Source organism: Streptomyces sp. SP17BM10 (assembly GCF_036322405.1).
GTDB lineage: Bacteria > Actinomycetota > Actinomycetes > Streptomycetales > Streptomycetaceae > Kitasatospora.
Genome location: NZ_JAQYXB010000675.1, coordinates 332,432 through 388,351, shown reverse-complemented (window position 1 = coordinate 388,351; position 55,920 = coordinate 332,432). Strand labels below are relative to the sequence as shown.

Here is a 55,920-nt window from a genome sequence, read left to right as displayed (position 1 = left end):
AGCAGTCCCCGCTCGGCCCGGACGTCGACGAGGGGCGGGCCAGGACCCGGCGCTGGCGGGCGCTCGCGGTGTGCCTGGTGGCCGGGTTCATGACGCTGCTGGACGTCAGCATCGTGAACGTCGCCCTGCCGACCGTCCGCACCGGGCTGCACATGTCGGAGAGCGGCCTGCAGTGGGTGCTGAGCGGGTACGCGCTGGCGTTCGGGCTGGTGCTCGTCCCGGCCGGGCGGCTGGGGGACGCGCGCAGCCGGCGGGCGGTGTTCCTGACCGGGCTCGCGCTGTTCACGCTGGCCAGCGCGCTCGCGGGGGCGGCGCAGGGGCAGACCTGGCTGGTGCTGGCCCGGCTGTTCCAGGGCGCGGCGGGCGGGGTGCTGGTGCCGCAGGTGTCCGGGTTCATCCAGACGCTGTTCCAGGGGGCCGAGCGGGGACGGGCGTTCGGCGCGCTGGGATCGACGATCGGGGTGTCCACGGCGGTCGGCCCGCTGCTGGGTGGGCTGCTCATCCACCTGTTCGGGCCGCAGGACGGCTGGCGGTGGGTGTTCCTGGTCAACCTGCCGATCGGGATCGCGGCGCTGCCGGTCGCCTACCACCTGCTGCCGCCGCCCCCGCCACCGGCGGAGCGGGCGGGGCACCGGGACTTCGATCCGCTCGGGGTGGTGCTGCTCGGCACCGGGACGGTGGCGCTGCTGCTGCCGTTCGTCCAGGAGCAGCAGTGGCACGGCCCGGCGCGGTGGCTGATGGTGCCGGTGGCGGTGCTGCTGCTCGGCGCGTTCGTCGGGTGGGAGCGGCACTACGCGCGGCGGCGGGAGCCGCTCGTGAACATGGCGCTGTTCGCGGTGCGCCCGTACGCGGCGGGGGTGGCGCTGTCGCTGGTGTACTTCGCGGGGTTCACGGCGATCTTCTTCATCTTCACGCTGTACCTCCAGACGGGGCTGCACTACTCGGCGCTCGCGGCGGGTCTGTCGATCACGCCGTTCGCGGTGGGCTCGGCGTTCGGGGCGGCGTTCGGCGGGCGGGTGGTGACGCGGCTGGGGCGGCGGCTGGTGGTGTTCGGGCTGGTGCTGGTGCTCGTCGGGCTGGGGGCGTCGATCCTGGTGGTGCGGCTGGGGCCGGGGACGTGGGCGGGCTGGGCGACGGCGCTGCCGCTGCTGGTCGCGGGGACGGGCAGTGGGCTGGTGATCTCGCCGAACCAGACGCTGACGCTCTCGCGGGTGCCGCCGGCCCGGGCGGGCAGCGCCGGCGGGGTGCTGCAGACGGCGCAGCGCGTCGGCTCGGCGGTGGGGATCGCGATCGTCGGCTCGGTCTTCTTCGCCCACGCCCGCGGGCGGCACCCGGACTGGGCGGTCGCCTTCGAGCTGGGGGCGACGGTCGCGGCGGGGCTGGTGCTGATGGCGCTGGTGGTGTCGGTGGTGGACGTGGTGGCGAGCCGACGGGAGTGACGAGCGGGGCCCGCACCCCCGTGACGGGCCCCGCCGTGTCGTGTGACGCGCCCGTCAGCCGTCCCGGCGCACGGCCCGCCGGCGGTCCCGGCGCACGCCGTCAGTGGTCCCGGCGCCGGATCGTGAGCGTGGCGATCACCACCGCCGCGACGGACCACGCCGCGAACGTGATCCAGCCGCTCGCGACCGTGGCCGGGTACGGCGACACCCGCTGGTGCGTCAGGTCCACCTGGGCCAGACGGCGCCACGCGGTGAACGGCAGGGCGTGCGCGACGTCGGCGGACCAGTGGTAGGTGTCGGTGAAGAGCGACGGCACGAAGAACAGCACCAGGATCGTGCTCACGACGCTCGCCGCCGTGTGCCGGATCAGCACCCCCAGGCAGAGGCCGACGAGCGCGCAGACCGGCGCGAACAGCGCGGCCGCCGCGACGAACCGGAACGCGCCCGCGTCGGTGATCGGCAGCCCGAGGCCCCGGCCGCCGACGATCGCCTGAGCGACGCCGAAGGCGGTGCCCGAGACGGCGGCGCCCCAGCCGAGCATCACGCCGGTCAGCACGGCCACCTTGGCGAGCAGCAGCGCCCGCCGGTCGGGCACGGCCGCGAGGCTCGCCCGGATGAGGCCGCTGGCGTACTCGCTGACGACGACGAACGCGCCGAGCCCGCCCGCCACCAGCATCACGGTGTCGGCGCCGACGGCGCTGAACGCCGAGTCGAGCGCGGCCTGGGAGTTGCCGTCCGTCGGGCCGGGGTCGAAGTGGTCGTACGTGTAGGTGGCGTTCTTGACGGCGGCGAGGACGACCACGGCGGCGCCGAGCACCAGGACGAACGGGGTCGAGCGCAACGACCAGAACTTGATCCACTCGGCGGCGAGGAGGTCGCGGAAGCGGGCGCGGGGCGCGGAAACGGCAAGGGTGCTCATCGGGACTCTCCGGCGATGTGTTCGACGCTGTCGGCGGTCAGTTCCATGAACGCCTCCTCCAGGGAGGCGCCACAGGTGGTCAGGGCGTGCAGCAACAGGCGGTGTTCCAGGGCGAGTTCGCCGATCCGCGGCGCGGACAGGCCGGTGACGGCGAGGGCGCCCTCCGGGGCCGGCCGGACGGTGGCGCCGGCGGCCGTCAACACCCCGGCCAGGCGGGCCGGTTCGGCCGCGACGACGCTCACGCTCGACCGGCCGGCCCGGGCGGAGAACTCCGTCAGGCCCTCGTCGGCGATCAGCCTGCCCCGGCCGATCACGACCAGCCGGTCGGCGGTGTGTTCCATCTCGCTCATCAGGTGGCTGGAGACGAAGACCGTCCGCCCCTCGGCCGCCAGGCGGCGGAACAGGCCGCGCACCCACAGGACGCCCTCCGGGTCGAGCCCGTTGAGCGGCTCGTCGAACAGCAGCACCGGCGGGTCGCCGAGCAGGGCGCCCGCGATGCCAAGCCGCTGGCGCATGCCGAGCGAGTACCCGCCGATCCGGCGGCGCGCGGCGCCGGCCAGGCCGACCTCGGCGAGCAGGTCGTCGACCCGGCCGAGCGGGATCGCGTTGCTGCGCGCCAGCGCCCGCAGGTGCGCCCGGCCGGTCCGCCCGCCGTGGACGTCGGCGGCGTCGAGCAGCGCGCCGACGTGGCGCAGGCCGCGTTCGCGGGTCCGGAAGGGGCGGCCGTCGACGGTCGCGGTGCCGGAGGTCGGCTCGTTGAGGCCGAGGACCATCCGCAGGGTGGTGGACTTCCCGGCGCCGTTGGGGCCGAGGAAGCCGGTGACGTGCCCGGGGCGGACGGTGAAGGTGAGGCGCTCGACGGCGGTCCGGCGGCCGTAGCGCTTGGTCAGCTCGGTGACTTCGATCATGGGAACCACCGTGCCGGGCAGGCCCGGGCCGCCGCATCGGACCGGCGCTGACACCCGGTGGCCGGCGCCGTCACCCCTGGTCGGACGGGCCGTCACCCGCGGTCGTACAACCACGGTCCGATGCGGCGGGCAGCGGTCAGCCGATACGATCACCGCCGTGATCACGACGCCGACCCCGCCGCTGTTCCGGCGCGTCCCGCCCGAGGTCTGGGTCGGGCTCGCCTGGTGCGCGGCCGCCGCCTACCCCGCCGTCGTACTCGGCGGCACCGCCCGGGAGCACAGCGGTGCCGCCGCGCACGGCGGCCTGGCGTTCACCCTGCTCGACACCGCCGTCGCCTTCGTCGGCGCCGCCCTGGTGCGCCGCCTGCCGGTGCTCTCCGTCGCGTTGCTGCTGATCGCCACCTGGACGGAGACCGACGGCTGGGCCGCCAACACCCAGGTGCCGCCGGCCTCGCTGCTCGCCGTCGACGCCGCCCTGTGCCTGATCACCGCCCATGCGCCGCGCCGCACCTCCCGGTGGGCGTTCGCCCTGGTCATGACGTTCCTCGTGCTGCACATCGGCCTCGTGCACGGCAACACCGTCGGCATCTTCACCGGCACCCACATCGGCTCCGCCGACGGCGCCGCGCTGCTCGCGCTCGTCGCCTGGCTGGCCGGGCGCTCGGTGCGGCAGAACCGCGAGCACGCCCGGGCGCTGAGCACCCGGGCCGCCGCCCAGGCCGTCACCGACGAACGCCTGCGGATCGCCCGCGAGATGCACGACACCGTCGCCCACAGCATCGGCATCGTCGCCCTCCAGGCCGGCGCCGCCCGCCGGGTCATCGACACCCGGCCCGAGCGGGCCAAGGAGGCGCTCGGCGCGATCGAGGCCGCCGGGCGGGAGACGCTCGCCGGGCTGCGCCGGATGCTCGTCGCGCTGCGCCAGGCCGAGGGGGAGGCGTCGGCCACCGTGCCGCAGGGCCTGGCCGACCTCGACCGGCTGGCCGCCGCGACCACCGCTGCGGGCGTCGCGGTGGAGGTCCGACGACTCGGCGAACAGGCCGAGCTGTCGGCCGAGTTGGACCTCGCGGCCTTCCGCGTCATCCAGGAGTCCGTCACCAACGTGGTGCGCCACGCGGGCGCGAGCTCCTGCCGGGTCGCCGTCGACCGCACGAAGGAGGACGAGGTGTCCGTCGAGATCACCGATCGGGGCCGGGGCCACGGCACCGCCCCGGGCAGCGGCTTCGGCCTGGCCGGGCTGCGCGAGCGGGTCACCCTGCTGGGCGGCGAGTTCAGCGCCGGGCCGCGCCCCGGCGGCGGGTTCCGGGTCGCGGCCCGGCTGCCCCTGCGCGCGGAGGCGGCCCGGTGAGCGCGGCTGTGGACCACGGGGTGGTGCGCGTCGTGCTGGCCGACGACCAGCCGCTGGTGCGCGCCGCGCTGGAGATGGTGATCGCGGAGACGGACGACGTCGAGGTGGTCGGCGAGGCCGGCACCGGCGCCGACGCCGTCCGGCTGGCCGCCGAACTGCGGCCGGACGTCGTCGTGATGGACATCCGGATGCCCGGCACGGACGGCATCGAGGCCACCCGCCTGGTCACCGCCGCCGGCGGGCCGACCCGGGTCGTCGTCCTCACCACCTTCGACGACGACGACCACGTGTACGCGGCACTGCGCGCGGGGGCGTCCGGGTTCCTGGTCAAGGACATGGCGCTGGACGACATCCTCGCCGCCGTGCGGGTGGTCGCGGCGGGGGAGGCGCTCATCGCGCCGAGCGTCACCCGTCGCCTGATCTCCGCGTTCGCGGCGCAGGGCCCGGCCCCGACGCCGGCGCCGGAACACCCGCGCCTCGCCGTCATCACCGACCGCGAGCGCGAGATCCTCACCCTCGTCGGCCGGGGCCTGTCCAACGGCGAGATCGCCGCCGAACTCGTGCTCAGCACCGCCACCGTCAAGACCTACATGACCCGGCTGCTCGCCAAGCTCGACGCCCGCGACCGGGTGCAGTTGGTGATCCTCGCCTACGAGGCGGGCCTGGTGTCCCACTCGGGAGGGATCAGCGCTTGACCGCCACCCCCGCGTACATCGCGATGGGTCGGTGGACCTGCGCGCCCGTGCTCGCCATGCTCGCCCTCCCGTCGCTGCGGAACCCGCCAGGGGAACCGGACCGGCCGCCACGGTGGCGCGCCATGGTGCGCATGGTGACGGCCGTCCGGATCGACGATATGACGAACCTTCGGGAGCTGGTGGTGCTACTGCGGAGCCGGCTCCACGGCGGGTGCCACGGTGGTGCCCCGGCCGGAGAGGCCGGTGGCGGCGGCGAGTTCGACCGCAGCGCCCGTCCAGGCCGCGCCGAAGGCCCAGGTGGCGAGCCATTCGCACAGGTAGACCGGGCGGATCGGCCAGTCCGCGCCGAGGTGGGTGAGTGCGGCGACGGCGGCGAGCAGGAGCAGCGCGGGGATGACCACGCCGGCCGCCAGGTAGCCGCGGGCGACCCACGGCTTGCGCTCGTACCGCGGGTCGCGGAACGAGTAGACGGAGAACAGCGCCAGGACGGTGTAGAGCAGCGTGGCGAGGACGAGGTGGACGGCCCCGACCGTGTTCTGGAACGCCGTCGGGTTCGGTGGTGAGGTCGGGCAGAGCGCGACGCCGATCGCGCACGCGCCGGCCGCCGTGCTCCACCGGTCGTCGCGGCGGTCGAAGCGGTAGCAGACGAGGAACACCCCGAGGGCGCACAGGCTCCCGACGAAGACGTTCCGGGTGCTGGAGTAGTAGGCGCCGCTCATCGACGCGGGCCAGTAGCCGTTCGTGCTCAGGCCGCGGAGTTCGGCGAACAGCCAGTTGCCCAGCGGCAGGGCGATCGGCAGCAGGATGCCGATCAGCCCGACGCCGAGGCGCAGGAAGGTGACGGTCCGTGCGTCCTGGGACCCGGGCGGGTCGGTCGGACCGGACGGCTCGGACGGAGCGGGTGAGGGACGGGTGACGGCACGCCAGTGGGGGATCATGGACGCCTCCTTGAGGCTCGGCGCTGCCTGTGTTGTACCCGCCCCGCCGCACGACCGCACACCACTGGAACGAGTGGTTTGCGCTGCGTGTGCCGCCTTTTGCGCTTATCCCCGGTATCCGGTGCCGGGTCGCCGGGGTTCGAACTCGGCGCAGTGGAAGGTCTCCTGGGCGAAGCCGGTGCGGCGGTCCCAGAGGTGGAAGATGTCGGCCTTGCCGGTGACGCTGCGGTAGGCGTCCTTGGCGTCGCGGAAGCACGCCATCGAGCCGATGAAGCCGGAGCCGGCCGGGGAGTAGTCGGAGAACGCGCAGGCGATGCAGGCCGCGAGGCCGGTGCCGGGCGGGAGCTGGCGCTGGAGGTCGAGGAGGGCGTCCTCCATGTCCTCCCAGGGGCCGCCGGAGGTGACGGTACCGGCGTCGCCGGGGAGGTCGAGTTCGAGGGTGACGTGCAGGGCGTCGAGGCTGCCGTCGGGGTTGGCGTCGCCGAGGACGAGCCGGGCCCGCAGGAGGCCCGGCCGCGGGCCGGCGCCGGGGCCGGTGACCTGGAGCGGGGAGCTCCACTCGATCGTGCAGGAGCACAGTTGGTCGAGCCGGGTCAGGTCGGGCGGGAGGGCGTCCTCGTCGAGCCGGCCGACGAGTTCGAGGGAGTCGAGGCTGTCGCCCTCGTACCGGTTGCCCCGCAGGAGCAGGGAGAAGGTCTGCCCGTCGTTGACCAGGACGGTGTCCGCGCGGCCCCAGCGGTCGGTGACGACGGCGGGCAGGCTCAGCGGCGGCTCGTATCTCAACTCGCTCGGCATGGTGGAATTATGAGGTGCCGGACGGGGTGCCAGCCATCGTTTCGAAGGACTTCGAAGGGCTGTGCGGGACTTCGGCCTGGTGTAGCGCGCGTCGCGCCGGGCTCCGGGACGAACTCGGCTTCGTGGAGCCTGTCGTGGAGCCCGGCGCGACGGCGCCACCGGGGGCCGGGGCCAGGTCAGGCGGCCGGTGTAGCGGCCCCGGCGGCGAGGGAGTTGAGCAGGGCGGCCCCGCGGTCGGCGTCGTCGACGCTGACGGCGAACCGCTGGCCCTGGCGGCTCTCGACGACCAGGCACTCGCCGCCGCGGAGCATCACGGTGGTGCCGAGGCCGTTGACCCGGTATCCCCAGCCGCCGGCCTGGGCGGCGGTGCGCCGCTCGGCGCGGGCGGCGCCGATGTCCGCGGGGGACCAGTGCCGCTTGGGCCAGCCGAACGGGCCGAAACCGACGTCCAGGCCCTTCGCGGTGACCCTCGCCTGCACGGAGGAGCAGGCGAGGGTGGTCAGCGCGAGGATCGCGAGCGTGGTGGTCAGCGGCCAGTGCCCGGAGGTCAGGCCGGTGGCGCCGGCCAGGGCGGTGCCAGCCGCGCCGAGGCCGAGGAGGGCGGCGGCGAGCTGCATCCAGACGTTGGAGGTGCGGGACAGCCAGACCACCCGCTCACCGGCCGGGAGGGTCATGACCGGGCCGCGCGGGCCGGTGGGAGCGGTGCCGGCAGCGGCGGTGCCGGTGCCGGGCGTGCGGGTCGCGAGCCAGGTGAGCAGGCCGGCGGCGCCCGTCGCCAGGACGATGAGGATCACCCAGGCGTCCATCGAGGCGGCGTCCTGCCAGCGCGCGCGGTCGAGGTTGGCGTGCACGATCGACGCCTGCGCGCCGCTCAGCAGCACCCCGCCGGACGCCAGGACCGCCCCGGGCGCGCCCGGCGCCTGGCGGCCCCGGAAGCGGCGGACGGCGGCGGCGAGCGCCACCAGGCCCAGCCAGATGACGGCCGGGAACAGCGCCGCGGCGGTCAGCGACATCGAGCCGTCGGGCCGGCTGCCGCCCCAGTGCGTGGCCACCGGGTCCGGCAGCCGGTCGCGCGCCGCCAGCGGGAGCGCGACGAGCAGCGCGAGCACGCCGGCCGCGAAGGCCCCGGCCGCCCACGGCCCTCCCCGGCCGGGCCGGCGCTGCGTCGCGGCGGGTACTACAGGCTCCGAGTCCTTCACGGCATCCCCCTGATGAGATCCACGAGATCGTTCCTGCTGTAGCCGGACCGGGCCGCGTCCGCGATCAACTCCCGTACGCGGTCGACCAGTTCGGCGCGCGATCCGGCATCGGCGGCGATCGTGATGCCGCGGCCGCGGCGGAACTCCAGCACGCCCTCGTCGCGCAGGGCGCGCAGCCCGCGCAGGACGGTGTTGGTGTTGACGCCGAGGGCCCGGGCGAGCTCCCGGGCGGGCGGCAGCTTGTCGCCGGGGGCGCATTCGCCCTCGGCGACGGCACGACGGATCGCGCCCGCCACCTGCTCGTGCAGGGGGCGGGCGTCGCCGATGTCCAGCTTCAGCAACATGGTGCTAGTGACGATAGCACCATGAGTGGTTTCAGTGGGCCTTCTCGGGTACCGTCGCCGGGGCCGGCTCCGGCCTGGGCAGCGCCGGCGCCCGGCCGCGAGCCCCGCGCGAGAGCAGCACGTAGAGAGCGGCCGCGAGGGCGCCCGACAGCACGAAGCTCAGGTCGATCCCGTCGGTCAGCGACAGCAGCGGTCCACGGTAGGCCGGGGTGTCCACCGCGCCCAGGCCGAGCGCGCCACCCGCCGCCCAGGCCACCGTCGCCGGGACGTTCCACCCCGCCCGGTACCAGTAGATGCCGCCGCGGGTGCGCTGGTTGAGCACCTGGAGCGAGTGCCGGTCGTAGTCGCCGCGGAAGCGCCGGTGCCCGATCAGCGTGATGACCGCCCACGGCGTCCCGATCGCGGTCAGCACCAGCACGAAGGAGGTGACGGCGTCCTGCGCGTTCCACACGAAGTGGCCGAGGAACACCAGTACGGTCGCGAGCGCCGCCACGACGTAGGTGGCCTGGAGGCGGGTGGCGCGGGGCAGGATCGCGTCCAGGTCCAGGCCCATGCTGTACAGCATCAGACCGGTGTTGCCCGCGCTGCCCAGCAGCCCGTTGATCAGCAGCGGCAGCAGGAACCAGGCCGGGGCGCCGGCGATCAGCCCGTGCACGTAGTCGTCGCCCGCGCCGGTCGCGACGGCGGTGAAGGTGCCGAACACCTGGGGGATCAGCAGGCCCAGGAACAGGCCCAGGCAGGTCGACCACAGCACCGTGCGCGGTGCGTGCCGGGCGGGGGAGACGTACCGGGTGTAGTCGCCCAGCAGGGTGATGAACGCGATCGGCCCGCTCAGCCCGGCCGCGACCACCGCCAGCAGCCAGGTCGGCCAGAACCCGCCCAGCAGGTAGGCGCCGTGCGCCGAGCCGTCGAAGTGCGGCGCGAACGCGAACAGCCCGGCCGCCAGCAGGGCGCCCATCGCCCACATCAGCAGCCGCTCCAGCGTCAGCAGCAGCCGGTAGCCGAACACGGCCGCGGTCGCGCTCAGCACCGCCAGCACGCTGTACGTCGCCACGTACGCGACGCCGTCCGTCGGCAGCCCCAGCATCCGGTTGAGCGCCCCGACCACCACGTCGCCGCCCACCCACAGCGCGAGCGCGGTGTACCCGAGCGACAGCAGCAGGCCGACCACCGAACCGATCAGCCGCCCCCGCACGCCGAAGAACGCGCCCGAACTGGTCGACAGGTTCGTCGCGGTGCGCAGCGACACCAGCGCGAGCGGCGCGGTCAGCACGATCCCCGCGACGGTGCCGAGCACCAGCGCGCTCAGACTCGCCCAGAACGAGAGCCCGAACGAGACCGGCAGCCACCCGAAGACGACGACGCCGAACGCGAGGTTCGAACCGACGAGGATGCTGACCACGTCCCGGGGAGTGCTGGTGCGCTCGGCGTCCGGGATGGTGTCCACCCCGTACTGCTCGATGTGGGTGCTCTGCGGCATGAGGGAAGCCTTCTGGTGCAGGAACCCGCCCGGAACGGTCACTGCGGACGGCCACACAATCGTTGGCCACGCGCCGCCGCCGCAGTAGGGGCGATCCGGACGAACCGCTGCCTCCGGATGCCGGACGCGCCTTGGTGCTTGCCACAAAGCCGCAGGTCACGGCCGCCGCCCCGGCCCCCGCGTAAGGAACGCGCTCGGAACGCCGCCCCGGACGTCAAGGAAGCGCCAAGAAACGCCGCCCGTGGTCCTCCCGGCGATTGGCTGGAGTCGAACGCGGCACCCCGCCGAACGGCGGCCCGCGCACGGCACCCCGCGCACGGCGGCCCGCGCACGGCACCCCGCGCACGACGACCCGAGGACGACACCATGCACGGCAACCGGCGGTACGACGACTGCGGCACCACCCGGGTGGTGGTCGGCGTCAGCGGCTCCCTGGGCAGCCTCGCGGCACTGCACCGCGCCGCCGCCGAAGCCCGCCGCGGCGGCGCCGCGCTGGTGCCGGTCCTCGCCTGGGAGCCCCCGGGCGGCGAGCTCGGCTACCGCCGCTCGCCCTGCCCGCCGCTGCTCACCGCCGCCCGCGACGCCGCCGACCAGCGGCTGCGCGACGCCCTCGACGCGGCCTTCGCCGCCGCCGACCCGGGCGTGCCGGTGTACCCGGTCGTCGTCCGCGGCGAGACCGGCCCCGCGCTCGTCCACATCGCCGACCGGCCCGACGACCTCCTCGTCCTCGGACACGGCGGCAGCCTGCTGCGCCGCGGCTTCCGCCGCGCCGTCGCAGCCCGCTGCCGGCGCGAGGCGGTCTGCCCGGTGCTGACCGTCCCGGCCCCGCCGCTCCAGCGCGAGCTGGAGGCCCTGCACCGGCGCACGCTGTGGCACCTTCCGATCGGCCACGCCCCCGAACTCGCCGGCACGAAGGGGTAGCCGCCCGTGCGGATGTACTCGGCGCGCCCCGGCGGGCAGCGCTACCGCCCGGTCGTGGACCGGCTCGCGGTGGCGGTGTCCGGCACCGTCGCGCTCGTCGCCGGGGGCGTGCTGGCGCTCGGCCTCGGCACACTGGGGGATCTGCACCCGGGCCGGCTCGCCCTCGCCGCCTACGCCGCGCTCAGCGGGCTGACGGGCGCGTTCTCCCGTCCGGTTGCGGCGCCGGTGATCGGGCTCTCGGCCTGGCTGTGCTGCAACGCGTTCGCCGAGCACCGGCACGCCGAGCTGGGCTGGTCCGGCCCGTGGCCGGAGGGTGGGCACCTCGCGCTGTTCACGGCCGCGGCGCTGCTGGCCGCGCTGCCGGCCACCGTGCCTCGGCGGACGGTCCGGGTGACGAGCGTGCGCGTCTGACGGCTTGGGCTTCCGGCCCGCCAAGGCCGCGTCAAGATCGGCGGGCGGTGCGTCAGGGAGTCGTCAGGAACGGTCGGCCGGGCGTTCGACACGCCTAGCGTGAGCTGCGCAGAACCGGTTCGGCGCCGGGCGGGCAAGGGCCCGTCGGCGAACCGCGCCGACCCCGGGTCCCGGCCGGTTCCTCCGGGAGCTCCGGCAGTCGGTGGAAGAGAGGTGAAGGGGGCGCGCGGCGATGCCCACAGGGACGTCGAGCGGTACGGACGTCGTTCGGACAGCGGGATCGCCCGGGGAGGCGAACCCCGCCACGGCCGCACCGCCCGCCGGGCCGCGCGCTCCCCGGCCCTGGAGACCAGGGGCGCTCCGGAGGCGATCCGCCCACCGCCGGTGGTCCGTGCTCCGGACGTGGTCGACACCCGGGACGTGGTCCACACCCCGCCTGGTCCGCGTCCTCACCGGCACCTGCCTCGCCGCCCTCGCCCTCTCCGGCGTCGTCACCGCCACCGTCCTCGGCGGCGCCCGCGACGGCACCGACGTCATCGGGCACAAGGCCGCCCCGCAGGTCATCCGCTCCGCCGACCTCTACTTCGCGCTCAACGACATGGACGCGCAGGCCGCCGACCTCCTCCTCTACGGCGCCGACCCGGACTTCGCCAAGGCCCGCCGCGAGAGCCTCGACACCTACGACCGGCGCCGCGACCAGGCCGCCACCGACCTCCAGCAGGTCGCCGAGGCCACGGCAGACGATCCCGCCGGGCGCGCGGCCGTCCAGACCGTCATCGACGAACTCGGCCGCTACCAGGCCCTCGTGGCCCAGGCCCAGCTCCTCGACGACCAGGCCCGCGCCGCCGCGGGACGCCCGCCCGCCGACGCCCTCGCCGCGTACCGCTCCGCGACCGACCTGCTGCGCCGGCGCCTCCTGCCCGCCGCCGACAGCGTCACCGCCGCCAACGCGGGCACCGTGGAACGCCGGTTCGCCGCAGAGCACGGCGACCTCGGCGGCGGCCGCTGGTGGATCGTCGCCGCCGGGGTGCTCGCCCTCGGGTCCCTCGCCGGGCTGCAGAGGCTGCTCGCCGTCCGGTACCGGCGCGTGCTCAACGTGCCGCTCGCCGCCGCCACCCTCCTCGCCCTCGGCGGGCTCGTGGGCGGGGTCGCCCTGGTGAACCGGGCCGCCGACCACCTCGTCGTCGCCAAGCACGACGCCTTCGACTCGGTCGTCGCGCTCAGCCGCGCCCGCGCGACGGCCTACGACCTCAACGCCGACGAGAGCCGCTTCCTCAGCGACCCGGGCCGGGCGGCCGCCTACGAGCAGTCGTACTTCGACAAGACCCAGTCCTTCGCCCGCGTCGGCGGCACCACCCTGGCCGGTTACCCCGCCGCCCTCGCCCCGCTCGCCGACCACCACCGGGCCGACCACACGACGATCGGCTTCGGCGGGTTCCTCGGCGACGAGCTGCACAACATCACCTTCGCCGGCGAACAGGACGCCGCCGAGCGGGTGCTGGCGGCCTTCGAGGACTACCAGCGCGACGACCACAAGATCCGCGACCTCAACGCGGCCGGTCGGCTCAAGGAGGCGATCGCCTTCGACACCGGCACCGCCGCCGGCGAGTCCAACGCCGACTTCGCCCGCCTGGCCACCGCCCTCGACGACGTCGAGGCGATCAACCGGAGCGCCATGGAGCGGGCCGTCGCGGCGACGGACGGCGACCTCGACGCGGTGACGGCCGCCCTCGGCGCCGCCGTGTCGGCGGTGGCGCTGGCCCTCGTCGTCGCGGGCGTCCGTCCGCGCCTGCGCGAGTACGCCTGAGCCCGGTTCCGAAGCCCGTCAGCCCCGCGGCGGGCGGGCGATGCGCAGCCCGGCCCGGCCCAACTGCCAGGTGATGTCCGCGAGGTAGCGCTCGGCGTCGGCGACCGTCCCGATCCCGGCGGCCCGCCGCCGGATCCGGTCGTGCTCCTCCGGGTGCAGGCGCGCCTCCTGGATCGCGGCCGTCTCGACGAACCCGCGCAGCGTCGCCGTGACGGGCCGGCCGGTATCGGCCGGTCCGGCGGCCTCGGCCTTCCAGGTCACGCCCGACTCGGCCGGGTCGGGCAGGGTGGTGGGCGCGTCGCGCGGGGCGTCGGCGCAGAGCAGGTGGAGGAAGTCGTTGGCCTGGGCGTCGCGGTCGGTGAGCGGGGCCAGTCCGAACAGCCGCTCCACGGTGGCGAGGAGCGACCCGTGGTCGTACTGGGTGTGGTCGATCAGGTTGCAGTTCTGCCCGGCCGGTCCGGCCGGAGCGGCGGCCGGGACCCACGGGGAGACGACGACGGCGGGCACCCGGACGCCGAGCCGGTCGAAGCGGAAGCCGTGCGCGCTGTGCTCCGGGTCGGTGCGGTCACCCGGCGGGACGGCGGCGGGCGGCGGCACGTGGTCGTAGAAGCCGCCGTGCTCGTCGTAGGTGATGACGAGCACGCTGGAATCCCAGAGCGGCGAGCGCCGGAGCGCCTCGTAGACGTCCTTGATCAGGGCCTCGCCGTCGGTCACGTCGTCCAGCGGGTGCTGGCTGTTGCCGCAACGGAAGTCGCCGCCGTGGGTGAGGACGTGCCCGTAGTCGGGCTCGATGAAGGTGTAGACGGCCGTGTACGCGGGATCCTGGAGGTGCTCGGCGAGGTCGTCGAGGTGGTGGTAGTGCTCGAGGGTCGCCGGCAGGTCCATCCCGGCCAGCGCGCTGACCTGGGGGAGCGCGTCGCCGGCGTAGACCCGCCACGGCAGGCCCTTGCGGTCCAGGGCCTCGTAGAGCGTCCCGTGCTCGAACGTGTAGCCGCTCAGCCGCGACCGGACGGTGTCGACCGGGTCGGGGCTGTGGTCGAGGCCGGCCGAGCTCGCCGCGTGCAGGAAGAAGCGGTTGGGCCAGGTCGGGCCGGGCAGGGCGGAGAACCAGCGGTCGCAGACGGCGAACTCGCGGGCCAGGGTGCTGAGGACGGGGAGCTGCTCGGCGGTGAAGCAGGCCAGGACGGCGCCGGGGTCGGCGAGGGCCTCGGCGTCCTTCTTCACCGTCGCCTCGTTGACGTAGTTGTCGACGAAGCCGCCGAGGGTGATCGGCGGGTAGTCGCCGTCGTAGGCGCACCGGTCGTCGTGCGGGCGGCCGGTGATGGCGGTCGAGGCGAGCTGGAGCAGGACGTCGCAGAACTCGTGCGGCGGGTCGACGGGCAGCGCGAAGGGCGCGCCGATCCGCACGGGGTACTCGGTGCCCGCGTGGTGGTTGCTCGCACGGGTGTCCGGGCCGTCGACGGTGGTCGGCGCGCCCGTCACCGCGTCGGTGCCGGTGCCGTGGCGGAGGACGCCGTCGGTCACGGTGCCCGTCGACACCCCCAGCATGTGGTCGAAGGAGCGGTTCTCCAGGACGAGGACGAAGACGTGCCGGATCCGGCCCTGGGGTGCCGGCGCCCGGCCGGCCCGCAGCCCGGCGAGCCAGGCGTGCCACTCCTCGCGCTCATGGGTGATCGCCTGCCGGATGCGTTCGATGGGCTCCATGGGTTCACCCCAGCACTGCTGGTGACGGGCCGTCAAAGTCCCACGCCGGACCGTTCGGTCAGTCGTCGGCGCGGAGTTCCGTGGGCGTGGCGATGACGTCCACGAGGGCGTCGCCGCGCAGGACGGTGAGGGGCAGGGGCCGGCCGATGGCGTCGGCGAGCATGAGGCGCTGCAGGGACTGGGCGGCGCTCATCGGCTCGCCGGCCGCGGTGAGGAGGAGGTCGCCCTGACGAAGGCCCGCCCGGGCGGCGGGGGCGTGGGGGACGACCTCGACGATCCGCAGCCCCGCCCGCTGGCCGGTGCGTTCGCGCAGGGCGGGCGGCAGGGGCGCGGGGACGCCCGCCAGGCCGAGGTAGGCGCGGCGGATGCGGCCCTCGACGAGGAGGCTGGCGATGATCTGCCGGCTCGTCGCGTTGATCGGGACGGCGAGGCCGAGGCCGTTGCCCGCGACGGCCGTGGTGATGCCCACCACCTCGCCGTTCGCCGTGGTGAGCGCGCCGCCGGAGTTGCCGGGGTTGAGGGCGGCGTCGGTCTGGATGACGTCGTCGATGACGCGCGCGGCGCTCCCGGCGCGGGCGGGCAGCGAGCGGCCGAGCGCGCTGACGACGCCCGCCGTGACGGTGCCCGCCAGTCCGAGCGGATTGCCGACGGCGACGACCAGCTGGCCGACGCGCAGCGCGGTGGCGTCGCCGAGCCGCACCGGCGGCGGGGTGGCGCCGTCGGCGCGCAGGACGGCGAGGTCGGAGAGGGGGTCGGTGCCGATGGTGTGGAAGGGGGCGGTGGTGCCGTCGCCGAACGCGAGCGTGCCGGCGTCGGCGTGGCCGACGACATGCGCGTTCGTGAGCAGGAAGCCGTCCTCGGTGAAGACCACGGCGGAGCCGAGCGCTGTGGAGAACCAGCCGCCCCGGCCGCGCCGGGGCACCTGGAGGGCAGCCACCCGGGGCGTCACGGCGGCGGCCACCGAGGTCACGATCCGCGAGTACGCGTCCAGTGCCTCCGCGGCGCCCCCGTCGCCCCCGGTGCCCTCGCTGCCCCCGTCGGCGGCGCGGCCCGGTCCGGGAACGGTGTCGGCCACGGTGTCGCCCCTTCGTGAGTGAGCGTTCTCCCCGGTGCCAACAACGCGGAGCCGCCCGGGCTTCCGGCCCGGAAGCGCGGACCTCCGGCCTGCGGCCCCGGACTTCTTGACGCGTTCCCTACGCCGAATTCGGCAAAGTGAAGGCAAAATCGACGCATGGTCGCGGTCAACACCTGGGGAGGGTCGGCATGGAGACGACGCTGGAGCCGGACCGGCGGGCGCTGGACGTCCTGGACGCCGCGCGGCAGGTCAGCGGAGGGCGGCTGGGCACCGAGCACCTGCTCGCCGCCGTAGCCGCCACCGGCGGCGCCGCCGCCCGCGCCCTCACCGCCGCCGGCGCGCCCGCGCCCGCCCTGCACGCCGCCCTGCGCGAGCGCCGCCCCCAGTGGACGGCCGACGACGGCGGGCTCGCGGACGCCGCACGCCGGATCTCCACCGCCGCCGACCGGGCCCTCGCCACGGCGATGGACCACGCCCGCGACGACCACGCCCCGCGGTTCACCGCCGAACACGTCCTGCGCGCCGTCCTCGCGGACCCCGGCAACCGCGCCGTCGAACTGCTCGCCCGCTGCGGCGTCGCCCCCGCCGCCGTCCTCGCGCACCTCGACGCCCCGGCCGCCCGCGACGGCCTCCACCCGCTGCTGCGCCCCACCCGGGACGCCCTCCTCGCCCACCGCGCGGACCGGCAGCCGCGCTGGAAGCGGATGCTGACGCGTCAGGCCGCCGCCGGGGCCGCCCTGGCCGCCGTCCGGCGGGAGACCGATGCCCAGGCCGACCGTCTCGGCCGCCGCTCGCCCGGCACCGAGCACGTCCTGCTCGCCGTCCTCGCCCTGCACGAGGTCGCCCGCCACCAGCGGGAGTCCCGGGAGGGCGACGTGGAGGACGACGAGGGCTCCGCGCTCGCCGCCCGCCTCGGCCTCGACCACGCCCGCGCGCGCGCCGCCCTGGCCGACGGCCGGGTGCCACTGCCCGCCGACCCCCGCTCCGTCGAGGCCTACCTGGCCGGCGCCCACGACACCGACGGCCTGCTCCGGACGCTGCTGCGCGAGGACACCCGCGCCCGCCGCCTCGCCGAGACCCTGGGGGCCGACCCCACGGGCCTGCCGGGCCTGCTGGAACAATGATCACGAACGAGGAAAGGGGCGGGGACGTGCAGGTGACCATCGGCGAAGAACTGATGCTGCTCTCGCTGGACGACGAGTCCGGTGTCGCGAAGGAGGCGGCGAGCGCGGGTTGGGCCGTCGCGGGCGGCATCCTCGCGGACCTCGTGCTGGCCGGGCGCGTCACCGTCGACGACGGCCTGCTCGCCGTCGCCGACCGCACGCCCACCGGGGACCCGCTCCTTGACGGCCGCCTCGACCGGCTCGCCGAGTGGGCCGATCACAAGGCCGCGGGGAAGGCCGTGGGGAAGGCCAAGGCCTCGGAATGGCTCACCAAGGACCGCCCCACCGCCGTCCGCGACGCCGTCCAGCGCCTGTGCGAGCGCGGCCTGGTGACCGAGGAGCGGCACCGCGCCCTCGGCATCTTCCCGGTCCGCCGCTACCCGGAGGCCGACCCGACCGTCGAGCGCGAACTGCGCGGGCGCCTCGCCGCCGCCGTCCTGCGCGGCGAGGACCCGGACACCCGCACCGCCACGCTGATCGCCCTGGTCCACGCGACCAAGCTGCACCGCCTGGCCTTCCCCGACCTGCCCCGCAAGGAGGTCGAGCCGCGGTTCGAGGCGATCGCGGCCGGCGAATGGGCGAGCGGACCGGTCGGCGAGGCGATCCGGACCATGCAGGCCGCGATCGCGGCGATCACCGTCGTCACCGCCGCCACGGCCGCGACGACGGCGGTCATCACGTGATGGCGCGCTGCCCCGGACCCGACGGGCCCGGGGCAGCGTCTTTCACCGAGATCCCGCGCGCGGCGCATTCCTTGGGGCGCGGCCCGTGTGGAGTGCTCGTCCGGGGCCTTGGCGCCCGCGTAGGTCGAGTAGCCGTCGGTGAACGCGGCAAGCAGCGAGGTGACGATGGTGATGACCTCGCGCCGACACCCTGATCGCCCAGGCCTGCGGCTTCGCCGACCAGAGTCACCTCACCCGCACGATGCGCCGCCACCCGGTCACGACCCGGTCGGCGTTGCGGGCGAGCCGGTGCTAGAGCACCACGACCGCGAGGACGAGTGCGATCAGCACCATCGACAGCCCGAGCGCGATGAACCCGTACTCCAGTGGCCGCCGTTCGCGCCCCTCGACGAGCACCTGCCGGGGGTCGGCCGGGTCGTAGCGCAGCGCCACGTAGCCGCCGTCCGGCAGGGGGTGGCGCGGGGTGGACGGTACGGGGGAGAAGACCTCGACCACCCGGCCGTCCTCCGTCTCGAACTGCAGCAGCGGACGCGGCGGCGAGCCCCGGTCCTCCGGCGCCGGCACCCGCTCGCGCACCAGCGCCCGCACCGGCACCCCGACCCGCCGCAGCCGCCGCCCCTCCCGCAGCCCGACCACCCCGGCCAGGTACGCGACCACGCCGCCCAGCCCGCCGAACACCACCACGGCGAACCCGGCCGTCCCACCCACCACGCCTCCCAGCCCGCACCGCCGTCCCAGGACCTCCAGTATCACGGACCGGGTGTGAAGTGGACGCGGGCAGTGGGGTCCCGGGCAGTTCGCAGGGTGCGTCAGACGTCGCCGAACTCGCCGCCCCGGACGGCGGTGACGAACGAATTCCAGGCCTCCACGGGGAACGCGAGGGTCGGACCCTCGGGGTCCTTGGAGTCCCGAACGGGAACGGTGCGGACGGCGGTGACCGAGACCTCGATGCAGTTCCCGCCGTTGCTGCTGTATGAGGATTTGAACCACGCAGGGTCGGTGGCGGTCACGGCAGATCCTTCCTTAGCTGTCTGATCACGGCCACAGACTCAGCCTGTGAGAGTGCGAGGCCTTGAAGCTGATAGTAGGCCGTCAGCATCGGTAGTACTGCGCCACTGTCCCGCTCCAGGTGACATTGCTGGGCCGATTCGGCGTACGACATCAGCGAGCGGTCCGGAAGCGTGATGATGTTCACCGGGAGGTCGAACGCCCGATCTTCGCCTATGGCCAACGGGGCGATCTGGAACAGCGTGTGAGGCAACGCGGCAAAGGTGAGAAGCGCATCCAGTTGGTCGGCCATCACGCGCGCTCCGCCGACCGGGCGTTGGATGCAGCTCTCATCGAGGACTGCATGAACCAGTGGTGGAGGTTCCCGGCGCAGCTTCGCTTGTCGGCGCTACACGTCGCCCGGCGGCAGCGCCGAGGCGGACGAACTGCCCCACCTCGCCACCTTGAGACCGAAACCGGGCTCGTCCTTCCCCTGCGGACGGTCCTCACGGTCGACTACGTAAGCCGCCGCAACTATCCCGAGGGCCTCAACCTCGTGTACGCGGGCGGCGTCGTCACCCCGCGCCAGGCCAAGGCCGTGAACCTGCACCGCCCGCCCGCGGACATTCGGGCCCTGCACTGGGTGCCCTGCTACCTGCTCGACACCGTGATGCCGCCCGACCAGGCCTGCCGCGTCCACGATGCCCGGGACGCCTGGGAACACGGCGCCGGGCCGCCCTCTCCTCCTGCGCGGCGTCCCCGTCCCGGTCTGCTGACCCAAGGCCACCGGCAGACGGTCCGCCTCTGTGCAGCCCGCGTCCCTCAGACGTCAGGCTCCGGTCTGTGCCTCGCGGACCGGAGCCTGACGGCGGATATCACACCTCACCGAGGGGCGCTGCCGGGTCGGCGAGGCGGGCAGGGTCCACCGTCCGCTTGGAGCGGACGAGTTCGCGGATCGGGTCGGTGACGTCCCAGACGTTGACGTTCATGCCGGCGAGGACCCGGCCCTCGGAGAGCCAGAAGGCGATGAACTCGCGGGTGGCCGGGTCGCCGCGGAAGACGACGCGGTCGTAGGCGCCGGGGTCGACGTAGCCGACGTATTCCATGCCGAGGTCGTACTGGTCGGTGAAGAAGTACGGGACGCGGTCGTACACCGCGTCGTCCTCGCCGAGCATCGCGCGGGCGGCGGTCTGGGGCTGGTTGACGGCGTTGGCCCAGTGCTCGACGCGGATGTGGCGGTCGAACAGCGGGTGGTAGGCGTTGGCGACGTCGCCGGCGGCGTAGACGTCGGGGGCTGAGGTGCGCAGGTGCTCGTCGGTCTTGATGCCGTTGTCGGTCTCCAGGCCGGCGGCCTCGGCGAGGGCCGTGGCGGGGGCGATGCCGATGCCGACGATGACGACGTCGGCCGGGACGGTGGTGCCGTCGCCGAGGCGGACGCCCGTCACCGTGCCGCCGGCGCCGGTGAGTTCCTCGACGCGGACCCCGAAGCGCAGGTCGACGCCGTGGTCGCGGTGCAGGTCGGCGAAGACCTGGGCGACCTCGCGGCCGAGCACGCGCAGCAGCGGGAGCTCGGCGGCCTCCAGCACGGTGACCTCGGCGCCCGCCTCCCGGGCCGCGGCGGCCGTTTCGAGACCGATCCAGCCGGCGCCGATCACCGCGACCCGGGCGCCGGGGCGCAGCGCCGCCTTGATGCGGTCGCTGTCCTCGACGCGGCGCAGGTAGAGCACGCCGTCCTGGTCGGCGCCGGGCACCGGCAGGCGGCGCGGCACCGAGCCGGTGGTGAGCAGGAGCTTGGCGTACTCGATCCGCCCGTCGTCGGCGAGGGTGACGGTGTGCGCGGCGGGGTCGATCGCGGCGACGGAGGTGCCGAGGCGCAGCGTGACGTCGTTCTCGGCGTACCACTGCGGCGGGTGGACGTAGATCTTGTCGCGGGGGGTCTTGCCGAGCAGGTAGCCCTTGGACAGCGGCGGCCGCTCGTACGGGCGCTCGTGCTCCTCGCCGATCAGGACGATGCCGCCCCGGTGCCCGGCCTCGCGCAGCGCCTGTGCGGCCTTGGCCCCGCCGAGCGACGCCCCGACGATGACGATCGGCCGCTCACGTCCGCTGTCGTCCGCGGTTCCCATGCTGAACTCCTCGCTCTCCGGCCCGAATCGACGGCCAGCCTGCCCCCCTCGCCCGTGGCCTGTCGAGACCGCGCCGGGCGCGCCGCCACCGGCTCCCCCGTTCGGGTGAAGAGCGGGGCCGGCCTCCGTCAGGCGCAGTCGTGCTCGTTGGAGACGTGTGCCGTATCGGGGCCGCCCCGGAGCTTCACCTGCTCGGGCTCGGTGGTGCCGTCCGCGTGGCGGGCCTGGACGTGCAGGACACCCACCGGGGACCATGGCGGCGGGATGGCGTAGAGGGTGTGCCGGCCCGAGGGGGTCCGGAACTGGGTGACGCGTTCGGTGGTGAGGTGCTGGTCGCCGCAGGCCACCTCCGTGACCTCTTCCTCATCGGTGTAGAGGAAGGTGGCCGCCGGGATGACGCCATGGCGGCGCAGCGAGTCGAGTTTCATGTTTCCCCCCGTGGACGACCGCTTCGAGTCTACGGTCGACTCGTTCGCGGGGAGTGACCTACGGCTGTGTCGCGTCGCGGACCAGGGCGGTGTCGGTGAACTGCTCGAAGCGCACGATGCGGCCGCCGCGCACGACGAAGTGGTGGGCGACGCGCACCGCGAGGGGTTTGCCGGTGGTCTTGTGGACGGCCGTGTAGCGGGCCAGGACGACGACGTTCTCGCCGTCGACGACGTAGCTGTCGTCGTGGGCCGTCCAGTTGTGCCACTCGGCGGCGAGGCGTTCCATGACGTTGCCGGTGACGCCCTTGGGGGTGCGGTAGGTGCCGCCGAGGGGGAAGCCGGCCATCTCCGTCCACTCGACGTCGTCGGCGAGGGTGGCGCGCAGGGCGGCGAGGTCGCCGCGGGCGGAGGCGAGGTACTGGCGGCGGACGACGTCGGCGGGGGCGGCGGACTCGTTGAACGCGGAGGTGTCGCGCGGGATCTCGATCATCGAACCCTCAGCCCCAGGTCATCTCGCCCATCGCGACCTTCGTGCCGAGGTCGACGGCGATCGCGAGGCCGAGGTCCGGGAAGCGCTCCTCCAGGGCCTGTTTGGCGGCGGCGGCGTCCGGGGCACGGCCGATCTCGGTCTCGAACGCGCGCAGGTAGTCGCGGGTGTGGAAGACGGAGGTGAGGTCGGTGGGCGCGCCCCCGGTGCGGTGGCCGGCCGCGACGAACTGCGGTTCCAGCGCCTCGATGCCGTCCAACAGGTCGATCCAGGCGGCCCGTTGCTCGGGGGAGGGGGTGTCGGCGGTCCACACGTGCAGGCCCTCGAAGAGCAGCACGCCGCCGAGGACGGCGTGGTGGTGGTGCTGCCACAGGTAGTGCCGGTCGGGCAGGTGGAAGTCGGCGCCGCGAAGCTCGAACCGGTGGCCCTCGAAGACGATTTCGTCGCCGTGCAGGGGTTCGGGCCGCACGAGGCGGTTGGGCAGTTCGGGGCCGAGGTGCGCCCAGGCCTGGAGCTTGGCCGCGTAGGTGTCGTGGATGTGCTCGACGGTGGACGGGGTGGCGAGGAAGCGGGCCTCGGGGAAGGCGTCCTGGACCTCCTGCGCGCCGAAGTAGAAGTCCGGGTCGCCGTGGCTGACGAACACCGTGGTGAGCCGCTTGCCGGTGGCCCGGATCCGCTCGGCCAGGCGGCGGCCGTCGGAGCGGGTGAAGCCGGCGTCCACCAGCAGGGCGTCGTTCGGACCGGTGACGAGGACGGAGGTCTTGTTGAGGGAGCTGTCGGGGCTGTCGACGACTTCGAATTCAAGCGCGCTCATCGTGCGGAGGGTCCTTCCTCGGGCCGGGCAGGCGTCGCGCCCAGGATCGGTGCTCGACGGCCCGCCCGCATCCCGAGGGCGGTCGCCGGGGCGGGGCCCGGTGTCACCCACTCCGCGGGCCCCAGCCGCAGCACCGCCACCGCCCCCGCCAGCGTGGCGACGGCCAGGGTCGACCACAGCACCCCGGGCCCGGCCGACAGCAGGGCCGTCAGCACCGCGGGCGCCGCCGCCCGGCCCACGCCCATCGACAGTTCCCAGCGGGCCAGCGCCCGCCCGAGCAGGTGCGGCGGCGCCACGGCCGCCACCAGGGCCGTGCCGGAGCCGGTGTAGAGGATCTCGCCCAGCGTGAACAGCACCGCGACCACCGCGATCCCCGCCGCGCCCGGCGTGCCGCCCAGCGAACCGGCCGCCCAGAAGCCCAGGAACGACAGCGCCAGCGCGAACCCGGCGGCCGCCATGACCACCCGCCGCGGCCGGTGCGCGAGGCGCAGCACCAGGGCCAGCTGGAGCGCGATCACCAGCACCGTGTTGCCGACGAAGACGCCGGACGACCACGCGGGCGAGGTTTGGAGGTGCAGCACGAGCAGCGCGGGCAGGGCCACCTCCAGCACGTCGAAGCAGAAGGCGTACGGCACGTTGGCGAGGCTGAGCAGGGTGATGCGCCGCATCGGCGTGCGGGGGCCGGCCTGGGGAGTGTCGGTGGGAGCGGCGACGGGCGGGGCCGTCACCCGCAGCGAGTGGACGAGGGCGGCGGCGCCGAGGCACGCCACGCCCGTCACGCCCGCGAGCAGCCGGATCGCGCCCTCGCCTCCGGTCACCGCGACGGTGGCCAGCAGCGCGCCCGCGCCCAGGCCGGCGTTGCGCAGCGAGCGCCCGGCGGCCAGGGCCGCGTCGCGGAGCCGGCCCTCGGTCAGGGTGCTGACCACGGCGGCGTGCGTGGCGGGCCAGGACTGGCTGCCCACGCCGATCAGCACGGCCGCCGCCGTGAAGCCGGGCAGGCCGCCCGCCGCGAGGAGCGCGAGCGCGCCCACCGACCGCGCCGCGAGCGTCGCGGCGGCCGGCCGGGTGCGGGCACCCCGGTCGATCCACCGGCCGGTCAGCGGCACGACGAGCAGGCCCACGACCATGCCGAGGGTCATGGCGAGCCCGGCCGCTCCGGCGGTCAGGTGCAGCACCTCGATGCCGTAGAGGAGCAGGAACGGGCGCAGCAGGCCGGTGCCCACCGCGTCCACCAGCAGGGCGGTGGCGTAGCGGGGGCCGCCGGCGGCGGTCAGCAGGGTGAGGAGGGCGGACGGGCCGCGGCGGCTGGTGCCGATCGGCGGCGCGGTGGGCTCACCGGTCCGGGTGGCGGCGTGGTCGTGGACGGACTTCTCCTGGATCAGGCTCATGGCCGACACCGTGCGCCCCGGACGGCGGGCCGGGCACGTGGATTGACGGTTCGCGTCAATCGACGGGGGGAGCATCGGGCCTGGTGGCAGGATCACCATCGTGAGAGAGCGAAGCGAACGAGTAATCGACAGGTGCGTGTGGGCGAACGCCCCTGCCGAGCGATGGGGGCACCACCGGGCCGCCACGGCCGGGGGAGAGGCGGGCGCATGAGCTTGACCATCGACATCGCCGGAATGCCCGACGAGTGCCTCGTCTTCACGCCCTCCCCGCTCGCCGAGCTGAACGCGATGCTGCACGTCCTCGCCGAGCCCGGGCACCACCCGGCGCTGCACGGCTGGGCCTCCAGCACCGCCGCGACGATCCCGCCCGAGCTGTCGGAGCGGCTGCTGGAGGCGGACTTCCTCTGGCGCTCCTCCCGCGCCGACTTCCTCGTGCCCGGTCTGCCCGGCGCCTCCCTCGCGGAGGAGCTCGACGCCGTCGACCGGATCGACGACGAGTTGTACGTCTCCGCCGCGCTCATCACCACCTGCGGCTCGTCCCGGCTCACCCGGCGGATGGCCTCCCCGCTCACCGATCCCGTCGCGAACGAGCGGGCCCGCGAACTCGCCCTCGCCCGCGGTCCCCGTCAGGCCGCCTTCGCCGACCGGCTGCTGGCCGATCCGCCCGGCGTCCGCGCCCTGGTGCGGCGGATGCTGGAGGACTGCCAGGCGGCGTTCTTCGCCGACGCCTGGCAGCGCGTCCTGCCCGATCTCGCCGCCGACGCCCGGCACAAGGCCGACCTGGTGCGCCTGCGCGGCGCCGGCGAGGCGCTCGCGGCGATCTCGCCGTCCGTCGGGCTGGAGCAGGGCGGCGACGGGCGGCGCCGGATCGTCATCGACAAGCTCCAGGACAACGCCACCAGCGGTGTGGCGAGCGGGGGAGTGACGTTCATCCCGACGGCGTTCGGCCGTCCGCACCTCCTCGTCGTGCACGCCCCGGGCTGGCGGCCCGTCGTCCAGTACCCCGTGGCCGAGGCTGGGCTGCCGGAACCGGTGTCGCTGGCGCTGGTCCAGCAGCGGCTGGAGGCGCTCGCCCACCCGATCCGGCTGCGTCTGGCCCGGACGATCGCGCGCGGCCCGCACACCACGGGCGAACTCGCGGCCGCCTGGCAGCTCTCGGCCCCCGAGGTCTCCCGCCACCTCGCCGTGCTGCGCAAGGCCGGACTGCTGGTCACCCGGCGGCGCGGACGCTACATGCTCTACGAGCTCGACCTGGCCGGCAGCGCCCGGCTGGGCTCCGACCTGCTGGAGGCGGTGCTGCGGTGAACGAGGTGAACAAGGCGACCGGAGCGAACGAGGGGACCGGGGGGAACGCGGGGAACAGGGACGGGAGCGCCCGCGTTCCTCGGGGCATGACCCACGACGAACCCGCAGCCACGCCCGAGGTCCTCCGCTACACCGCCTTCGCGACCCGCCCCGAGGGCGGCAACCCGGCCGGCGTCGTCCCCGACGCCACCGGGCTGTCCGACGAGCGGATGCTCGCCATCGCCGCCGAGCTCGGCTACTCGGAGACCGCCTTCCTGACCCCCGGCACCGGCCAGGGCGCCTACGGCGTCCGGTACTTCAGCCCGCTCGCCGAGGTGCCGTTCTGCGGGCACGCCACGGTGGCCTCGGCCGTCGCGCTCGCCGCGCGCACCGGCCCCGGACGGTTCGTCTTCACCACCGCGGCCGGGGAGGTCCCGGTCGAGGTGGCGGCGGACGCGGACGGCGTGCTGCGCGCCACCCTCACCAGCGTCGAGCCGAAGGTCGAGGACGTGAGCGCGGCGGACGTCGCCGAGGCGCTCGCCCTCCTCGGCTGGGCGCCCGCCGATCTCGACCCGGAGCTCCCGCCCCGCCTCGCCTACGCCGGGGCCCGTCACCTCGTGCTCGCCGCCGCCACCCGCGACCGGCTGGCCCGCCTCGCGTACGACTTCGACGGCCTCGCCGCCTACATGACGGCCCGGGACCTGACGACCCTCCAGCTGGTGTGGCGCGAGAGCCGGCACGTCTTCCACGTCCGCGACCCGTTCCCCGTCGGCGGCGTGGTCGAGGACCCGGCCACCGGCGCGGCCGCCGCCGCGTTCGGCGCCTACCTGCGCGAGCGCGGCGCCGTCGGGGCGCAGGCCGTGCTGACGCTCCATCAGGGCGAGGACCTCGGCCGTCCGGGCCTCCTGCACGTCGAGCTGCGCGAGGGCGACGCCCGCGTCCGCGTCTCGGGCGCGGCCGTCCCGATCCCGTAAGCGGCACCGCACCGGCCCCGGCGTCCTCCTGACGCCGGGGCCGTTCGCGTTCCCGGTGCGCCGCACCTCCGCGTCCCGCGCCGCCGTCCGACCGGTCGGTCGGCGGAAAAGCGGCTCCGGTGGATATCCGGAAAGCACCCCGGACGTCAATGCCGCCCGACCGGCAAATAATTTCCGGTGCACCCGGCGCATGGTGTTCTGTCCGTTTTGTGAAGCGGCAAATACTTTCCGGTTGACAGTCGTTCCGGGCTATTCAATGCTGTGAACTACCGGGAATCAGCAGCTCCGGCCCTATTGCTTGCTTCTTCTGACGCATCGACACCACTCCCCGCGCCTCCTCCTCCCCAGGCATCCGGGGCATCTCGCCATGCATTCTTTACCGAAATTCGACAGGGAAAAACGGCGTGCACACTTACCTGAACCTCAAGAAGTCCGCGCGGATCAGCCACGACTTCTGGGAGGTCACCTCCGAGGCCGGGATGTTCGACATCGTGGTGTCCGGCCTCGGTGACGGACGGCACCGGGCGCTGGCCGACGGCCACGAGTTCGTGAACATGTCCTCCTACTCCTACCTCGGCCTCGACACCCACCCCCGGATCGTGCGGGCCGCCGCGGACGCGGTGCTCGCCGAGGGCGCGCTCAACAGCTCGACCTCCAGGATGCGCATCCGCTTCGGCTCGCTGCGCGACGCCGAGACCGCGCTGTCCGAGCTGTTCGACGTCGAGGCCGTCACCGTCGCCTCGTGCGCCGCCGCGGCCTGGGCGAGCCTGCCGCTGCTCGCCTCCGGGCTGCTCACCGACGACGTGCCGCCGTTGATGGTCTTCGACAAGAACGCGCACTTCTGCCTCAACGCGCTCAAGCCGGCCGTCGCCGACGAGGCCGAGATCGTCACCATCGCCCACAACGACATGGCGGCCCTGGAAGACCTCTGCCGCAAGCACCCGCAGGTCGCCTTCGTCGCCGACGGCGTCTACAGCACCGGCGGCGCCGCCCCGATCGCCGAACTGCTGCGCCTGCAGGAGAAGTACGGGCTGTTCCTGTTCTTCGACGAGGCACACGGCGTGTCCACCGTCGGCGAGCACGGCCGCGGCGCCGTCCTGGAGGAGATGGCCGCGCGCGGCGGCATGAACGACCGCACGCTGATCATCACCTCGCTCAACAAGGGCTTCGGTGCCTCCGGCGGGGCGATCTTCCTGGGCCGCAGCGGCGACCGCAAGCGCCGCGACACCGCGCTGCGCAACGGCGGCCCGCTGATGTGGTCGCAGCGCATCAACACCGCCGGGCTGGGCGCCATCATGGCCTCCGTCGAGCTGCACCGCTCCCCGGAGCTGAAGGAGCTCCAGCTGCGCCTGCAGGACAACATCTCCCTCTTCGACTCGCTCGTGGACACGTCGTTCGGCGGCGACGGCCTGCCGATCCGCTTCGTGGACATCGGCTCCGAGGAGGCCACCATCCGCCTCGCCGGGGAGCTCCTGAAGCGTGGCTACTACACCTCGCCGATCTTCTTCCCGGTGATCGGCCGTGGCAAGGCCGGCCTGCGCCTGATGCTGCGCGCCAACATGGCCGAGGCGGAGATCAGGGACTTCTGCACCGCCCTCAACGACGGCCTGCGCGCCGAGGGCCTGGCCGCCGGGGCCGTGGGCGTCGAGGCCGTGGGCGCAGAGGAGCAGCGCCGATGACCGTCCTGCAGTCCCACGTCGACACCTCCTCCGAGGCGTTCCGCCGCAACTCGGCGGCGTTCGACGAGAAGCGGCAGGTCATCGCGCGGGCCAGGGCCACCGCGGTGGCCGGCGGCGACGAGCGATCGCGCCGGCGCCACACCGAGCGCGGCAAGCTGACGGCCCGCCAGCGGGTGCACCGGCTCCTGGACCCGGGTACGCCGTTCATGGAGCTCGGCCAGTTGGCCGGGCACGAGGTCTACGACGAGCACGTGCCGTCGGCGGCCCTGGTCACCGGCATCGGCGTGGTGAGCGGCCGGCCGGCCGTGATCTTCGCCAACGACGCGACCGTCAAGGGCGGCAGCTACTTCCCGCTGACCGTCGAGAAGCAGCTGCGCGCCCAGAACGTGGCCCGCGAGAACGGCCTGCCCTGCATCTACCTGGTCGACTCCGGCGGCGTCTACCTCCCGCTGCAGGAGCACCTGTTCCCGGGCGAGCACCACCTGGGCCGGATGTTCCGCAACATCGCCGAGCTGTCCGCCCTCGGCCTGCCGCAGATCGCCGCGGTCATGGGCAGCTGCACCGCCGGCGGAGCGTACATCCCCTCGATGTGCGACGAGACGGTGATCGTGCGCGGCACCGGCACGGTGTTCCTCGGCGGCCCGCAGCTCGTGCGCGCCGCCACCGGCGAGATGGTGGACGCCGAGACCCTCGGCGGCGCCGACCTGCACACCCGGGTCAGCGGCGTGGCCGACCACCTCGCCGAGGACGACGAGCACGCGCTGGCGATCGTCCGGGAGATCATGGCCCGCGACAGCCGGCCGGCGCTCGCCCCGCCGCCGGTGGCCCCGCGCCCGCCGTTGTACGACCCGGCGGAACTGCCCGGCATCGTCAGCGCGACCCTGCGCGAGCACATCCCGGCCCGGGACGTCCTGGCCCGCCTCCTGGACGGCAGCGAGCTCGTCGAGTACCGCGCCCGCTACGGCCCGACGATCGTCTGCGGCACCGGCCACATCGGCGGCTACCCCGTGGGCGTCCTGATCAACGACGGCGTCCTCTTCCCGGAGAGCGCCCAGAAGGCCGCCAACTTCATCGAGCTGTGCACCCAGCGGGACATCCCGCTGCTGTTCCTGCACAACATCAACGGCTTCATGGTCGGCGCCGAGTACGAGGCCGACGGCATCGCCAAGCACGGCGCCAAGCTCGTCAACGCCGTCTCCACCGCCAAGGTGCCCAAGTTCAGCCTCGTCGTCGGCGGCAGCTACGGCGCCGGCAACCTCGCCATGTGCGGGCGCTCGATGGGCCCGCGGCTGATGGCGATGTGGCCGAGCGCCAAGTCCACGGTGGTCGGCGCCGAGCAGACCGCGACGGTGATGGCGCTCCTGCGCAGCGACCAGCTGGCGAAGGAGGGCAAGGTCCTCTCCCCCGAGGAGGAGGAGTCGATCAAGCGCCCCATCATCGAGACCTACGAGCGGCAGTCCCACCCGCTCTACTACGCCGCCCGGATGTGGGTCGACGCCGTGGTCGACCCGACCGAGACCCGCGAATGGCTGGCGCTGTGCCTGGCCATGTCCGTCGACGCTCCCAAGCAGGAGACGCGCTTCGGCGTGTTCCGGATGTGATGACGAAATGATCAAACGAGTCCTGATCGCCAACCGCGGCGAGATCGCCCGGCGGATCGCCCGCACCTGCCGCCGCCTGGGCGTCGAGTACGTCGCCGTCCACTCCGACGCGGACCACCGGTCCGCCCACCTCGAGGGCGCCGTCGAACGCGTCCGGATCGGGCCCGCCGCGGCCGCCGAGAGCTACCTCGACGTCACCGCGCTCGTGGACGCCGCCCTGCGCACCGGCTGCGACGCCGTCCACCCCGGCTACGGCTTCCTCTCCGAGCACCCCGGCTTCGCCGCGGCCGTCGCCGACGCCGGGCTCGTCTGGGTCGGCCCGGACGCCGCGATGATCACGGCCATGGGCGACAAGTCGACCGCCCGCGCCCTGATGGCCGCCGCCGGCGTGCCCGTCCTGCCCGGCTCCGACACCGCCACCGAATCGGCGGAGGCGATCCTCGCCGACGCCGAGCGGATCGGCTACCCCGTGATGCTCAAGCCCGTGGCGGGCGGCGGCGGAAAGGGCATGCGCGTCGTGCGCTCCGCCGCCGAACTGCCCGACGCCGTCGCCGAGGCCGTCCGGCTCGGCCGCAGCAGCTTCGGCGACGGCCGGCTGCTGGCCGAGCGCTACGTCGAGCGGCCCCGCCACCTGGAGGTCCAGGTGTTCGGCGACCGCCACGGCAACGTCGTCCACCTCTTCGAGCGCGAGTGCTCGCTACAGCGCCGCCACCAGAAGGTCGTCGAGGAGGCCCCGGCCGCCAACCTGCCCGACGCCGTCCGCGCCGAGCTCCTGGAGGCCGCCGTGCGCGGCGCCCGCTCGCTCGGCTACGTCAACGCCGGCACCTTCGAGTTCATCGTCGACCCGGCCGACCGCTGCTACTTCCTGGAGGTCAACACCCGCCTCCAGGTGGAGCACCCGGTCACCGAGGAGATCACCGGCGTCGACCTGGTCGAGTGGCAGCTGCGCGTCGCCGACGGGCAGCCGCTCCCGCTCGGCCAGGACGAGATCACCGCCACCGGCCACGCCGTCGAGGTCCGCGTCTACGCCGAGGACCCGGCCGAGGGCTTCCGCCCCGCGCCCGGCCGCGCCGCCGCGGTGCGCTGGCCGGCCGGCGTCCGGGTCGAGGCCGCCTTCGACGACACCGCGACCGGCCACGGCACCGGAGCGACCGGTTTCGGCAGCGCCTTCGATGCTGCCTTCGACGGCGGGTTCGACAGCGGATTCGACGGTGCCGAGGTGGAGTTCGGCAAGTCCGCCTTCACCGCCGGCGCCGAGGTCCCCGCCTTCTACGACCCCATGGTCGCCAAGCTGATCGCCCACGCGCCGGACCGCCAGGCCGCGCTGCGCCGCCTGGCCGACGCCGTCCGCGGCACCGCCCTGCTCGGCCTGACCACCAACCTGGGCTTCCTCGCCGAGCTCCTGCGGGCGCCCGCCGTCGTCGCCGGCCGGATGGACACCCACCTGGTGGACGCCCTGGTCGCCACCCCGGCGGAGGGCACCACCACTGCGGCCGAGCGCGCCGAGGCCGCCGCCGCCTGCGCGGCCGCGATGCAGCTCCCGCCCCTCGACGGCGCCCCCGCCTCGCCCTGGCACGGCACCGTCGGCCCCTCCGACCGCCGCCGGCTCGACCCGGTCGCGCCGTTCGGGCGCGTCGAACTGCGCCACGGCAGACGGACCCTGGGCGTCGGCCTCACCGCCCGGCGCGGCGGCAGCGTCGAGGCACAGGTCGAGGGCCGGCCGTACACCGTCGCCGCCACCGCCGTGCCCGGCAGCCCCGGCCTGTTCCGCGGCACCGTCGACGGCCTCGCCTGGACGGGCCTGCGCACCCCGGCCGGCTGGGAGCTCGGCATCGACGGTCACCGGGTCGCCCTGGCCGACCGGAGCGTCGCCGGCGCGGGCGCCGCGGCCGCCGACAACGCCGTCAAGACGCCGATGCCGGGCACCGTGGTCGGTCTCCTCTGCGAGGTCGGCGACCGCGTCGAGGAAGGCGCCGCCCTCGTCGTCGTCGAGGCGATGAAGATGGAGAACCGCATCCTCGCGCCCTTCACCGGCGTCGTCACCGCGATCACGTGCGCGGTGAGCGACCTGGTCGCGACCGAGCAGGTCCTGGTCGAACTCGCACCCGCCGCCGACGACGCCTGACGCCGCCCGGACCTGACGCCGACGACGCCTGACGCCGCCTGATACCCGCACCACCCATCCCCGGAGCAAGGAGCCCTCGCATGTCCGCAGGAACCGACCCCGCCACGCTGCTGCTGGTCGGCGGGGTACGGGCCGTGTCGCTCGGCCTCGACATGGCGGAACTCGCCCTCGACCAAGCCCACGAGCGGGGGCTGCGCACCCACCTCACCAACCAGGAGGCCGTGCTCGCCGCCACGGAGGCGGTGACCGGCCGGGCCGGCGCCGTCTCCGCGGTGGACTTCGCCGTCCCCGGCGAGTCGGCCGCCTGGGCGCTGCGCCAGGTCGCGGACGGCACCCGGTTCGACGCCGTCCTCGCCCTCCAGGAGATGGCCCAGGTCGCCGCCGCCGACACCGCCGAGGCCCTCGCGCTGCCGGGCAACCCGCCCGAGGCCGTCCGCCGCGTGCGCACCAAGGACGCCTGCCGCGAGGCGCTCGCCGCGGCCGGCTTCCGCCAGCCCGCCGTCCGCCTGTGCGTCGATGCCACCGAGGCCGCGGCCTTCCTCGCCGCCTCCACCGGGCCCTGGATCGTCAAGCCCCGCGACGCGATGGGCAGCACGGGCGTCAGCCGGATCACCGGCCCGGACGGGCTGGCGGACGCCGTCGCCCTGCTGCCCGGCACCGGCCCGTTCCTGGTCGAGGAGTTCGTCGAGGGCGCCGAGTACAGCGTCGAGGGCCTCTTCCTCGACGGCGCGCCGGTCGTCCTCGCCGTCACCGAGAAGGAGAAGGTCGAACCGCCCTTCTTCGTCGAGGTCGGCCACATCCTCCCCGCCGAACTCCCCGACGCGCGGCGGACGGAGATCGAGCGGACGGTCGCCGCCGCGCTCGACGTCCTCGGCCTGCGCCGCGGCGCCTTCCACGTCGAGCTCTGGCTCGGCCCCGACGGCATCGTGCTCGGCGAGGTCCACAACCGCTACGGCGGCGACTGGATCCACCGGATGCTCGGCCACGTCATCCCCGGCTTCCAGGTCTACGGCCTCATCTACGACGACCTGCTCGGCCTCCCGCGCGAGCGGGCCGACCTGACGCCGGTCCGGGCCGCCGCCGCCCGCTACCTCACCCCGCCGCCCGGCACGGTCGTCGCCGTCGACGGCTGGGAGGAGGCCGCGGCCCACCCCGACGTGCTCCGCGCCGAACTCGCCGTCGGGCCCGGCGGCACCGTCCGCCCGCTGCGCACCTCCGGGGACCGGGCCGGCGTCATCGTCGTCGGCGCCGACACCCCCGACCAGGCCCGCAAGCTCGCGCGCGAACTCGCCGACTCCGTCCGCTTCACCGTGGAGTCCGCGTGACCACCAGCGCCACCGCCACCCCGACCGCGCGGCCGAGCCTGCTGCGCCGACTGTCCACCGGACTGGCGGCCACCCTGCTGCCCGGCTCCCGGCAGGGCCGGATCATGGCCGCCGGCACCACCGTGGACGCCGTCGCCAACGGCCTCTACCTGGCCACCGCCACGCTGTACTTCGTCCATTACCTCAACATCAGCGCCGTCGCCGTCGGCACCGCGATCGCCTCCGCCAACGTCGTGGGCCTGATCAGCCCGCTGGTCTTCGGGCCGGTCGCCGACCGCTTCGGCGCCCGGCCGGTCTACGTCGCGCTCACGCTGGCGCGCGGCGTCGGGTTCATCGGGTACGCCCTGGTCGGCAGCTATGCCGGGTACCTCGTCGTGACGTGCTTCACCATCGCGGCGGCGCGGGCCTGTTCACCGCTGCTGCAGGTGATCGTCGGCGAGTTCGAGGGGGCCGCCGAGCGCACGAAGACGATGGCCTCGCTGCGGGCCATCACCAACATCGGCCTCACCGTGGGCTTCCTGCTGGCCGCGCTGGTGCAGGCCGCCCACTCAAGGGCCGCCTTCGTCGCCCTGTTCCTGTTCAACGCGGCGGCCTTCGCCGCCGTGGCCCTGGCCGTGGTGCGGGCCGGTCGGGTCGCCGGCGGCACCGAAACGCCCGCGCCCGCCTCGGCCGACGCGCCCGCCTCGGCCGACGCGCCCGCCGCACCGGCCGAGCCCGTCGCGACGGGCGGATCGCCCTACCGGGACCGGCGGTTCCTGCTGGTCACCGCTGCCAACGCGATCCTGATGCTGCACGACTGCGTGCTCTTCATCCTGCTCCCGCTCTGGGTGGTGGAGCGGGCAGGCCTGCCGGCCAGCGCCAGCTCCGGCCTGCTGGCGATCAACACCGTGCTCACCGTGGTCCTCCAGCTCTCGGTGGGCCGCCTCGCCCAGGGGCTCGCCCGGGCGCTGAGGATGCTCCGCGTCGCGTGCCTGTTCCTGGTGCTGGCCTGCGCGTTCTTCGCCTTCGCCGACGGGCGGGGCCACTACCTGGCGCTGGGGGCCGCGGTCGTCGCCGTCGCGATGCTGACCGTCGGGGAGAACCTCCACGCCGTCTCGCGCTGGGAGATCTCCTACGAACTCGCGCCGCCGGCGGGCCGCTCCAGCTACCTGTCGCTGTTCAGCACCGGCATGAGCGCGCAGCTGATCATCGGTCCGTTCCTGGCCACCGGCCTGCTGCTGCCGGCCGGCGCGGCGGGCTGGGTGCTGCTCGCCGCGCTCTTCGCCGGGGCCACCGCCGTCACCGTCATCGCCTCGCGCGGCGCGGTCGCGGTCGAGCGGGCCGCCACCACGGCCGAACCGGAGGCGCTGACCAGCTGATGTCACGCTGTGTTGCTTGAGCGGGTACACAGTTGCTTGATTGAGTACACGCCAGGAGTTACGCTCCCCTCAACGTGCCGAGGACACCACCGGCACAGAACCATGGGGGTGGGGACTCTTGTCGGCAGAGAGACTCATGGTGCCCTGCGAGGCACCGGGCGTTCCCGTCCCGCTCGACCACGACGAGTCGGCCCTCGCCGAACTCCCCGGGCTCGCCAGCCTGTTGCGCGACTGGCGGGCCCGGGCCGGCCGACGGCTCGGCCTCGGCAAGCCGCTGCCGCAGATGACCGTCGCCACCACCCTCGGCATGAGCGAGCGCTGGTACCGCGACCTGGAGCGCGGCGGCAGCGCCCGGTTCGACCCCAGGCTGCTGGGCCGGCTCGCCGACGTCCTGCTGCTGGACGCCGACGAGCGGGCCTCGCTGTACCTGTACGCGATGGGCGGCACCCCGGCCGTCGGGCCGTATGCGCCCGAGGACCTGAGCAGTCTCCAGGAACTGGTCGACCGTCAGATGCCGCAGCCCGCCTACCTCGCGGACCACGCCTGGAACGTCGTCGGCTTCAACAGCGCCGCCGCCGCGTGGTTCCCGTGGGTGGCCCGCCCCGGCGCCAACTTCGTCCGCTGGCTGCTGACCGACCCCGAGGCCCGCGCCCAGATGGCCGACTGGACCCGGCAGGCCCGGATGACGCTCGCCATGATCCGCTTCGCCATGGCCGGCTACCCCGGCGACGAACAACTCGTCGCGCTGCTCACCGAGGTCCTGCGCGACCCGGTCTGCCGCCGCCTGTGGGCCGGCCGGGCCTGCGTGGTCGCCAACCGCGACGGCGACCGGTTCAGCCTGCACCTGCCGCACGTCCGCCCCGAACCCGTCGAGGTCGTCGCCCAGGTGCTCAGCCCCGGCGGCCGGCCGGACCTGCGCTTCGTCGTGCTGGCCCGGCCGTAGGGAGTGTCCCACCGGGCCCTCACTCGTAGCGCAGCCCGCTCGGCCGCATCAGGCGCAGGAGCTGCGGCAGTCCGAGGGCGGTCGTGAGGAGGACGGCACCGGTGGCGATCGCGGCCATCGACAGCATCGCGCCCCAGTCGACGGAGAGGTCGACCCCGGCCGTGTACTGCAGCACGACGCCCGTCCCCACGCCGCCCGCCGTCGCCAGCAGCACGCCGAGGGCCATCGGGACGAGCGTCTGCCACAACACCGACAGGCCGAGGACCCGGCGCCGGGTGCCGACGGCGTTCAGCACGCCGAGGAGGCGGCGCTGCTCGCGGAAGCGCTCCAGCTGGCCGACCAGCAGGCTGAGCGCGACCAGCATCACCGTGACCGCGGAGCCCGCGGTGAGCAGGCGCTTGACGGCGCGGTAGGTCGGGTCGAGCGTGCGGTCGAGCGGGAACTCGGCGCGGGCCCGCGGGTCGATCGCCATCACGTTGCTGGTCAACTGCTCCTTCAGGTCCGCCAGTCCGGGCTTCATCGCGACCAGGACGGTCGCCGGCTGGCCGCGCAGCGCCGCCGCGGGCACCGAGCCGGGGGTGAGCAGGAGCATGCCGCTGCCCATCCGCCCGTCGGGGTCGCCGCCGAGGAAGCCCGGGACGGGCGTGGTGGCGGGCAGCTGCCAGGCCGCCGGTCGGCCCTCACCGCGGAAGAAGGCGGCGTGGACGGTCGTTCCGGGCTCCGCCTTGCCGGCCGCCCGCGAGTCCGGGCCCTTGAGGACGAACGCGTCGCCGTCCTCGCAGTCGGGCAGCGGGACGAAGCCGCGCAGCACGGCGCAGCCGGCGATCCGCACCGAGGGCATCTCCCACGGCTTGCCGGTGGGGCTCTCCAGGGAGAACTCGGTGTAGGCGGCGGTCGCCGCGACCCCTGGCGTGCCGGCGAGCCGCCGCGCGAGGCCGTCGGCCTGGGGCGCGCCGCCGGGGAAGGTGACCGACTGCTGGTAGGGGCCGGTCTCCGGGCGGTGGCGGGGCAGACCCTCGTAGCCCGCGCTGACGCCGAGGAAGAGCGTCTGGAGCGCGATCGCCCCGGCGATGGCGACGACGACGCCGCTGACGGCGGCCGAGGCGGGACCGGAGCCCAGCTGGAGCCGGCGGATCGCCAGCTGCCAGGACACCCCGCCGCCGCCCGCGCGCCGGGTGACGGCCTCGACCAGCCAGGGCAGCAGCGCGCACACGCCGATCAGCATCAGCAGCAGGCCGAACGCGACCAGCAGCGAACCGCGGGTGTCCTGAACGGGGTTGAAGAGGGCGGTGCGCGGCAGCCCGCTCGGGTTGTACTGCGTGGGCAGCACGAGCGCGAAGACCGTCGCCGCGAGTCCGGCCAGCGGCAGCATCAGCCGCCACCCGATCCGGCGTCGGCCCGGGCCGCTGCGGCGGACCACGCCGAGCGGGTCGACGACGACCCGGCGCAGGGCGGCCAGGGTGACGCCGACGGCCAGCAGCGGCACGACGACCGCGATCGCCGCGGCGATCGCCGGGTGCGGGGCGACGTCCTGCGGGTAGAAGCTGAAGTCCGCGAGCCGGATCCGCCCGATCAGCTGCCGGGCGGCCAGGAACAGGCCCGCGCCGGCGACCAAACCCAGCACGGCGCCCACCAGCGACTCGCCGGCGGCGATCCGGGCCGTCGCCCGGCGGTCCGCGCCGCCCAGGCGCAGCGCGGCGAGCCTGCGGTCGCGCCGCTCGCCGCCGAAGCGCGCGGCGGCGGCGAGGAAGACGCCGACCGGGGCGAGCATCACCATGAGGCCGACGGCGTTGAGCAGGATCAGCCGGGGGTCCATCGGCTTGGGCGGTGAGAAGTGCCCGTAGGCGTCGATCCGGACGGCCCCGGTGTCCACGGTCAGGCTGTCGCCGCCGAGCACGTAGTCGGCCTGGGCCGGCCCGAGCAGCCCGGCGGGGCCGATGGTGCCGACGACGGGATAGGGGAGGCGGTCGCGCAGGAGCTGGTTGGCCGGGTCCTCGAGCAGGTCGGCGAGGGCGGGGGAGACCACCATCCGGCCCGGCCCGGGGTAGGCGTCCACGCCCGGCGGCAGCGGCGGGTTGGCGCCCTCGGGCTGGACGACGCGGCCGCGGACGGGGGTGCCGCGGTAGGTCGTGTCGGCTGCGGCGATCAGGACGGTCCGGTCGCCGGGGGCGGGGATGACCTCGTCCTGGAAGGTGTCGTTCTGGGTGTACAGGCGGTCGTTGCGGTGCTGGACGATGCCGGGGAAGGACGCGGTGAACAGCAGCAGCGCCACCCCGAGGCCGACGCCGCACGCGGTGAGCAGGAGCCGGCCCCAGCCGTCCCGTCCGCCGTTCGTCGCCAGGCGCACGCCGAGGCCGAGCTGGTCGAGGAAGGGGGAGCGGACCTTCGCGGCCGTCAGCGTGTCCTCCGTCAGCATGTCCTCCGTCGGGGTGCTCCCGGGCCGGGCGCTCTCGCTCGGGGTGCTGTCGCTCGGGGTGCTCATATCGCCGCCGCCAGGTCGCGGGTGCGGCCGTCGCGGACGACGACCTCGCGGTCGGCGTAGGCGGCGACCCTGACCTCGTGGGTGACGAGGACGACGGCCGTGCCGGCCTCGCGGGCGGTGCGGGTCAGGAGTTTCATGACCCGCTCGCCGTTGAGGGAGTCGAGCGCGCCGGTCGGCTCGTCGGCGAAGACGGCCCTGGGCTCGGTGATCAGCGCCCGGGCGGCGCCGACGCGCTGCCCCTGGCCACCGGAGACCTCGCCTGGGCGCTTGGCGGCGACGTCCGCGACCTCCAGGCGCTCCAGCCACTCGGCGGCGCGCGCCTCGGCGGCCCGGCGGCGGATCCCGTTGAGGCGCAGCGGCAGGGCGACGTTCTCCAGGCAGGAGAGCTCGGGGACCAGCTGGCCGAACTGGAAGAGGAAGCCGAACTCGGTGCGCCGCAGCGCGGAGAGTTCGGCGTCCGAGCAGGCGGTGAGGTCGCGCCCGCGGTAGCTGATGCTGCCGCTGTCGGGGCGGGCGATCCCGGCGAGGCAGTGCAGCAGCGTGGACTTGCCGGAGCCGGACGGGCCCATCACGGCGACGAGTTCGCCGGCCGCGACGTCGATCGAGGCGCCTTCCAGGGCGGGGGTGAGTCCGTAGGACTTGTGCAGGTCCTTGGCGGAGAGCAGGGGCTCGGGGGTGGTCAACGCGGGGACTCCGTGATTCGGGCGGCGAGTTCGTCGAGGCGCGCGGCGGTGAGTTCGAGCCAGCGCAGGTCGGCCTCCAGGTGGAACAGCGCGTGGTCGCAGACCAGTTCGTCGGCGAGGTCGCCGTCGAGCTTGCGGCGGGTCAGCTCGCGCATCGCCTTGAGGTGCTCGGAGCGCTGGAGGTCGAGGATGTCGGCGGCCGGGCGGCCGGTCAGCAGGGCGAGCACGACCTTCTGGTAGAGGGTGCTCTGCAGGTACGCCTGCGGGCTCTCCGGGTGGCCGAGCCAGTCGGCGAGGTCGGTGACGCCGGCCTCGGTGATCGCGTACTTCTTGCGGTCGGGGCCGCCGCCCGCCTCGACGCCCTCCACGACGACGAGTCCGTTCTTCAGCAGCCGGGACAGCGTCGAGTACACCTGCCCGTAGTGCAGGGCGCGGTCGCGACCGAAGTGCTCGTCGTAGAGCCGTTTGATGTCGTATCCGTGGCGGGGCTGGGCTTCCAGCAGGCCGAGGAGCATCTGACCTAGTGACATGCCGGGAACTATACACACCATGTATACAGGGGTGTGAATAGTGAGACGGCGCGGTCGGTGGTGACCGGCGGCGCTAGGATGCGCGCGACATCGTTCGGGCCTCTGGCTCCATTTCACGGGGGAATTGATGAACACTCAGCAGGGCGGCCGGTGGCAGGAGCTCGGCGCGCCGGGCGGCATCGAGGCCTACGTCCACCGACCCGAGGGCGAGGTGCGCGGCGCGGTCGTCGTCTGCCCCGAGCTGTACGGGGTCAACGCCGACGCGAAGGCCGTCTGCGCGGAGCTGGCGGGGCTCGGGTACGTCGCGCTCGCGCCCGACTTCTACTGGCGTGACCGGCGGCGCACCGGGCTCGGCTACAGCGCCGAGGAGCGTGAGGACGGGCTCGTGCTGATGCGCGCCCTCGACCGCGATCAGCTCGTCGCCGACGCCGCCGAGGCGCTCGCCGCCGCCCGCGCCTGGGCCGACGGGCGCGGGGTGGCGTTCGTCGGCACCAGCATGGGCGGTCACATCGCGGTGCGCGCCGCCACCGAGCTGCGCTTCGAGCTGGCCGCCGTGTTGTACCCGGGCTGGCTGCTCAACTCCGGCTTCCCGCTGGTCGGCCCGGTGCCGCCGCTGGAGACGGCCGAGCGCATCGCCGCCAACGGCGTGTACCTGCTGGGCTTCTGCGGCGACCTCGACCACATCCTCCCGCCGCAGGAGTGGCAGGAGGCGGAGCGCAAGCTGACCGAGGCCGAGGTCGAGCACGAGCTGGTCACCTACCCCGGCGTCCGCCACGGTTTCGCCGCCGACCGTCCGGCGGACCACGACGCCGCCGCCACCGCCGACGCCTGGCGCCGCATCCATGCGGCCCTGGCCGAGCGGCTGTAGCGCCCGGCCCGGATTCGGGGCGCACGACCCCTGGGGCCCGGCGGCGCCAGGTCGTACACTTCCCGGGTGGACCGCAGGACGCCGCCCGTACTCCCCGAGCTGCCGCTCCAGGAGCTGGAGTGCTTCTCCGTGCTGGTCCACCAGTTGCACTTCGGCCGCACGGCCGTGGTGCTCGGGGTCTCCCAGGGCCGGGTCTCGCAGCTGATCAAGCGGTTGGAGGGCCGGGTCGGGGCGCCGGTGTTCGAACGGACCAGCCGGCGGGTGGAACTGACGGAGCTGGGGCGGGAGCTGGCCGAGCAGGTGGTGCCGGCCTTCGAACGGCTGCGGGAGGGCTTCGACGCCGCCCGGGCGCGGGCGGCGTCGGCGGACCGGCCGATGCGGGTCGGCTTCCAGTGCGTGGTGTACGAGCCGGTGGCGCGGGCCGTCGCGGGCCTGCCGGAGGGCGCGCTCCAGCTCGTCGAACTGCCCTGGGGGGACCCGTTCTCCCGGCTGGCGCAGGGTGACGTCGACCTCGCCATCGTGCTCGCGCCGTGCCGGGAGCCGGGGCTGCGCGTGCTCATGGAGTTCTCGCGGCAGCCGGTCCGCATCGCCCTGTCCGCCGCCCACCGGCTGGCCCGGGCGGCCGGGGTCTCCGCCGGGGACCTCGCCGGGCTCTCGCTGATCGAACCGCGCGGCCCCGCCCCGGACTACTGGCGCCTGGCGAACGCGCCCCGCCGGCTGCCCGACGGGCGGGAGCTGGCGTACCCGGCGGGCGCCGCGACCGTGCAGGAGGGGCTCTCGACGGTGGCCGGCACGTCGCAGGGCCTGCTGCTGTGCGAGGCGAGCGTGCGGTACGTCCAGCGCCCGGACATCCGCTACCTCCCGGTGCCCGACCTGGAGCCGTCGACCCTGCTCGTCGTCCGGCGCGAGCGGGCGGTGCACCGGCTGACGGAACGTTTCCTCGCGCTCCTCGAGACGTACGCCGCCTAAGCGCCGTGGGGCCGTGAGGCGAGGGCGACGAGCAGCCCGGCGGCCGTCGTCAGCGCCGCCGCGAGGAGCACCGCGCGGTTCCCGGCGTGGTCGATGACGAGGCCGCCCGCCAGCGAACCGAGCGCGATGCTCGCGTTGAACACGCCCGCCCACAGCGCCCCCGAGGCCTCGATCCGGGCCGGGTCGGCGGTGCGCACCCACGTCTGCGTGGAGACCGACACCCCGCCGTACGAGGCGCCCCAGAGGACGATCGCGAGCACGACCGTCACGAGGCTGCCGGTGAGGACGGGCAGCAGGCCGGTGGCCAGCGCGACCCCGGCGAGGGCGGCGGACACGGCTGCCTTCGGGCTGCGGCCGGCGAGCGGGCCGAGCGTGAAGTTCCCGGCCACGCCCGCGAGTCCGTACACCAGCAGGCAGGCCGCGATGACGCCGGTGCCCAGGCCCGCGTCGGCCTCGAGCACCGGGCGGACGTACGTGTAGCCGGTGAAGTGGCCGAGGACGACGAGCGTGGTGACGGCCAGCCCGGTGGCGACGCCCCGGTGCCGCAGGACGCCCGCGATCCCGTCGAGCCGCCCGCGCTCGTGCACGGGCAGGGCGGGCAGCGTGCGCGCGAGGACGGCGGCGCACACCACGCCGAGGAGCGCGAGCGCCCAGAACGCGGCGCGCCAGTCGAGCAGCGCCGCGAGGTAGGTGCCCAGCGGGACGCCGAGGACGGAGGCGATCGAGACGCCGGAGAACACCATGGTGGAGGCGAGGGCGATGCGCGGACCGTCGACGAGGCGCGGCGCCAGGCCGGGCACGAGCCCCCACACGATGCCCATCGCCAGGCCGAGCAGGATCCGGCCGGCCACGAGGACGGTGAAGTCGGGCGCGCTCGCGGTCACCGCGTTCGCCGCGGCGAGCAGGAGCAGATGGCCGACGAGCACGCGCTTGCGGTCGCGCAGCCCGATGAGCGCCGGGACGAAGGGGGAGACGCCCGCCCCGATGAGCCCGGTGATCGTCAGGGAGAGGCCGGCGACGCCGTCGGTGACGGAGAGGCTGTCCGACATCGGCGTGAGCAGCCCGACCGGCATCATCTCGGCGGACACCACGGTGAACGTGCTCAGGGCGACGGCGACGATGGGGGACCAACGGGCCTCGGAGGAAAGTGAGTTGGCCGGAGCGAGGACTTCCGTGTTCTTCATGGCCCCAGCTCATCAGCCGGGCCGGAGGCGAGCAAGATCGATGAGCTCATGGATCGATTAGCCGGACTCATGGCTCCGTGTGGGGTCGCGGGCGCCCCGGCCGCGGTGCCGCCCTTGTCGGCGAGACGGGCGGCACCGCGGGGTCTCACTCCGCCGGGGCGATCCGGTACCCGCCGCGCGCCGAGTACAGCGTCAGCGCCTCGACCGGACAGAAGTCGACCGCTTCGGCCAGCTCGGCCGTCAGCGCCGCGCCGGCCCCGCCGTACCCGGCCACCGGCTCGGCCAGCCCCTCCGCCCCGAGCGCCAGCGAATCCGGCGCGCCGAGGGCGCACATCCCGGAGCCGATGCAGCGGTCCCGGTCGACCCGGACGACGACCGCCTCGGCGCCCGGTTCGGCTTCGGTGCCCGGATCGGGGCCCGCTTCGGGGTCGGTCCCGGGGCCGGCCGTCACCAGGCCACCTGCAGCGAGTTCGGACTGCGGGTCAGCAGCCCGCGCCGCCAGTCGATCGAGCCGGCCGGCTCGGTGAGCCGCAGCGCGGGCAGCCGGCGGGCCAGCCGGTGCAGGGCGAGCTCGAGCTCCATCCGGGCCAGCCACGCGCCCAGGCAGTGGTGCGGCCCGGCGCCGAACGTGTACATCGGCGCGACGAGCGGGGAGAACAGCTCGGTCAGCAGGTCCCCGGTGAAGACCTCCGGGTCCATGTTGGCCGCGTTGGTGTCCGCCGCGACCACGCTGCCGGCCGGGATGACCACCCCGCCGATCTCGACCTCCTCCACGGTGCGCCGCAGCAGGCCGGGGAAGTAGTCGGTGTCCCCGAGCGGCACGGCCCGCAGCAGCTGTTCGGTCGCGGCGGCGGCGCTGGCCTCGTCGGCGGCCAGCCGCTGCCAGGCGTCGCGCCCGTCGCCCAGGAGGTAGACGAGGGCGTTGCCGAGCGACGTCATCGTGGTCTCGTGCCCGGCCACCACCAGCCCGATCACGAGCGTGACGAGCTGGCCCTCGGTGATCGAGCCGTCCTCGGCGGCGGCCGCGAGCAGGCTGCTGACCAGGTCCTCGCCGGGGTCGGCGCGCCGCTCGGCGATCACGGCGGAGCCGAACTCGGCGAACTCGCCCATCGCGGTGACGATCGCCTCGGCGCTGTAGGCGGTGGTGGAGAGCGCGTGGTCGCTCCAGTGCGCGAGCCGCTTGCTGTCCAGGTTGTCCAGCCCCATCAGCCGGCTGATCACCGCGACCGGCAGCGGGCGGGTGTAGCCGGCGACGATGTCGGCCGGGTTGCCGTGGTCGATCAACTCGTCGATCAGGCCCTCGATCACCGAGGCCACCCAGGGCCGCCAGCGCGCGATCGCGCGCGGCGTGAACGCCCGCTGCACGGTGCGGCGCAGCCGCTGGTGCTCGGTGCCGTCGATGTTCAGCATGCTGTTCGGATCGTCCAGCAGGTTGGGCGCGTTGGTGAGCGGCGGCGCGTCCGGCGCGTACAACGGGGCGCGGCCGAGCCGCGGGTCGGTGAGGACCTGCCGCACGTCGGCGTGCCGGCTGACCAACCAGACCGGGGTGCCGGTGGGCAGCGCGGAGAGCCGGGGCGGCCCGGCTTCGGCGTGGCGCGGGCAGTGCAGCGGAGTGAGCGGGGCGGTGCCGGTGCCGGCACCGGTCGCACTGTTCTCGGCGGACATCCGTACTCCAGACTCCAGGGCGGTGGGCCGCGCGGGCGGCCCGGCGGGGGGTGGAACCGGGGAGGTGCGGGGGACGGGTGGGGCGGGCCGGCGGACGGCTCGGCTCTGGCCGGCGGGTGGGAACGGGTCGGGCGGACGGGACCTGGTCCGCGGGACCGGGTCGGGAGAGGTCGGGCATGCCGATCGTGCCGGTCGGGGTCGGCCCGCGGATGGTGCCGGGCGCGCCGATCGCCACGGGGTGTGCTGAGCGTCATCGGGTGGACCACTTCTGCTACGACCGTACGTGGGCGGCGGTCCGCCCGTCTGCGGTACTTCCGGCCAACACCGATGCTTTCCGGGCACTTCGGCGCGTCCGCACGGGCGCCCGGCGCCCGCGGTGCGCCCCCGGTCGAGCCGCGCCCAGGCCGTCGTCGAGTATGCCGCCGTCATATCCCGTGACCAGGGCGGACGGTGATCCGGGTCACCGGACCCACTCGCCGGACGGGCGCGGGCGTGGACGATACGCTTCGTGGCAAGTGGTTCGACGCAGGTCACGCCGGGTGCGACGGCGCCCCGGCCGACGGAGGTGGAAACGGATGGCCCAGCAGGTCAAGGCAGTCATCGCGCGTGCCAAGGGCGCGCCCGTGGAGGTGACCACGATCGTCGTGCCGGACCCGGGCCCGGGGGAGGCCGTCGTCCGGATCCAGGCCTGCGGCGTGTGCCACACCGACCTCCACTACCGGGAGGGCGGGATCAACGACGAGTTCCCGTTCCTCCTGGGCCACGAGGCCGCGGGCGTCGTCGAGTCGGTCGGCGAGGGCGTCACCGAGGTCGCCCCGGGCGACTTCGTCGTCCTCAACTGGCGCGCGGTGTGCGGCCAGTGCCGGGCGTGCAGGCGCGGACGTCCGCAGTACTGCTTCGACACGCACAACGCGAAGCAGAAGATGACGTTGCTGGACGGCACCGAGCTGTCGCCGGCGCTCGGCATCGGCGCGTTCGCCGAGAAGACCCTCGTCGCGGCCGGCCAGTGCACCAAGGTCGACCCGGCCGCCGAGCCGGCCGTCGCGGGCCTGCTGGGCTGCGGGGTGATGGCCGGCCTCGGCGCCGCGATCAACACCGGCGGCGTCGGCCGGGGCGACTCCGTCGCCGTGATCGGCTGCGGCGGCGTGGGCGGCGCGGCGGTCCTGGGCTCCCGCCTGGCGGGCGCGGCGCGGATCATCGCCGTCGACATCGACGACCGCAAGCTGGAGACGGCCCGCGGCCTCGGCGCCACCCACACCGTCAACTCCCGCACCACCGATCCGGTCGAGGCCATCCGCGAGCTCACCGGCGGCCACGGCGCGGACGTCGTCGTCGAGGCGGTCGGCCGCCCCGAGACGTACAAGCAGGCCTTCTACGCCCGCGACCTCGCCGGCACCGTCGTCCTGGTCGGCGTGCCCACGCCGGAGATGACGCTGGAGCTCCCGCTGCTCGACGTCTTCGGCCGCGGCGGCTCCCTCAAGTCCTCCTGGTACGGCGACTGCCTGCCCTCCCGGGACTTCCCGATGCTCATCGACCTCCACCTCCAGGGCCGCCTGGACCTCGGCGCGTTCGTCACCGAGACGATCGAACTCGACGCGGTGGAGCAGGCGTTCGAGCGCATGCACCACGGCGACGTGCTCCGCTCGGTGGTGGTCCTGTGACTGTCCGCGTGGACCGTCTCGTGACGGCCGGGGTCTTCGAACTCGACGGCGGCAGCTGGGAGGTGGACAACAACGTCTGGATCGTCGGCGACGACACCGAGGCCGTGGTGATCGACGCCGCCCACGACGCCGACGCGATCGAGGCCGCGCTCGGCGGGCGCAGGCTGCTGGCGATCGTCTGCACCCACGCCCACAACGACCACGTCGACGCCGCCCCCGCGCTCGCCTACCGCACCGGTGCGCCGATCCTGCTGCACCCCGACGACCTCCCGCTGTGGAAGCTCACCCACCCCGAACGCCTCCCGGACGGCGAACTCGCCGACGGGCAGCGGATCGAGGTGGCCGGTACGGCGCTGACCGTCCTGCACACCCCCGGCCACGCGCCGGGCGCCGTCTGCCTGCACGCCCCGGAACTCGGCACCGTCTTCACCGGCGACACCCTGTTCCACGGCGGACCAGGCGCGACGGGCCGGTCGTTCTCGCACTTCCCGACGATCATCGACTCCATCCGGGACCGTCTCCTCACCCTCCCGTCCGAGACGGTGGTCCGCACCGGCCACGGCGACCCGACCACGATCGGCGCCGAGGCCCCGGCCCTGCCGGAGTGGATCGCCCGCGGTCACTGACGCCCGGCGGCCCCCGGGGCGGTTCCGCCCGTCCCGGGGGCCGTACGATCGCGGCCATGGCCCACGACCCCCGCGACCTCGACGACGCCTTCCTCGCCTTCTGGCGCGAGCGTCACATCGCCACCCTCACCACGCACCGCCCCGACGGCTCCCCGCACGTGGTGCCGGTCGGCGTCACCTTCGACCCGGAGACGGGCATCGCCCGGGTGATCACCAGCCGCACCAGCCGCAAGGCCCGCAACGTCGCCGAAGCCGGCCCCGGCGGCCAGCGCGTCGCCGTCTGCCAGGTCGACCGCGCCCGCTGGTCCACGCTGGAGGGCGTCGCGGTCGTCCGCTCCGCCCCCGACGACGTCGCCGACGCCGAACGCCGCTACGCCGAGCGCTACCGCGAGCCCCGCGTCAACCCGGACCGCGTGGTCCTGGAGATCACCGTCGACCGCGTCCTCGGCCGGGCGTAGGGCGCCTACTCCGCCAGGGCGGGGGCGATGCGCCGCAACACACCCGGCCACCCCTGCTCCATGCCCTGGTGGGCCTGGCGGCCCATCGGGGTGTCGAGGTCGAAGCCCGCGTGCTCCAGCAGCAGGCGCGTGCCGCGGCCCTCGGGGACGAGGCGCCAGGTCACGGTGGTGTCGAGCGTGCCCTCGGCGAAGCTGTAGCCGAGCAGCCGCCCCGGCTCGACGGCGGTCACCTCGCACGGCTGCTGCCCCCACGGCCCCATGTCGAGCGTGAACCGGTGCCCCACCACCGCCCTGACGTCCCCCGCCGCCCACCACCGCGCGTGCAGCGCCGGATCCGTCAACGCCTCCCACACCCGCGCCGGCGGGTACGGCAGGAACTCGTCACAGGTGATGACGGCCTTCTCGGTCATGAACTCTCCTCATCCAGAAACCCGCGCAGCGACTGCGTCGGGGACTTCCGACATGTCGACTTCTTCCGACGCGTCGGTTGACGCGCGTTGATCCCGCGTTGACCCGGTGTCGACGGGGTGTTCCTACGGTCGGGGCTTCGGCACGTTCCGCACTGTTCTGAAGGACTGACATGATCGACCCCGCCGTGTCGTCGCGCCGCGACACGCCCTGGATCGGCGACGATCCCCGCTTCATCGAGTTGCGCGCCGCCTACCGCAGGTTCGTCTTCCCGGTGACGGCGGCGTTCCTGCTCTGGTTCCTGGCGTACGTGCTCTGCTCGGCGTACGCCCGTGGCTTCATGGCGACCAAGGTCGCCGGGAACGTCAACGTGGCCCTCGTCTTCGGGCTGCTGCAGTTCGTCTCGACGTTCGGCATCGCCCTGGCCTACGGGCGGTTCGCCGCGCGCCGGCTGGACCCGCTGGCCGCGGCGCTGCGGGAGGACCGGGCATGATGCAGCATCACAAGGGCCTGACCATCGGGCTGTTCGTCGCCCTCGTGGCGGTGACCCTCGTCATCACCCTCTGGGCGCGCCGGAGCACCCGGGGCACTGGAGGCTTCTACACCGGCGGCGGCCAGTTCTCCGCGCTGCAGAACGGGATCGCGATCTCGGGCGACTACCTGTCCGCGGCCTCGTTCCTCGGGATCGCCGGGATCATCGCGCTCGCCGGGTACGACGGCTTCCTGTACTCGATCGGGTTCCTGGTCGCGTGGCTGGTCGCGCTGCTGCTGGTGGCCGAACTACTGCGCAACACCGGGCGGTTCACCATGGCCGACGTGCTGGCCGCGCGGCTGCGCAGCGGGCCGATGCGAACGGCGGCGGGTGTGTCGACGATCGTCGTCTCGATCTTCTACCTGATCGCGCAGATGGTCGGCGCGGCGACGATCGTGGGGCAGCTGCTCGACGTCAAGGGTGCCTCCGCGCAGATCTGGACCATCGTCGGGGTCGGCGCCCTGATGATCGTCTACGTCGTGGTCGGCGGGATGAAGGGCACCACCTGGGTGCAGATCGTCAAGGCGGGGCTGCTGATCGCCGGCGCGGCCACGATGACCCTGTGGGTGCTGGCGAAGTACGGCTTCGACCTGAGCCACCTGCTCGGGGACGCCGCGACGGCGTCCAAGAAGGGCGACGCCTTCCTCCAACCCGGCCTGAAGTACGGGTCGACCGACGGCTGGTCGAAGCTCGACCTGGTCAGCCTTGGTATCGCCCTGGTGCTGGGCACCGCGGCGCTGCCGCACGTGCTGGTGCGCTTCTACACCGTCCCGACCGGCAAGGACGCGCGCACGTCGGTGAACTGGGCGATCGGCATCATCGGGGTCTTCTACCTGATGACCCTGGTGCTGGGCTTCGGCGCGGCCGCGCTGGTCGGCACCGCGACGATCAGGGAGAAGGACCCGTCCGGCAACACCGCCGCGACCCTGCTGGCCGAGCACCTCGGCGGCGGCGCGGGCACCACCGGCGGCTCGCTGATGCTGGCCTTCATCGCGGCGGTCGCCTTCGCCACCATCCTGGCGGTCGTCGCCGGGCTCACGCTGACCTCGTCGTCCTCGTTCGCCCATGACCTGTACGCCAGCGTCATGCGCAAGGGCAGGGCGACGGAGCGGCAGGAGCTGCGGACGGCGAAGGTGGCGGCCGTCGTCATCGGTGCGGTCGCGGTGGTGCTGTCGGTCTTCGCCCGGGACCTCAACGTGGCGTTCCTGGTGGCCCTGGCCTTCGCCATCGCGGCCTCCGCCAATCTGCCGGCGATCCTGCTGACCCTGTTCTGGCGGGGGTTCACCACCTTCGGCGCCAAGTGCGGCATCTACGCGGGCCTGGTCAGCTCGATCGGGTTGGTGCTGCTCTCCCCGATCTGCTGGGGCGGCGCGAGCGGGACGGTCCACGCGGTGAAGCTGACGGCCGCGCAGGCGAAGGACTGCGGGGTGGCGGTGAGCAGCAAGGAGGTCGGCAACGCGACGGCGCTGATCTCCTGCACCGCCACCGCGCCGGTCCCGCTGCAGAATCCGGGAGTCGTCTCGATCCCGATCGGGTTCGCGGCCGCCGTCCTCGGGTCGCTGGTCGGCGGCCGCCGCCGTCGCGAGGTGGACCCCGACCGGCAGTCCTTCGAGGAGCTCGAGGTCCGCGTCCTCACCGGGGTCGGGCGCTAGTCGTGAAGTCCCGCACCGATCTCGACGAGTTCCTCTCCGACCTCGCGCGCTACGCGGCCGCGGACGTCCTGACGGCCCACCTCACCGCGGACACCCTGCGCAGGTACCTGCGGGCCGGGCTGATCGTCCCGGACGATCTCTGCGCCGGTGACGCCGACGGCTAGGCGCAGCTGCTGCCGGTGTCGAACGGCGGCACCGGCCGGGCGGTCTCGTTGCACGTCTACGGCACCGACATCCCCCTGAGCGGGGACAGCTCGATCAACCGGGTCTTCGGGCAGGAGGTCGTGGACGTCCCGCCGGACGGCGCCCGCCTGGTGAGCCGGCGGCGTCCGGACGGCCGTGCGCAGTGACGCGGGAACGGTGAAACGACGGGTCGCCCGCTCCGGGCGGCCCGTCAGGCGTGGGCCGGCGTCGCCGCGAGCTCGTGCAGGGAGGCCTTGAGAGCGGCGACGAAGCGGTCCTGGACGGTCTCGGCGACGAGGTCGAGCGAGAGGTAGGGGTTGAGGTCCTCCAGCTCGACGAGGAGGAGGTCGCCCTCGGGGGTGCGGCAGGCGTCGACGCGCTGGATGCCGTGCTCGATCGTGTTCCACGCGATGAAGCGGCGCGCGAAGTCGAGGTCGGCGGCGGTGGGCTCGTACGGTTCGAGGCGCCAGCGCTGCTCGGGGTCGGGGGCGTGCAGCGCGTACTGGAAGGCGTCGTCGACGAAGTAGAACGAGACCTCGTACGCGAAGCGGATCAGCGGCTGGACCAGGACGTCGTCCCCATACTCGACGCGGGCGAGCTCCTCGCGCGGGACGATCCGCAGGCCGATCGAGTCGGCGCCGAGCTTCGGCTTGACGACGTACTCGGGCACGACGGGCAGTCGCCCGAGGTCCTCGGCCCGGTCGACGGTGGGGATCACGGGGTACCCGGCGGCGGTGAGGTCGAGCAGGTACTGCTTGCCGGCCATGTCGGCCCGGCCGGTGAGCGGGCTGTGGACGCGGGTGCCGCGTTCGAGGCAGCGGCTGCGGAAATCGTCGTACTCGGCGCGGTAGTTGAGCACCGGGCCGCTGTTGCGGACGAGGACGAGGTCGAAGGCGTCCATCAGGGCGGCGGCGTCGAGGGGGTGGCACAGGGCGACGTCGAAGTCCTCGCGCAGGCGCGCGGAGAGCCGGATGTCCTCGTCGCAGTACCGGCGGCCGCGGGCCTGGTAGGCCAGGTCGGTGACGAACAGGACGCGGGGCTTGGCGGCGGCGGACATATCTCTCCCGAAGATCATTTCTCCAGCTCAGCCTACTCCAGCGCGCCCACTGGGGAGGCCGGTGACGTAGGCCGCCGGCGGGCGTGACGCACACCGTCAGATGACCGACGCCTACGGGGCACCGGCCAGCGTGCGGAGCAGGTCGAGGCCGGCGGCGATCGCCGGCTCGTGGGCCGCGCCGTGGCGGACGGCGACCTCGATCCTGCGGCTGAGGGTGCCGTCCGTCACCGGCCGGGCGGTCAGCGTGGGCGGCAGGCGGGTGGCGGCCAGGCGGGGGACGAGCGCCGCGTGGCCCGCGCTCTCGGCGAGGGCGATCATCGCGGAGAAGTCGGTGCAGACGTTCCGCACCTGCGGGGTGAAGCCGGCCGAGCGGCAGGCCTGGAGGACGGCGGCTCCGCAGGCGGTCTGCGGCGGCGCGGTGGTCCAGGGCGCGTCCGCGAGCTCCCGCAGGTCGAGCGGCGGGCCGTCCGTGCGCGCCGCCGGGTGGCCGGACGGCAGCACGGCGACCAGGGGATCGGACCGCAGCGCTCGGGTCTCCACCTCCGCGTGCGCGGGCGTGGCCAGGTTGTCGTACCGGTAGACGAGGGCGAGGTCGGCGCGACGCTGGAGCAGCAGCCAGACGGCGGCCTCGGGCTCGGCCTCGGTGATGTGGAGCCGCACGTCCGGGTGGGCGGTCCGCAGGGCGGTGCCGAGCGGGGCGGCCAGCGGGACGAGGGCGCTGGGGAAGCAGGCGAGGCGGAGGGGGCCGGCTGGGCTCCCGGTCTCGGCGTGCAGCCGGATCCGGGCGTGCTCCAGGGCGGCGAGCACCTGCTCGGTGTCGCCGGCCAGGCGGCGGCCCGCGGCCGTGAGGTGGACGGAGCGGCCGGTGCGCTCCAGGAGGCCGGTGCCGGTCTCCTCCTCGAGCAGCCGCAGCTGCTGCGAGACGGCGGACGGCGTGACGCCGTGGAGGTCGGCCACGGCGGTGACCGTGCCGTGCGCCGCCAGGTCGCGGAGGAGGACGAGTCGTCGAACGTCGAGCATCAGTTCATCTTAAGGAGATGGTGTAGGACATGTAGCTGGACACGGGTGCGCCCGGTTGGCGACCCTGGCTGCTCCAGTCCAGGTCCCCCGAGCAGTGCCAGGAGAGTCCGTGCGCGCCACCGTGATCCACGCCCCCGACGACATCCGGATCGAGGAGGTGCCGGACCCGGTGGTGCGGCGGCCGACCGACGCCGTCGTGCGGGTGGTCAACGCCTGCATCTGCGGCAGCGACCTGTGGGCGTACCGCGGCGTGGCGGCCCGGGTGGCGGGGCAGCGGATCGGCCACGAGTTCCTCGGCATCGTCGAGGAGGTCGGCTCCGAGGTGTCCGGCTTCACCCGCGGCGACTTCGTGGTGGCCCCGTTCGTCTGGTCGGACGGCACCTGCGAGTTCTGCCGCGACGGCCTGCACACCTCCTGCCCGCGGGGCGGCTTCTGGGGCGAGGTCGGCTCCGACGGCGGCCAGGGCGAGGCCGTCCGCGTCCCCTTCGCCGACGGCACCCTCGTCAAGCTGCCGAAGGAGGCCGCCAAGGACGAGGCGCTGCTGCCCGGCCTGCTCGCCCTGTCGGACGTGATGAGCACCGGCCACCACGCCGCCGTCTCGGCGCGGGTGCGACCGGGCTCGACGGTCGCCGTGGTCGGCGACGGCGCGGTGGGCCTGTGCGGCGTGCTCGCCGCGCACCGGCTCGGCGCCGGCCGGATCATCGCGCTCGGCCGCCACGAGGCGCGCACGGCGATCGCCCGCGAGTTCGGCGCGACGGACGTGGTCGCCGAGCGCGGCGAGGCGGCGGTCGAGGCGGTCCGGGAGCTGACCGGCGGCACGGGCGCGCACGCCGTCCTGGAGGCCGTCGGCACCGAGGAGTCGATGCGCACCGCGATCTCCATCGCCCGCGACGGCGGCGCGGTCGGCTACGTCGGCGTGCCCCACGGCGGCAGCGCCGGCGTCGACCTCCGGCAGATGTTCGACCGCAACGTGGCGGTCGTCGGCGGCGTCGCCCCCGCCCGCGCGTACATCCCCGAGCTGCTCCCCGACGTCCTCTCCGGCGCGATCGACCCGGGCCTCGTCTTCGACCGCACCGTCACCCTCGACGGCGTCCCGGACGGCTACCGCGCCATGGACGACCGCTCGGCCCTGAAGGTCCGGATCGCCTTCTGACGTTCCGCCCGCGCCTCCCGGGTCGCGTGATCGCCGCGGCCCCGCGGCTCGGGAGGAAGGCGGCCGGGGCTGGCCCCCTTGGGTGAGGCCGGGGGACGGTGGGGCGTGGGGGACGGGTGGGGTGGGGGTGGGCTCGCATAGTCGGAGGGCGAGGGGGTCATATCCGCCGACTGTGGGACGACACGATGATGAGATCGCCGCGCCGTGAGGTGCTCCTGGCCGTTGTGCTGCTCGCCCTCGCGGGGTGCGGCGGGCCACCGGCGCCGGACGCCGCACCGTCACGGGGCGCTGCGTCGGAGGCCGCCGGCCCGACGGCCGTGCCGACGCCCCCGGGGCCGCGGGCGTTCACGCTGGTGGCGACCGGGGACGTCCTGCCGCACACCGAGATCATCCAGCAGGCCAAGGAGGACGCCGGAGCCGCCGGGGCCGGCGGGAGCACCGGGGCCGGCGGGTACGACTTCACGCGGATGCTCGCCGGCGTCAAGCCCGTCATCGCGGCCGCCGACCTGGCCATCTGTCACATGGAGACGGTGTACGGCGCCGACGGCGGGCCCTTCACCGGGTACCCGTCGTTCAAGTCGCCCCCACAGGTGGCCCGGGCGCTCAAGGACGTCGGGTACGCGGCCTGCGACACCGCCTCCAACCACACGCTCGACGACGGGCCGGCCGGGATCCGGCACACGCTCGACGCCATGGACGCCGTCGGGCTGAAGCACACCGGGTCCGCACGCGGCGAGGAGGAGGCGGGCAGACCCGTGCTGCTCACGGCGGGCGGCGCGACGGTGGCCCAACTCGCCTACACGTACGGCACCAACGGCATCCCGCTGCCGCAGGGGCAGCCCTGGGCGGTCAACCTCATCGACCGGGACCGGATCCTCGCCGACGCGCGGGCCGCCCGGGCGGCGGGAGCGGACATCGTCGTGGTGAGCGTCCACTGGGGCACCGAGTGGCAGGACGCCCCGAACGAGCAGCAGCTCTCGCTGGCCCGCGACCTCGCCGCCGAGCCGGAGCCCGGGCGGCCGGTGGTCGACCTGGTCCTCGGGACGCACGCCCACATCCCGCAGGCGTACGAGAAGATCAATGACACCTGGACGGTGTACGGCATGGGCGACCAGCTCGCCGGCCACATGTTCAACCCCACGGGCGCCGAGGACCCGCGCGGCAACTGGTCCTCGATCGCCCGGTTCACCTTCTCGCCGCCGGCCGCGCCCGGGCAGCGGTGGACCGTGACGAAGGCGGAGTTCGTCCCGCAGGTCACCGACCTCGGGCCGCCCTACCGCGTCCTCGACCTGCGGGAGGCCGTCCGCGCCCACCCCGACCGGGCCGACTACGCCACGGCGCTCGACCACATCCGCTCGGTCGTGCTGAGCCGCGGTGCCGGAGCGGCGGGCCTGTCCATGGCGCCATAACGCGTCGAACGCGCGCATACCGGGCGGTGTTCATCCGACGTCAAGTCAGCCGTTATCGAGTGGCCCCAGGATCTGCGGGGCGCCCCGGCCGACGGCGTGCGCGCAACCGATGCGACTCGACTCAGGGAGAACCATGCGTGGCACCGTGCTCGCCGACCGCTACCGGCTGGTGGACTGGCTGGGCGGTGGGTCGATGGGCGACGTGTGGCTCGCCGAGGACGAGGTCCTCGGCCGCCGGGTGGCGGTGAAGGTCGTCAAGCCCGTCCTGCTGGACGAGCCGGGGTTCGCCGAGCGCTTCCACGCCGAGGCGCGCGTCATGGCGCAGCTGCGGCACCCGGGCATCGTCGGGGTCCACGACTTCGGGCACGGCGAGGCCCCCGTGATCGGGAGGCCGGTCGCGTACCTGGTCATGGAGCTGATCGACGGGGAGCCGCTGAGCGCCGTGCTGGCCCGCCGGGGCAGTCTGCCGGTCGAGGAGGTGCTGCGGATGGCGCTCCAGGTGCTGGAGGCCCTGGCGGCGGCGCACGGCACCGGGGTGGTCCACCGGGACGTCAAGCCGGCCAACCTGATGGTGTGCGGAGACCGGACGGTGATCGCGGACTTCGGCATCGCCCGGCCCGGCAGCGACGCCCGGCTGACCGTCCCCGGGATGGTCCTCGGCACCGCCGCGTACCAGGCGCCGGAGCAGGCCTCGAGCGGGCCGGTCACCGGCTCGGCCGACCTCTACGCGCTCGGCGTCGTCCTCTACGAATGCCTGGCCGGGGGGCTGCCCTTCGACGGGGAGACCGCGCTCGAGGTGATCCTCAAGCACCTCACGGAGCCCGTGCCGCCGCTGCCGGACGCGGTGCCCGGGCCGGTGCGGGCACTCGTCGAGCGGGCGATGGCGAAGGACCTGGGCGAGCGCTGGCCGGACGCGGCGGCGATGGCCGAGGCCGTTCGGGAGGCGCTGGCGGCGGGTGTCGGGGAGGACGCCCGGGCGGCTGCGATCCCATCCGGTCGGGCTTCGGCCGGGCGCGGGCGGTGGACGGGCCTGCGGCGGCGGACGGTGGTGTCGGTCGTGGCGATGGCCGTGCTGGGCGCGGCGGGCGCCACCGGGGCGGTGGTGAACCGGCCGGGCTCGGGCACCGCGCCGTACGGCGGGGCCGTCGCCGCGGGGCCGACGGCCGACGCCGGGCAGCCCGGGGGGCCCGGCGGTGCGGTGGCACCGGAGTCGCCCGCTCCGTCCGGCGGCCCGGAGGCGAGCGGCACGCCGACGCCGACGCCCTCCGCCGACCCGAGCGCGGGGGACGGCGGCGGCCCGGTACCGGCCTCCGTCGGCACGCCGGGCCCGGGTGCCGCGCCGGTGCCGCCGGGCGCGCTCGCCCAGCCGGCCGCGCTGCCCGCCTCCGCCGGCCAGGCCTCCGCCGGGCCCGCCCGGCAGCCGTCCGCCGCGCCGACCACCGCCGGCCCGGCCCCGGCCCCCGCCCAGCCGACCGCCACCGCGCCGCCCGCGGTGCCGACGGCGACCCCGCAGCCGCAGCCCACGCAGCCGCCGAAGCCCGCGCCTCAGCTGCCCTCCCTGGCGGTGCTCGCCATCGGGAGCAACGCGCTGGACAACGCCTACTCCGTCGACAAGGACGGCAACCGCGTCGGCACCTATCCCGTCAACCGGTCCGCGGCCCAGCAGTGGCGCCTGGAACCGTTCGGCGACGGGCGCTACTTCCTGCGCAACGGCTCGACGAACTACACCAAGGTCCTCGACCTCGAACTGACCACCGGCCGGATCCAGGTCTGGACGAACCCGCCGGGCGCGGAGAACCAGCTCTGGTCCTTCCTCCCGGTCCCGGGCGGCTACGAGGTCGTCAACGCCTCCACCAAGCAGTGCCTGACCTCGGACGGCATGGCCCAGTGGGTCAGGACGCAGGCCTGCTCGGCGGAGGACAACCAGGTGTGGACGCTGTCCTGACGGGGACGCGGACGCGGTCCTGCCTGCACGGCCGGGATCGGCGCCCTGGCAGCAGGGACGTCCGCACCTCGCACCGGGCGGCCGCTGCGC

53 protein-coding genes and 2 pseudogenes (1 of these 55 running past the window's edge) are annotated in these 55,920 nt (G+C 74.5%); 28 read left to right on the top strand and 27 right to left on the bottom strand.

Annotated features, from left to right (window positions below; all coding sequences use genetic code 11):
• Window positions 1–1,439, top strand: partial view of an MFS transporter gene (locus PUR71_RS37495; RefSeq protein ID WP_329931737.1) — the 3' portion only. The gene continues 28 nt to the left of window position 1, outside the view; the window shows 1,439 of its 1,467 coding nt (coding positions 29–1,467); its start codon lies beyond the left edge, outside the window; its stop codon occupies window positions 1,437–1,439.
• A 100-nt stretch (window positions 1,440–1,539) separates the two neighbouring features.
• Here the strand turns inward: PUR71_RS37495 and PUR71_RS37490 are convergent, their stop codons facing one another.
• Together PUR71_RS37490 and PUR71_RS37485 are read right to left on the bottom strand one after the other, a co-directional pair.
• Entirely contained in the window at window positions 1,540–2,358 is an 819-nt protein-coding gene (locus PUR71_RS37490) for an ABC transporter permease (RefSeq protein WP_329931736.1), read from the bottom strand.
• Window positions 2,355–3,266, bottom strand: a complete 912-nt coding sequence (locus PUR71_RS37485; RefSeq protein ID WP_329931735.1) for an ABC transporter ATP-binding protein — start codon at window positions 3,264–3,266, stop codon at window positions 2,355–2,357. The genes PUR71_RS37490 and PUR71_RS37485 overlap by 4 nt, the downstream gene beginning before the upstream one ends.
• 157 nt (window positions 3,267–3,423) lie before the next feature.
• Between PUR71_RS37485 and PUR71_RS37480 the strand changes: the two genes are divergently transcribed.
• Window positions 3,424–4,614: a sensor histidine kinase gene (locus PUR71_RS37480; RefSeq protein WP_329931734.1), complete on the top strand. Its 1,191-nt coding sequence runs from the start codon at window positions 3,424–3,426 to the stop codon at window positions 4,612–4,614.
• Window positions 4,611–5,309: a response regulator transcription factor gene (locus tag PUR71_RS37475; RefSeq protein ID WP_329931733.1), complete on the top strand. Its 699-nt coding sequence runs from the start codon at window positions 4,611–4,613 to the stop codon at window positions 5,307–5,309. The genes PUR71_RS37480 and PUR71_RS37475 overlap by 4 nt, the downstream gene beginning before the upstream one ends.
• A gap of 185 nt (window positions 5,310–5,494) precedes the next feature.
• On the opposite strand, the gene PUR71_RS37470 is transcribed toward PUR71_RS37475, so the two are convergent.
• The 5 genes from PUR71_RS37470 to PUR71_RS37450 form a co-directional block, all read right to left on the bottom strand.
• Window positions 5,495–6,247, bottom strand: coding sequence for a hypothetical protein (locus tag PUR71_RS37470; protein WP_329931732.1), 753 nt, complete (start codon window positions 6,245–6,247; stop codon window positions 5,495–5,497).
• Between the two features lie 105 nt (window positions 6,248–6,352).
• On the bottom strand, window positions 6,353–7,042 hold the full coding sequence (locus PUR71_RS37465) for a DUF6304 family protein (RefSeq protein WP_329931731.1): 690 nt from the start codon (window positions 7,040–7,042) through the stop codon (window positions 6,353–6,355).
• A 176-nt stretch (window positions 7,043–7,218) separates the two neighbouring features.
• A complete protein-coding gene (locus PUR71_RS37460; protein WP_329931730.1) occupies window positions 7,219–8,241 on the bottom strand; it encodes a DUF1648 domain-containing protein in 1,023 nt (340 codons plus the stop codon).
• Window positions 8,238–8,585: a GntR family transcriptional regulator gene (locus PUR71_RS37455; protein WP_329931729.1), complete on the bottom strand. Its 348-nt coding sequence runs from the start codon at window positions 8,583–8,585 to the stop codon at window positions 8,238–8,240. Before PUR71_RS37455 ends, PUR71_RS37460 begins: the two co-directional genes overlap by 4 nt.
• A 31-nt stretch (window positions 8,586–8,616) precedes the next feature.
• The gene (locus PUR71_RS37450) at window positions 8,617–10,065 is read right to left on the bottom strand and encodes a cytosine permease (protein WP_329931728.1); all 1,449 of its coding nucleotides are present in this window, start codon (window positions 10,063–10,065) and stop codon (window positions 8,617–8,619) included.
• A 366-nt stretch (window positions 10,066–10,431) separates the two neighbouring features.
• Here PUR71_RS37450 and PUR71_RS37445 point away from each other — a divergent pair, with 366 nt between their 5' ends.
• From PUR71_RS37445 to PUR71_RS37435, 3 genes are all read left to right on the top strand, one after another.
• Window positions 10,432–10,986: a universal stress protein gene (locus PUR71_RS37445; RefSeq protein WP_329931727.1), complete on the top strand. Its 555-nt coding sequence runs from the start codon at window positions 10,432–10,434 to the stop codon at window positions 10,984–10,986.
• Between the two features lie 6 nt (window positions 10,987–10,992).
• Window positions 10,993–11,397 carry a hypothetical protein gene (locus tag PUR71_RS37440; protein WP_329931726.1) on the top strand — a complete coding sequence of 135 codons (405 nt, stop codon included), beginning with the start codon at window positions 10,993–10,995 and terminating at the stop codon, window positions 11,395–11,397.
• Between the two features lie 391 nt (window positions 11,398–11,788).
• Complete coding sequence (locus PUR71_RS37435; protein ID WP_329931725.1) at window positions 11,789–13,204, top strand: hypothetical protein; 1,416 nt, start codon at window positions 11,789–11,791, stop codon at window positions 13,202–13,204.
• Between the two features lie 18 nt (window positions 13,205–13,222).
• On the opposite strand, the gene PUR71_RS37430 is transcribed toward PUR71_RS37435, so the two are convergent.
• Window positions 13,223–14,908 (bottom strand): alkaline phosphatase family protein, encoded by a 1,686-nt coding sequence (locus PUR71_RS37430; protein WP_329931724.1) that lies wholly within the window; start codon window positions 14,906–14,908, stop codon window positions 13,223–13,225.
• Window positions 14,909–14,966: 58 nt separating this feature from the next.
• A complete protein-coding gene (locus PUR71_RS37425; RefSeq protein ID WP_329931723.1) occupies window positions 14,967–15,983 on the bottom strand; it encodes a S1C family serine protease in 1,017 nt (338 codons plus the stop codon).
• A 188-nt stretch (window positions 15,984–16,171) separates the two neighbouring features.
• Between PUR71_RS37425 and PUR71_RS37420 the strand changes: the two genes are divergently transcribed.
• Window positions 16,172–17,107 carry a Clp protease N-terminal domain-containing protein gene (locus PUR71_RS37420; RefSeq protein WP_329931722.1) on the top strand — a complete coding sequence of 312 codons (936 nt, stop codon included), beginning with the start codon at window positions 16,172–16,174 and terminating at the stop codon, window positions 17,105–17,107.
• A 26-nt stretch (window positions 17,108–17,133) separates the two neighbouring features.
• Window positions 17,134–17,829 carry a GOLPH3/VPS74 family protein gene (locus PUR71_RS37415; protein ID WP_329931721.1) on the top strand — a complete coding sequence of 232 codons (696 nt, stop codon included), beginning with the start codon at window positions 17,134–17,136 and terminating at the stop codon, window positions 17,827–17,829.
• Between the two features lie 22 nt (window positions 17,830–17,851).
• Here the strand turns inward: PUR71_RS37415 and PUR71_RS37410 are convergent.
• From PUR71_RS37410 to PUR71_RS37370, 9 genes and pseudogenes are all read right to left on the bottom strand, one after another.
• Window positions 17,852–18,008 (bottom strand): annotated as a pseudogene (locus PUR71_RS37410) (SDR family oxidoreductase); the annotation flags it as partial.
• Window positions 18,009–18,120: 112 nt separating this feature from the next.
• Window positions 18,121–18,537 (bottom strand): DUF3592 domain-containing protein, encoded by a 417-nt coding sequence (locus tag PUR71_RS37405; RefSeq protein WP_329931720.1) that lies wholly within the window; start codon window positions 18,535–18,537, stop codon window positions 18,121–18,123.
• A 101-nt stretch (window positions 18,538–18,638) separates the two neighbouring features.
• The gene (locus tag PUR71_RS37400; RefSeq protein WP_329931719.1) at window positions 18,639–18,839 is read right to left on the bottom strand and encodes a DUF397 domain-containing protein; all 201 of its coding nucleotides are present in this window, start codon (window positions 18,837–18,839) and stop codon (window positions 18,639–18,641) included.
• A pseudogene (locus PUR71_RS37395) lies at window positions 18,836–19,213 on the bottom strand (Scr1 family TA system antitoxin-like transcriptional regulator); the annotation flags it as partial. The gene PUR71_RS37400 and the pseudogene PUR71_RS37395, both read right to left, overlap by 4 nt.
• Before the next feature lie 478 nt (window positions 19,214–19,691).
• Window positions 19,692–20,939, bottom strand: coding sequence for an NAD(P)/FAD-dependent oxidoreductase (locus PUR71_RS37390; protein ID WP_329931718.1), 1,248 nt, complete (start codon window positions 20,937–20,939; stop codon window positions 19,692–19,694).
• Between the two features lie 128 nt (window positions 20,940–21,067).
• The gene (locus PUR71_RS37385) at window positions 21,068–21,367 is read right to left on the bottom strand and encodes a hypothetical protein (RefSeq protein WP_329931717.1); all 300 of its coding nucleotides are present in this window, start codon (window positions 21,365–21,367) and stop codon (window positions 21,068–21,070) included.
• A gap of 58 nt (window positions 21,368–21,425) precedes the next feature.
• Entirely contained in the window at window positions 21,426–21,857 is a 432-nt protein-coding gene (locus PUR71_RS37380; protein ID WP_329931716.1) for a nuclear transport factor 2 family protein, read from the bottom strand.
• Between the two features lie 7 nt (window positions 21,858–21,864).
• Entirely contained in the window at window positions 21,865–22,668 is an 804-nt protein-coding gene (locus tag PUR71_RS37375) for an MBL fold metallo-hydrolase (RefSeq protein ID WP_329931715.1), read from the bottom strand.
• Window positions 22,665–24,056, bottom strand: coding sequence for an MFS transporter (locus PUR71_RS37370; RefSeq protein WP_329931714.1), 1,392 nt, complete (start codon window positions 24,054–24,056; stop codon window positions 22,665–22,667). Before PUR71_RS37370 ends, PUR71_RS37375 begins: the two co-directional genes overlap by 4 nt.
• 207 nt (window positions 24,057–24,263) lie before the next feature.
• Here PUR71_RS37370 and PUR71_RS37365 point away from each other — a divergent pair, with 207 nt between their 5' ends.
• The 8 genes from PUR71_RS37365 (at window position 24,264) to PUR71_RS37330 (ending at window position 35,345) form a co-directional block, all read left to right on the top strand.
• Window positions 24,264–25,361: a DUF5937 family protein gene (locus PUR71_RS37365; protein ID WP_329931713.1), complete on the top strand. Its 1,098-nt coding sequence runs from the start codon at window positions 24,264–24,266 to the stop codon at window positions 25,359–25,361.
• Window positions 25,362–25,447: 86 nt separating this feature from the next.
• Window positions 25,448–26,314 (top strand): PhzF family phenazine biosynthesis protein, encoded by an 867-nt coding sequence (locus PUR71_RS37360; protein WP_329931712.1) that lies wholly within the window; start codon window positions 25,448–25,450, stop codon window positions 26,312–26,314.
• A gap of 404 nt (window positions 26,315–26,718) precedes the next feature.
• Window positions 26,719–27,993, top strand: a complete 1,275-nt coding sequence (locus tag PUR71_RS37355) for an 8-amino-7-oxononanoate synthase family protein (RefSeq protein WP_329931711.1) — start codon at window positions 26,719–26,721, stop codon at window positions 27,991–27,993.
• Window positions 27,990–29,594: a carboxyl transferase domain-containing protein gene (locus PUR71_RS37350; protein ID WP_329931710.1), complete on the top strand. Its 1,605-nt coding sequence runs from the start codon at window positions 27,990–27,992 to the stop codon at window positions 29,592–29,594. The genes PUR71_RS37355 and PUR71_RS37350 overlap by 4 nt, the downstream gene beginning before the upstream one ends.
• A gap of 7 nt (window positions 29,595–29,601) precedes the next feature.
• Window positions 29,602–31,719: an ATP-binding protein gene (locus tag PUR71_RS37345; RefSeq protein WP_329931709.1), complete on the top strand. Its 2,118-nt coding sequence runs from the start codon at window positions 29,602–29,604 to the stop codon at window positions 31,717–31,719.
• 80 nt (window positions 31,720–31,799) lie between these two features.
• On the top strand, window positions 31,800–33,044 hold the full coding sequence (locus tag PUR71_RS37340) for an ATP-grasp domain-containing protein (protein ID WP_329931708.1): 1,245 nt from the start codon (window positions 31,800–31,802) through the stop codon (window positions 33,042–33,044).
• The gene (locus tag PUR71_RS37335) at window positions 33,041–34,402 is read left to right on the top strand and encodes an MFS transporter (protein ID WP_329931707.1); all 1,362 of its coding nucleotides are present in this window, start codon (window positions 33,041–33,043) and stop codon (window positions 34,400–34,402) included. Before PUR71_RS37340 ends, PUR71_RS37335 begins: the two co-directional genes overlap by 4 nt.
• Window positions 34,403–34,520: 118 nt before the next feature.
• Complete coding sequence (locus tag PUR71_RS37330; protein WP_329931706.1) at window positions 34,521–35,345, top strand: helix-turn-helix transcriptional regulator; 825 nt, start codon at window positions 34,521–34,523, stop codon at window positions 35,343–35,345.
• Between the two features lie 19 nt (window positions 35,346–35,364).
• Here PUR71_RS37330 and PUR71_RS37325 read toward each other — a convergent pair whose 3' ends face one another.
• From PUR71_RS37325 to PUR71_RS37315, 3 genes are read right to left on the bottom strand one after another with little or no spacing between them, the layout of a single operon-like run.
• Window positions 35,365–37,827, bottom strand: a complete 2,463-nt coding sequence (locus tag PUR71_RS37325; protein ID WP_329931705.1) for an FtsX-like permease family protein — start codon at window positions 37,825–37,827, stop codon at window positions 35,365–35,367.
• Window positions 37,824–38,510 carry an ABC transporter ATP-binding protein gene (locus tag PUR71_RS37320; protein ID WP_329931704.1) on the bottom strand — a complete coding sequence of 229 codons (687 nt, stop codon included), beginning with the start codon at window positions 38,508–38,510 and terminating at the stop codon, window positions 37,824–37,826. The genes PUR71_RS37325 and PUR71_RS37320 overlap by 4 nt, the downstream gene beginning before the upstream one ends.
• Window positions 38,507–39,040 (bottom strand): PadR family transcriptional regulator, encoded by a 534-nt coding sequence (locus PUR71_RS37315; protein WP_329931703.1) that lies wholly within the window; start codon window positions 39,038–39,040, stop codon window positions 38,507–38,509. Before PUR71_RS37315 ends, PUR71_RS37320 begins: the two co-directional genes overlap by 4 nt.
• A 127-nt stretch (window positions 39,041–39,167) precedes the next feature.
• On the opposite strand from PUR71_RS37315, the gene PUR71_RS37310 reads away from it, so the two are divergent.
• The gene (locus PUR71_RS37310; RefSeq protein ID WP_329931702.1) at window positions 39,168–39,908 is read left to right on the top strand and encodes a dienelactone hydrolase family protein; all 741 of its coding nucleotides are present in this window, start codon (window positions 39,168–39,170) and stop codon (window positions 39,906–39,908) included.
• A 66-nt stretch (window positions 39,909–39,974) separates the two neighbouring features.
• A complete protein-coding gene (locus PUR71_RS37305) occupies window positions 39,975–40,877 on the top strand; it encodes a LysR family transcriptional regulator (protein WP_329931701.1) in 903 nt (300 codons plus the stop codon).
• Here PUR71_RS37305 and PUR71_RS37300 read toward each other — a convergent pair.
• From PUR71_RS37300 to PUR71_RS37290, 3 genes are all read right to left on the bottom strand, one after another.
• Window positions 40,874–42,061, bottom strand: coding sequence for an MFS transporter (locus tag PUR71_RS37300; protein WP_329931700.1), 1,188 nt, complete (start codon window positions 42,059–42,061; stop codon window positions 40,874–40,876). The genes PUR71_RS37305 and PUR71_RS37300 overlap by 4 nt on opposite strands.
• Window positions 42,062–42,206: 145 nt before the next feature.
• Entirely contained in the window at window positions 42,207–42,512 is a 306-nt protein-coding gene (locus tag PUR71_RS37295) for a ferredoxin (RefSeq protein WP_329931699.1), read from the bottom strand.
• Window positions 42,509–43,726 carry a cytochrome P450 gene (locus PUR71_RS37290; RefSeq protein ID WP_329931698.1) on the bottom strand — a complete coding sequence of 406 codons (1,218 nt, stop codon included), beginning with the start codon at window positions 43,724–43,726 and terminating at the stop codon, window positions 42,509–42,511. Before PUR71_RS37290 ends, PUR71_RS37295 begins: the two co-directional genes overlap by 4 nt.
• Before the next feature lie 575 nt (window positions 43,727–44,301).
• On the opposite strand from PUR71_RS37290, the gene PUR71_RS37285 reads away from it, so the two are divergent.
• The 3 genes from PUR71_RS37285 to PUR71_RS37275 are packed head-to-tail and all read left to right on the top strand — an operon-like array spanning window position 44,302 to window position 46,471.
• Window positions 44,302–45,387, top strand: coding sequence for an S-(hydroxymethyl)mycothiol dehydrogenase (locus PUR71_RS37285; protein ID WP_329931697.1), 1,086 nt, complete (start codon window positions 44,302–44,304; stop codon window positions 45,385–45,387).
• The gene (locus PUR71_RS37280) at window positions 45,384–46,013 is read left to right on the top strand and encodes an MBL fold metallo-hydrolase (protein WP_329931696.1); all 630 of its coding nucleotides are present in this window, start codon (window positions 45,384–45,386) and stop codon (window positions 46,011–46,013) included. The genes PUR71_RS37285 and PUR71_RS37280 overlap by 4 nt, the downstream gene beginning before the upstream one ends.
• A gap of 56 nt (window positions 46,014–46,069) precedes the next feature.
• The gene (locus PUR71_RS37275) at window positions 46,070–46,471 is read left to right on the top strand and encodes a pyridoxamine 5'-phosphate oxidase family protein (protein WP_329931695.1); all 402 of its coding nucleotides are present in this window, start codon (window positions 46,070–46,072) and stop codon (window positions 46,469–46,471) included.
• Window positions 46,472–46,476: 5 nt separating this feature from the next.
• Here the strand turns inward: PUR71_RS37275 and PUR71_RS37270 are convergent, their stop codons facing one another.
• Window positions 46,477–46,881 carry an SRPBCC family protein gene (locus tag PUR71_RS37270; protein WP_329931694.1) on the bottom strand — a complete coding sequence of 135 codons (405 nt, stop codon included), beginning with the start codon at window positions 46,879–46,881 and terminating at the stop codon, window positions 46,477–46,479.
• A 170-nt stretch (window positions 46,882–47,051) separates the two neighbouring features.
• Here PUR71_RS37270 and PUR71_RS37265 point away from each other — a divergent pair, with 170 nt between their 5' ends.
• From PUR71_RS37265 to PUR71_RS37250, 4 genes are read left to right on the top strand one after another with little or no spacing between them, the layout of a single operon-like run.
• Window positions 47,052–47,372 carry a DUF485 domain-containing protein gene (locus PUR71_RS37265; RefSeq protein ID WP_329931693.1) on the top strand — a complete coding sequence of 107 codons (321 nt, stop codon included), beginning with the start codon at window positions 47,052–47,054 and terminating at the stop codon, window positions 47,370–47,372.
• The gene (locus tag PUR71_RS37260) at window positions 47,369–49,063 is read left to right on the top strand and encodes a solute symporter family protein (protein WP_329931692.1); all 1,695 of its coding nucleotides are present in this window, start codon (window positions 47,369–47,371) and stop codon (window positions 49,061–49,063) included. The genes PUR71_RS37265 and PUR71_RS37260 overlap by 4 nt, the downstream gene beginning before the upstream one ends.
• Window positions 49,064–49,065: 2 nt before the next feature.
• On the top strand, window positions 49,066–49,227 hold the full coding sequence (locus tag PUR71_RS37255) for a hypothetical protein (protein WP_329931691.1): 162 nt from the start codon (window positions 49,066–49,068) through the stop codon (window positions 49,225–49,227).
• Between the two features lie 15 nt (window positions 49,228–49,242).
• Window positions 49,243–49,413 (top strand): hypothetical protein, encoded by a 171-nt coding sequence (locus PUR71_RS37250; protein WP_329931690.1) that lies wholly within the window; start codon window positions 49,243–49,245, stop codon window positions 49,411–49,413.
• Window positions 49,414–49,457: 44 nt separating this feature from the next.
• Here PUR71_RS37250 and PUR71_RS37245 read toward each other — a convergent pair whose 3' ends face one another.
• Both PUR71_RS37245 and PUR71_RS37240 read right to left on the bottom strand, forming a co-directional pair.
• A complete protein-coding gene (locus tag PUR71_RS37245) occupies window positions 49,458–50,303 on the bottom strand; it encodes a hypothetical protein (protein WP_329931689.1) in 846 nt (281 codons plus the stop codon).
• A 111-nt stretch (window positions 50,304–50,414) separates the two neighbouring features.
• Entirely contained in the window at window positions 50,415–51,323 is a 909-nt protein-coding gene (locus tag PUR71_RS37240; RefSeq protein WP_329931688.1) for a LysR family transcriptional regulator, read from the bottom strand.
• Window positions 51,324–51,432: 109 nt separating this feature from the next.
• Between PUR71_RS37240 and PUR71_RS37235 the strand changes: the two genes are divergently transcribed.
• The 3 genes from PUR71_RS37235 to PUR71_RS37225 all read left to right on the top strand — a co-directional run bounded on the left by PUR71_RS37235 (window position 51,433) and on the right by PUR71_RS37225 (window position 55,830).
• Complete coding sequence (locus tag PUR71_RS37235) at window positions 51,433–52,476, top strand: zinc-dependent alcohol dehydrogenase family protein (protein WP_329931687.1); 1,044 nt, start codon at window positions 51,433–51,435, stop codon at window positions 52,474–52,476.
• Window positions 52,477–52,664: 188 nt separating this feature from the next.
• Complete coding sequence (locus PUR71_RS37230; protein WP_329931822.1) at window positions 52,665–53,885, top strand: CapA family protein; 1,221 nt, start codon at window positions 52,665–52,667, stop codon at window positions 53,883–53,885.
• A 133-nt stretch (window positions 53,886–54,018) separates the two neighbouring features.
• Window positions 54,019–55,830 carry a serine/threonine protein kinase gene (locus PUR71_RS37225; protein ID WP_329931686.1) on the top strand — a complete coding sequence of 604 codons (1,812 nt, stop codon included), beginning with the start codon at window positions 54,019–54,021 and terminating at the stop codon, window positions 55,828–55,830.
• The last annotated feature ends 90 nt before the right edge of the window (window positions 55,831–55,920 follow it).

Coding starts and splice junctions, on each gene's coding strand:
- PUR71_RS37365 (WP_329931713.1), top strand. CDS start 24,264: ATGAGCTTGACCATCGACATCGCCGGAATGCCCGACGAGTGCCTCGTC.
- PUR71_RS37445 (WP_329931727.1), top strand. CDS start 10,432: ATGCACGGCAACCGGCGGTACGACGACTGCGGCACCACCCGGGTGGTG.
- PUR71_RS37290 (WP_329931698.1), bottom strand. CDS start 43,726: ATGTCCGCCGAGAACAGTGCGACCGGTGCCGGCACCGGCACCGCCCCG.
- PUR71_RS37490 (WP_329931736.1), bottom strand. CDS start 2,358: ATGAGCACCCTTGCCGTTTCCGCGCCCCGCGCCCGCTTCCGCGACCTC.
- PUR71_RS37300 (WP_329931700.1), bottom strand. CDS start 42,061: ATGAAGAACACGGAAGTCCTCGCTCCGGCCAACTCACTTTCCTCCGAG.
- PUR71_RS37240 (WP_329931688.1), bottom strand. CDS start 51,323: ATGCTCGACGTTCGACGACTCGTCCTCCTCCGCGACCTGGCGGCGCAC.
- PUR71_RS37245 (WP_329931689.1), bottom strand. CDS start 50,303: ATGTCCGCCGCCGCCAAGCCCCGCGTCCTGTTCGTCACCGACCTGGCC.
- PUR71_RS37485 (WP_329931735.1), bottom strand. CDS start 3,266: ATGATCGAAGTCACCGAGCTGACCAAGCGCTACGGCCGCCGGACCGCC.
- PUR71_RS37340 (WP_329931708.1), top strand. CDS start 31,800: ATGTCCGCAGGAACCGACCCCGCCACGCTGCTGCTGGTCGGCGGGGTA.
- PUR71_RS37380 (WP_329931716.1), bottom strand. CDS start 21,857: ATGATCGAGATCCCGCGCGACACCTCCGCGTTCAACGAGTCCGCCGCC.
- PUR71_RS37350 (WP_329931710.1), top strand. CDS start 27,990: ATGACCGTCCTGCAGTCCCACGTCGACACCTCCTCCGAGGCGTTCCGC.
- PUR71_RS37450 (WP_329931728.1), bottom strand. CDS start 10,065: ATGCCGCAGAGCACCCACATCGAGCAGTACGGGGTGGACACCATCCCG.
- PUR71_RS37260 (WP_329931692.1), top strand. CDS start 47,369: ATGATGCAGCATCACAAGGGCCTGACCATCGGGCTGTTCGTCGCCCTC.
- PUR71_RS37455 (WP_329931729.1), bottom strand. CDS start 8,585: ATGTTGCTGAAGCTGGACATCGGCGACGCCCGCCCCCTGCACGAGCAG.
- PUR71_RS37360 (WP_329931712.1), top strand. CDS start 25,448: ATGACCCACGACGAACCCGCAGCCACGCCCGAGGTCCTCCGCTACACC.
- PUR71_RS37265 (WP_329931693.1), top strand. CDS start 47,052: ATGATCGACCCCGCCGTGTCGTCGCGCCGCGACACGCCCTGGATCGGC.
- PUR71_RS37230 (WP_329931822.1), top strand. CDS start 52,665: ATGAGATCGCCGCGCCGTGAGGTGCTCCTGGCCGTTGTGCTGCTCGCC.
- PUR71_RS37390 (WP_329931718.1), bottom strand. CDS start 20,939: ATGGGAACCGCGGACGACAGCGGACGTGAGCGGCCGATCGTCATCGTC.
- PUR71_RS37315 (WP_329931703.1), bottom strand. CDS start 39,040: ATGTCACTAGGTCAGATGCTCCTCGGCCTGCTGGAAGCCCAGCCCCGC.
- PUR71_RS37225 (WP_329931686.1), top strand. CDS start 54,019: ATGCGTGGCACCGTGCTCGCCGACCGCTACCGGCTGGTGGACTGGCTG.
- PUR71_RS37385 (WP_329931717.1), bottom strand. CDS start 21,367: ATGAAACTCGACTCGCTGCGCCGCCATGGCGTCATCCCGGCGGCCACC.
- PUR71_RS37270 (WP_329931694.1), bottom strand. CDS start 46,881: ATGACCGAGAAGGCCGTCATCACCTGTGACGAGTTCCTGCCGTACCCG.
- PUR71_RS37275 (WP_329931695.1), top strand. CDS start 46,070: ATGGCCCACGACCCCCGCGACCTCGACGACGCCTTCCTCGCCTTCTGG.
- PUR71_RS37430 (WP_329931724.1), bottom strand. CDS start 14,908: ATGGAGCCCATCGAACGCATCCGGCAGGCGATCACCCATGAGCGCGAG.
- PUR71_RS37375 (WP_329931715.1), bottom strand. CDS start 22,668: ATGAGCGCGCTTGAATTCGAAGTCGTCGACAGCCCCGACAGCTCCCTC.
- PUR71_RS37285 (WP_329931697.1), top strand. CDS start 44,302: ATGGCCCAGCAGGTCAAGGCAGTCATCGCGCGTGCCAAGGGCGCGCCC.
- PUR71_RS37470 (WP_329931732.1), bottom strand. CDS start 6,247: ATGATCCCCCACTGGCGTGCCGTCACCCGTCCCTCACCCGCTCCGTCC.
- PUR71_RS37370 (WP_329931714.1), bottom strand. CDS start 24,056: ATGAGCCTGATCCAGGAGAAGTCCGTCCACGACCACGCCGCCACCCGG.
- PUR71_RS37465 (WP_329931731.1), bottom strand. CDS start 7,042: ATGCCGAGCGAGTTGAGATACGAGCCGCCGCTGAGCCTGCCCGCCGTC.
- PUR71_RS37345 (WP_329931709.1), top strand. CDS start 29,602: ATGATCAAACGAGTCCTGATCGCCAACCGCGGCGAGATCGCCCGGCGG.
- PUR71_RS37310 (WP_329931702.1), top strand. CDS start 39,168: ATGAACACTCAGCAGGGCGGCCGGTGGCAGGAGCTCGGCGCGCCGGGC.
- PUR71_RS37420 (WP_329931722.1), top strand. CDS start 16,172: ATGGAGACGACGCTGGAGCCGGACCGGCGGGCGCTGGACGTCCTGGAC.
- PUR71_RS37325 (WP_329931705.1), bottom strand. CDS start 37,827: ATGAGCACCCCGAGCGACAGCACCCCGAGCGAGAGCGCCCGGCCCGGG.